A 56,404-nucleotide genomic window follows, 5' to 3' on the forward strand; every position below is an offset into this window, starting at 1 on the left:
ATCTGCCGCCGCGACGGTTGCGCCTCACCGCCGCCGGCCGGTTGCCGGAGGTCGTGCACTCGCGCATCACCGGTTCCATCCGCAACACCCAGCACCGCGACCTGCCGGTCGGCGGCGCGCGCTTCGTGCAGCGCAAAGTGCCGGGCCGGGACGGCGTCGTGCTGCAGGTCCGCGCCGATCCGGGCACCGACGAGCAGCAGCTGGCACCGCTCGCGGCCGAGGTCGCGGAGCGGTTGCGCGGCGGTGGACGCAGCTAGCAGTACGGCCGTACTGTGAATGTCGTGTGGGATCCCGCCAAGTACCTGTCGTTCCGAGCGCACCGTGACCGCCCGGCGCACGACCTGCTCGCCCGCGTTCCGGAACGCAGCGCGCGCCGAGTGGTCGACCTCGGCTGCGGTGCCGGGAACTTGACCTCGCTGCTCACCGCTCGCTGGCCGGACGCTGCCGTGGAGGCGACCGACTCGTCCCCGGAGATGGTCGAGGCTGCCCGTGCGCGCGGCGTCGACGCGCAGGTGGAGGACGTGCGGGACTGGAAGCCGAGCCCGGACACCGACGTCGTGCTGTGCAACGCGGTGTTGCAGTGGGTGCCGGAGCATCCCGAGCTGCTGCGGAGCTGGCTGCCCGAGCTGCCGCAGGGCGCGAGCTTCGCGTTCCAGGTCCCCGGCAACTTCGACTCCCCGTCCTACGCGGCGATCCGCGAGCTGGTCGCGCAGCCGCAGTGGGCCGCCGAAGGACTGCTGCGCGCCGACTCGGTGCTGGGTCCGCAGGGCTACGCCGAGCTGATCGCCGATCTCGGACTGGGCGTGGACGCCTGGGAGACGACCTACGCGCAGCGCCTCGAGGGCCCGGACCCGGTGCTGGAGTGGCTCAGCGGCACGGCCCTGCGTCCCGTGCGGGCGAGCCTCGACGAGCAGGGATGGGCGGAGTTCCGCGCCGAACTCGGCGCACGCCTGCGAGCCGCCTACCCGCGGCGCTCGGATGGCACGACGTGGTTCCCGTTCCGCCGCGTGTTCGCCGTCGCGCATCGCCTGTGACCTGAGCGGATGCCGGTGGGGAGGGGGGTGTGAGACCTCCCCGCCGGATGCGCTAAAGTAGACGACGTCAGCGCAACGGGGCTGGCGCCCAAATAGATATTCCTCCGTAGCTCAATGGCAGAGCATTCGGCTGTTAACCGAAAGGTTACTGGTTCGAGTCCAGTCGGAGGAGCACAGCGCAAAGGGGCACCGTTCCGGTGCCCCTTTTTGCAGATCCGCAAACCTCGTTCCACCTCTTCGGGCGAACAGGTGTCGAGGCGATCAGAGTCGGGTAACGATCCTGGTCGGCCGCGCGATCTGATTCGTGCAGCGACGCGACGTCCCGCGCTGTACGAAGGCTTCCGTGCAGGTCACGGCCGGTTTCCGTGATCATGATCGGGCGGCCGACCGGCCTCGGCCGGTGAGCCGGATCGATTCACGGTGCGTTAGAACCAACGAGACTCCCATTGCCCTACGTCCTCGGGGCAGTGGTGCACGCAAACGGGGACGAAAACCAGGACGGGGGAAGTCAGGATGTCTGCTCCAGGGATCGGCAAGGACCACTTCGCGCTGCCCGACATGGCCACGCTGAACCAGCTGCCGAAGCCGGTCAAAGCACTGGTCTATCTGGTCATGCTCTCGGTGCTGACCGTGGCCGCGGTCAGCGCGCTGCTCGCAGCGATCGTGATCATCGGACAGCTGACCGGCGCTTTCGACGTCACCGCCTTCATGTGACAACGCCGCGAACCGGGCCGGCACCCCGCGGGGTGCCGGCCCTTACTGCGTCCGGCCCCCGACCGTTTCGCCCGGTCGTGCAAGCAACCCGCTGCGCCACCCACCGCCACCCCTCGCTACGATCACGCTGGGGAGCGTTTCATCACGCCATCGGGGGCAGTAGCTCAGCAGGTTAGAGCAGCGGACTCATAATCCGTCAGCCGTGGGTTCAAGTCCCACCTGCCCCACCGCCTGACCAGCATCAACGCTGAAACCAAGATCTAATCGCTGCGTTTGGGTGCGAGACTGGGTGCGAGTAGCTTCCAGAGGCATGGGCAGTGCGAGCAGCGACGGACGCCAGCGCGGCCGGATCGAGGAGCACGGCAGGACACTGCGCGTGATCGTCTACGCCGGTCGCGATCCGGTTACCGGCAAACGGATGTACCTGCGCGAATCGGTGCGCGGAACCGACAAGAACGCCCGGAAGCGTGCCGAGCGTGCTCTGAACAAGTTGCTCTCCCAGATCGATGGGCAACGCTCCGCACCGTCGTCCGCGACGCTCTCCTACGCGCTCGGCGAGTGGCTGCGGACGAACGAGATCGAGCAGAGCACGCGCGAGACTTACGAGGGCTACATCTCCCGCGTCATCCGCCCAGCGCTGGGGGAGACGGCCGTCAACAAGATCACCGCGCGGACCCTGGAGAAGTTCTACTCGGATCTTCGGCGCTGCCGCGCTCGGTGCGACGGCAAGCCGTTCATCGAGCGCCACGCGAAAGACGGCGATCACGACTGCGTGGCTGCGAAGTGCAAGCCCCACGTCTGCAAGCCGATGGCGGCCTCTACCGTCCGGCAGATCCACTTCATCCTGAGCGGCACGCTCGACGCCGCGGAGCGCTGGGACTGGATCAGTACTAACCCCGCCCGCGTGGTGCGCAAGCCGAAGCAGAAGCCGCCGGAGCCGGACCCGCCGACTCCTGACGAAGCCGCGCGCCTATCGGAGACGGCGTTCCGGCTGGACGAAGACTGGGGCACGCTCGTGTGGCTAGCGATGACCACCGGAATGCGCCGCGGCGAGCTGGTCGCACTGCGCTTCTCACGGCTGGATCTGGAGAACGGCGTGATCGACCTGCGCCGGAACTGGGTCGGCGGCCAGGAGAAGGACACGAAGACCCACCAGAACCGCCGCATCGCCCTCGACACCGAGACGATCGTTCTCCTCACCGAGCACAAGCGCCGCGTCCAGGAGCGCACCGAAGCACTCGGGATCGAGTTCACCGACGACCTGTTCGTCTTCACCGGCGCCAAGAGCCCAGACCACAGCCACCCGTACCCGCCGGACGCCCTCAGCTCCCGCTACACGAACATGGCGAAGCGCCTCGGCATCCGAACCCACCTCCACGCCCTACGGCACTACTCCGCGACCGAACTCCTCACCGCCGGAGTAGATCTCCCGACTGTCTCCGGCCGCCTCGGCCACGGCGGCGGAGGTGCGACCACGCTTCGCGTGTACGCGGCGTGGGTCGCGGCATCCGACCGCAAAGCCGCCGAAATCCTTGGGTCCCGGATGCCTAAACGGCGTGACAAGTGACTAGCTGATTTCAGCGCTCAAGTGCGATGAAATCACCCGCTTTGTGACTCTTCCGTTTTTTCGGTACTACGAGGCCGTCGAATAAGGCACGATTCCTCCCGCAGACACCAAGCCTCCCACTGTGAGGAAGGCAGAGGATCAGAGTGCGCAGCGACGACATATTCGGCGAGCCCTCCGGGCAGGCGGCGCCGCCCGTACTTGGCGCGGCCGACGCCGAAGATGAGACAAATTTGGACGAGTTGTCGGATTCGTCCGTTTTTGTGCCCGCTCACCCCGGGATGGACAACGGGGAAGACACCATCCGCTTCGAAATGCGCCACATGGGTGACGGACGGGCCGCTGTGCTGGCATTTTCGAGCGCTGAACGTCTTGTCGGCGAACTCGGTAATGCTCAGCCCTGGATTTCGATGAGGCTGGATCGACTGCGAACTCTTTCCAGCATGATGGGCGTCGAAACGGTTTGCGTGAACCCGGTGGTCGCCCCGGACAGCGGCAGGTGGACCGAAGAAGATTTGCGATCATTCTCGGAGTGATGGACTGTGGCCGATCAATACCAAGCCGTTCTGGCTGATCTGCAAGACATGGCGAGCACGTTCGCACGTGAAGCCGACGAATACCAGAAGATCAGGCCCAAGCTCACGCCACCCGTTGCTGACACGGGCGATGGCCGATTGAACGAGACCACGGCCGCCGTCATGAAAACGTTGGAAGTCCTGCACGCCAAGATGATCGCACTGATCGAAGATCACGGAACAAGCGTGCGTGCGGCGCACGACAGCTACCAGAAGCAGGACATCGACAACCGCGAGCTTTTCGAAGATCTCGTGCCGAAGACATGGGGTTGGTGACAATGCCAGAGGAAACCTGGGTCGGTGGTGACATCGGCGGTATGCACTCGATGGCGCAGTCACTCACGGCCGCACCGGACGAGATGCACGGCATCGTGACCGCTCTTAGTTCGAAGGTTCAGGCGCTCATCGACGATGCCGGCTGGCAAGGTGACGCCGCCACGAAGTTCGCAAAGAAGTGGTCGGCGGACTCCGTGACCGGCGGAGCGCTGGCCGAGGCGACCAAAGCGCTCGGCGACGCGATCGAAGAGCTCGCGTCAACGCTTGAAGCAATTGACAAAGCGCTGTACAACAGGGCGCACGAAGCGCGGGCGAAAGGGGTTCCGATCGGCGCGGACGGTCGTCCTCCGACAGTCGCCACTTCGCCCAATCCTTCCCCGGACGACCGCCAGATGCTCACCGCGCTCGATGGTTACTCCGAGGACTACCGCCTGGCTGTGGAGGAAGCGAAGGCCGCGCGCCTCGTAGCTGAGGAAAAGATCCGTGATGTGTACGACTCGATCGGACCCGACGGCGACGGTGGCAGCCTCACTTCCAGTCAAGGGCTGACAGTCGGCGGCTACATCAGATCGCTGTACGCGATCCCCGCCAGTCGGACTCGCGAAATCCTCAAGAACGCCGACAGCGAGCTGACGACAGCGCAGGCGGCGATGAAGGACACCAGGGCCGATTACAAGGCAGCGAAAAAGACGTACGAGGCCAAGGGCATGAACCTGCCCAAAGGGGATCCGGCCAGGGTCGCACACAGCAGCGCCGCGAAAGAGCTTGATGCGATCAGGGGAAAGATCAAGGCTGCCGAAAGAGGCGCCCTCACCAACCCGGTGAGCAAGGCATTCGATACCCAAGTCGGAGACCTGGGCAAAGCCGCGGGAACAGCCGGGCGCCTGCCCAAGTTCCTGGGGTTCGCGAAGAGCCTCCCCGTTCTCGGCATCCTGACGACCGGCGCCGGAGCGGCACTCGACACCAAGGCCGACGTGGACAAGGGCGATTCCCCAGAACGCGCGGCAGGGGTCAACTACACGGCTGGCTACGGCGGTCTTGCAGCGGGTGCTGGCGCGGCGGCCGCCATAGCACTGGCCCCCGTGGAGGCTCCGGCGGTGGCGGTGGTCTCCGCCAGTACTGCCGTGGCAGTCGGCGCTGGGAGCCTGATCAAGGAAGGTTTCAACGAGCACTGGTCTGAGGACATCGACAAGCACGGCGTCGTAGGCGGAATCGCAACCGGTGTGGGCAACATGGGCACCAATACGGCCAAAGACATGAGCAGCTTGGCTGCGGGCATCTGGCATACAGTGGCAGGATAATGAGTAAAACGGACAACAAGGTGCACGTGCCGATCGAAAAGATCCCGTTCCTAGGTGCCACGTGGTACACGCGCGGCCCCGACTACTGGTTCCGGCGTGTGCTGGCCTCCATTCTGATGTTCATCGGGCTCATGGTCACTACTGCGATCACAGGCGGCCTTATCGGTGCCATCGTGACTTCCAGCGTCGCCCTTCCGGTCAAGGTAGTTGCGCTGCTTGTCATTGCTAGCGCTATCGGCTACAGCTTGGTTCGTGCGTTCGCCGCGTTCATACGGGTTGAAAAGGACCGAAGTGCCGGTAAGCTACTCCGTCCTGGTCTCGATTCGAGCAAGGCGATCGCCAGGAATCGACGATATGGCGGAGCTGGCATCGTGGTGGCGGCGCTCGCACGGGTTGGATCTTTTCTTGCGGGGGCCTTGCTCGTGGTGAGCGTCGTGTTCTGCTTCGGCTGGTTCGTTGTGCTCTTCATCTGGACCTTTCAGAAGGAACTAGGGGTTGAGCACGATGCTCGGGTTCGGCACGAGCAGAAGATGAAAGGACGAGCCTGACCGAGTCGACGGACAAGAACCCTGATTTGCCGAACTTCATGAACCCCACACTCGGCTGGGTTGGTTCTGCTAGGTTCGCTCTATGCGACATAAGGGAATACTTCAACCCGCGCCATCGCACGACAAAAGAGGGCGTCCCCGGCACGTAGCTCGCGACTTCGTCTCTGCCCTACTGTTCACCTGCCTCGCAGTATTCTTTCTAGACGTATCCGTAGCAAGAATCGGACGCGACCTCCATTTGATAGACCCTGCTTGGCAATGGGGCCTGCAAATGGTTGGCGTAGTCGCCCTAATGCTGACGGCAATCTGCCTGGCGAGCCACGGATTCTTTCACGCCGCCACCGTCAACTCCCCCTCCAGTGGGAACCATGCAAGAAAGAGCTCTAAGTGATTCTCAACTTACTCTACGCCACAGCGTCCGTAATATCGTTTTGGTACTCACTCCGCTTGTGGAGAAGGTGGCACACCACCAGAAAGAGCCCTATACTAGGACAAACCGCAAGAGCAACTTTGAGGCTTGTCTCGCCGACACTGGCTTACGATCGACCGTGTGCACCACGAAGTGGCAGGTGGCCGGAGTTCAGGGACATCCGGTCGACAGACGAGGCGGATGCCTACCAACGCATCGCATTGTCCCGAAGCAAATCTTACACAGTATTTGGCGATATATTTGCCGCCTTCGGTGGCGCGCTGGCCGGGTCTGTTGCTTTTGACGTCGTCACCCAAGGCCCATCGACACCAACCTTGAAAGCAATCGTATTTTACGCAGCCCTTACGATCATCGTCGTTGGAGTCTTCCTATCTCGGGTGTGGAGCGAAATATGGAAAAATACTGCGCTCCGCTACGGAACATGCGCGAAGAAATCCAGTATCGCACAGCGAAAGCACACACCCATTAAAGCAAAGAATCGCTACTTCGCCGGGAGAAAGTACCTGTCACGACGCGACGTACCTGACATTAGGGGATGAGTTGGTACTTCCGTACCCTGAATGGCGTGGCTGACGAGCGTGGAGCATGGCAGGTGCACGGGGAGCGGACGATCTATGACAACCGGTATGTCCGGTTGGGGCTGGTTGATGTCGAGCCGCCGGACGGGCGGCGGTTCGAGCACCACGTGGTGCACCTAGATCGGGTCGCGGTGGCGCTGATCGTCAATGAGCGCGACGAGGTGTTGATGCTGTGGCGGTACCGGTTCGCCACGGATGAGTGGGGCTATGAGCTGTTGGGCGGCATCGTGGATGGGGACGAGGAGTCCACGGCGACGGCGTTGCGTGAGACGAGCGAGGAGAGCGGTTGGGAGCCGCTCGGCGAGCCGGAGCACCTGGTGAGCTTCGAGCCGATTCCGGGCATGGTCACGGCTCAGTTCGATGTCTACCTGTGGCGCGGCGCGAAGCGCGTCGGCGACCCGACCGACGAAGAGGAAGCCGGAATCGTCGAGTGGGTTCCGCTGGATCGGGTCATCGAGTTGACGCAGCAGCGCAAGCTGCTCGGATCGGGGACGTTGGTCGCGTTGCTGTACTACCTGGCTTCACGTGGAGCCGCCGGGCAGGATCAGGCCGCTGAGTCGTCGTAGCTGGCGGTCGGACTTGATCTGTGAGGCCAGGCGCCGTGCTTGCCGGGAGTGTTCGAGCGCGGCGTCTCGGTCTCCGGCTGCGGCGTGGGCGTACGCGAGGTCGACCAGGATTCCAGTGCGGGCGCGGGTGAACGCCTCGGGTAGCCGCGGGAGTGCGTCGGTGAGTTGGTCGATCGCTTCCGGTTCGCCGAGCTTGCTCAAGGCGTTGCCGCGCCACCGGTCGAGGTGTGCGCCAGCGAGGAATAGGAACGGCAGCGCGGGGTCTGTCGCTTCGGCGGGCAAGAGCTGGTCGGCTTCGTCGAACGCGCGCAGCGCCTCGTCTCGGTGTCCGAGTGCGGAGAGTCCTTCGCCGTGCGCGGCGGCGAGCCAAGCACGCAGCAAGGGCGGCGCAGCTTCCGCGGCCAACTCGCGGGCGGCAGCGAGCTGTTCGGCGGCCGCGCCAGTCTCGCCAATGTCGATGAGCACGAACGCCTGTTCCGCGGTCGCGTGTGCGACCAGTGGAGCGGAAAGCGCTTCGCGGGCGGCGGTTTTGGCGCGCTCGTAGTGCTCCCACGCCTGCCCGTGCGCGCTGCGGTCGAGTGCTTCCCACCCGGCCAATGTGGACGCTTCGGTGAGCACGCCCGCGAGCGTTTCGCGGTGCCCGGTTAGGGTGCTGTACCCGAGCAGGCTCCCGACGTGATCGATGTTGCTTCGGAGCTGGTCGAGCATCGTGACGCCGCCGAAGCGCCGATCGATCTGCCGGGCGTGGTCGACCTGTTGGCGGAAGACCTCGACCATCTCCGGGTCGACCCGGCGCGCGACGGCGATCCGGTTGCGCAGCTCGGCTAGATCTTCGTCGTCCGGTTCGGACGGGAACCCCATCTCTTCGTCGGTGCGCCCGTAGACCTCGCGGAACAACCGCCGGTAGGGCTCGCTGACCGACTCGTGCCCGTTCTCCCACCGGGAGAGCTTCGTTTTCAGGCTCGCCGGTTGCATGACCGATACGCCGAGCCGTTCCGCACGCCGAAGCAGCATCTCGATCACGCCGTCCGCGGAGTAGCCGAGCTGTCTGCGCACGGCTTGCAAGCGGGTTTTCGAGCTCATCGCACCATCCCCCGATATGCGACCTGACCTGCGAAGTTAATTGTGGTTAATGGGCTCGTGGTTAACCGGCGCCATCTGTGAAAACGCGCTCGACTGCCGTTTCTTGGAGGCATGGACAGCGCACACGGAACGGCCCACCGGGGCAGGCCGGTTGATCGCCGAAGCGGTCGGCTACCCGCCTTGCCCGCTGCCACGGCCGGTCTCCGCGGGGAGTCGCGAGTTCAGTTCGTCGAGTTTCTCGGTGATCTGGCGAAGGTGGTGCTCGATGGCGGTCAGCCGGCTGGGTACGTCGTCTTCGCTGGACAGCGGTTCGCCGGCCTCGGGTGGAGTGCGCCCGTCCAGCACTGCGGAGAGGTGCTCCGCGTGCCATCCGAGGGCCAGCGACAACGCTTCGAGCGTGCGCGCGCTCCGCCGTCGCTCGACGGTGTTGTGCTGCAACTCGCGCACGATCGCTTGCGACACGTGCGAGCGCTCGGCCAGCTCGCGTTGCCGCATACCGAGTTCGCTTACGCGCTGGTTGATCGCGTGAGCGACCGCAGTCCAGTCCTCCGTCACGTATTCCTCCGCGTTCCGCCTCAGCGCCGAGATTAGCGCGGAGTTCATTCGACACAGCAACCCCACGCGAAAGACGAGGCACTTCGCGCTCATCGAAAGCTGATATCAGCTTTTCATTCCGCCGAAATCCTTGCATTTCGCGATTCTCTGGAGATCCCGCAATGGAACAAAACTCCGAGAACGCCGGGCGACCGACGTTCTACACAGTTCGGGAAGCGGCGCGGATCATGCGCTGCAACCCCTCGACGCTGTACCGGGCGATCCGGGAGAACGCCTTCCCCGCCGTCCGGGTCCGCACCCGCTACGTCGTGCCCAGTGCCGCCGTGGACCAGCTCGCCGCCGAGGCGAGCGAGTCCGGGGCTCGCGTGGACGTGGCGCAGATGGCCGCCGAACGCCGGACCGCTCGCGATGTGGCGCGGCTGAACGGGGGTGCGCCGTGGTGAACCCCGAGGAGAACGAACGGCTCGCGCGGCTGGACCTGCTGCGGTCCCTGCCGCTGGATGCACTCACCGACGTGGTCACGCAGAACGGCCGCTGCCTGTGGGAGTTCACCGAGGGCGACCCGCCCGACGTGTCCGGCAGCGCCGAGCCGGACCGGGAATTGGCCGCGCGGCTGTGCGCGGGCTGCCCGGTTCGTGACGAGTGCTTGGAACTGGAATTTCGCTCCGCAGGGGCCGAAACGGTCGGCGTGTGGGGCGCACTGTCCGAAGAGGACCGCCGTGCGCTCTACCCGATGTGGCGGGCTCGCCGCGAAGCCGAAAGGGGTGACTGGGAATGACGCTGCAACTGACTCCGGTCCAAGTGCTCGCGGTGGTCGGTGCGCTGCTCGTCCTGGTCGGCGTGTGGCGCGCGAGCGCACGCGCCTCGCGGAAGGCTGCGGAAACCGCACGAACCGGGGCGCGGCTGGTCTCGCTCACCGGGCGGGTTGTGGCGACGGCAGGCGCGATCGTGCTCGTGCAGTGGTTAGTGATCACGCACTCCGGCGGAGGAACGGCACTGTTCACAGTGCTGGGCATTCCGGCCGTGCTGGCGTCCTACACGCTCACCAAGGCACTCACGGTCACCACGCCGGAGCCTCCGCACCACCGGAGCCGGAAGCGATGAGCGGCCAAACATCGCGGGGCGGGCGGCACGCGCCGCCCGCCCCCTCCGGGGCCGAACCGGTCGAGCACGTGCGGCGACAGGTGGACCGGTTGTGCTGGACGGGAATCCTGCTCGGGCTCGCGTTCACGATGACCAACGTCCAGAGCTTCGCGGCCGGAGACGCCGCGGTGTGGTCGCTGCGGTGGTCGGCAGCTTGGCTGCTCGATCCGATGGTGTCGCTGGTCCTGCTGGCGATCCTTCGAGCCGAGCAGATCACCGCTCGCTACGGCGTGCACACCGGCGGATGGGTCCGCGGCGCGAAGTGGTTCACGCTCGCGGCCACCTACGTCATGAACACGTGGGAAGCGTTCGCGGACGCCTCCGCCGCGATGGTCGTGCTGCATTCCGTGCCGCCCCTGGTGGTGTTCGTCGCCGCCGAGGCGGTCACCGACCTACGCGACAAGCTCGGCGAAGTCGCCGCACTGGCCGCGATGAAAGCACCGGAAGCGCCCAAGGAACCGGAACCCGTGCAACGCGCCCAACAGGCCGCACGGCGCACTTCAGCCGACGAGTACCTGAACCGCGCGCGGCAGGCGTGGCAGCCCGACGTGACCGTGACTCCCGCCTGGGTTCGCGAGGTCACCGGCTGCTCGCGCGGCCTGTCCTCCCGGCTGGCCGCCGCGCTCGCGGAGGAAGTGAACACCGAACGGGGCAACTCATGAACCCATCGGACGAGACGCACCGCGATCCCGTGAACGAGGTGGAACGGAAGGTGTTCGACGCCGAGATAGTGGACGAACCGCGCCGTGAACGGGCACGGCGGTTCGCGAAGTGGTGGCTGAACTCTCCGCGCGTGCCCTCCTGGTTGAAGTCCTGGCCGCTGCTGCGGCAAGCGCTCCTCGACGCCGCGGCGTGGGTGCTGCGTTCACCGTGGACGTTCCTGCGGGCCGTGGTGCGCGGTGCGGTGTTGGTCGTGCGCCAGTGGCGGCGGTGGCTGCGGGTGCACGACTACCGCGAGGCCGCCGAGGAGTCCGAGAAGCTGGCGGACAAGTTCCTGGAAATCCGCTCGCTGACGCTGTTCCGCTGGAAGGTCACCGGGAGTGTCGCACTCGCCGCGATCGGGGCAGGCGTCGTTCTGAGTGTCCTTTTCGGACTATCGGCACTGTGGGCAGTGTCGGCTGCTGTCGCTGTGGTGCTCGCGGTGACCGGCCGTCGCAAGGAAGGCGCTCCGGGCCGGAAGCCGGTTCTCGCGGGTCCGCGGTCGCTGACGTGGACGATGGACCCGCAAGTCTTGGTCGACGCCTTCCGGGACGCGAAGCTGACCGGCAAGGACGAATCGCTGCGCCTCGTCGAACGAGCCGCGCGTTCCGGCGAAGGTTGGGCGATCACGGTCGACCTGCCAGCCACCCGCAAGGCCGCGGACGTGGTCAAGAACCGCGAAGCCCTCGCCTCCGCTCTCGCCGTGGACGAAGTGCAGCTCATCGCCGAACGAGTCCGCGGCAAGGGCGGGCACGCAGGACGGGTGTTCCTGTGGGTGGCCGACGACGACCCCTACTCCGGGCCACCGCCGAAGTGCCCGCTGCTCGATGTGGACTCGTGGGATGCGTGGCGACCGATCCCGTTCGGACGCGACGCACGGAACCGGCGGATCGACCTGCCGTTGGTGTGGACATCCCTGGTCGTCGGCGCGATCCCTCGGCAGGGGAAAACGTTCGCTACCCGGCTCGCGGTCGCCGGGCTGGTCCTGGATCCGTACGTGCGGCTGTACGTGTTCGACGGCAAGGGTGGGAAGGACTGGGAAGCCGCCGAGGAAGTCGCACACCGCTTCGTCTGTGGTGACGAGGACAGGCACGTAGCGGCGGTTCGAGACTTCCTCATCGAGCTGGTCGGCGAAGTGCAGCAGCGCTACACGCGCATGTCCAAGTTGGACGATGAGCTGTGCCCGGAGTCGAAGATCACCCGAACCATCTCGCGGGATGGCGACCTCGGGATGCCCGTCACCACAGTGGTACTGGACGAGGTGCAAGTCTTCCTCGACGACCCGTCACCCGAGGAAGTCGGCGGCAAGAAAACGACCCGCGGCGCCTACATCGCCGACCTGCTGGCCTACCTCGCCCGGAAGGGACCAGCCGCCGGGATCGTCGTCATCCTGGCCACCCAGCGGCCGGACTCCAACACGATCCCGTCCCGTCTCCGGTCGGTGCTCGGGTCGCGCTTCGCCCTGCGGGTGATGGACTGGCGGGACTCGAACATCGTACTCGGCGAGCAGATGAACACCCGCGGCTACGACGCCTCCACACTGCTCCCGAGCCACAAAGGGGTAGGCATCCTGCGCCCGGATGGCGAGGCGGACGGCAGCGGCGACGTGCTCGCGATGACCGTGCGGACGTACTACCTGCCCAACCCCGAATGGCGAACGATCTGCAACCAAGGCCGGAAGCTACGCGAGGCAGCGGGCACCCTCACCGGTCACGCAGCGGGCGACACCACAAGCGGTTCGATCGACTCATCCGCGGTCGCACACGCGCTCGGCGCGGTCCCCTCCGAACCGACCGAGCTGCCCGACCCGCTCGGCGCGATCCTCAAGTACCTCGGCGACGACTTGGAGACCCGAGAGTTCGTGCCGACCGCCGAACTCACCGACGCACTCGGCATGGAACCGACCGCATTTGGCCGTCGGATGGGCGATCTCGGGTGCCAGCCACGCCGAGGCCGACTCGTCGGTGAAGACGGCACCGCCCGGCAGGTGCGCGGCTACTACAGCGCCGATCTCCGAGCAGCCATCGAGGAACACCGGACCGGGACCGACGAGGGCCGGACATAGCCGTCACGTACCTGTCCCCGGCGGGACAACCCGTCACGGGATGCGGGACAGGCAGAGACCGGCGCTGACGTGGCCAAACAATGAAAAAGACGGGTGGGACGGGTCCAAGCGACCTGTCCCACCCGTCCATTTTCACCGGCCAGCGTCCCGCTCCGAGGCAGCGCGCTGAGCCTGTCTCGGCGTCTACAACTTCCGCAGCCTGTCCAGTACCCACCTGAGCAAAGCGGGCGAAGGACCGGCGTCTACAGCCTTCGGCGGTTCAGGTTCCGGGCAGGGGCGGACGAAGGTGATCGTCGGAAGGTCCGCGTTCAGATCACCGCACCACGCAGTGACGTACCCACCCCGCTCGCGCGAGTGCTGGCCGCCGGACATGCTCAACCACTCGGCTGCTCTATCACGGTGCACCGGTCCGCTCGCGACCGCAGAACCGTCGCAAGGCGCTCCAGCGCTTCGGCAAGCTCGTGGTGCGCTTCGCCGTCGAGCCGATCTTCCGGTATCCGGTGGGCGGCATCATCGAGCGCCCACTGCGCTTGCCGGAGCAACACAGCCACCGCGGCAGCGTCATCAGCGCCCATACGGCTCCACCTCCTGAAGACAAGCGGTCGGTCTCGTGGGTGCCCAGCTATGGATCACGGTCGGAGCCGACGTTCGGGGGACCGCCGACCCCGACCGTGACCGGGCGCCTGGCGACGGCTGAGAGGCGGAACGCAGTCGCCAGGCGGTTCGGATGACCGCCCGCAAGCGGTCCATGTCAGACTGAAACCAGCTTGACGAACCGCCGACATCAGCGGAACGACACAAGCACGACATGAACACGACTTCCGCACGGGGGACGGGAGGACACAGTGCGCCCCTACCGCACAGTGCTCGAACAGAAGATCAGAGAACGCCGGATGACCCTGGAGGAGTTCGCCGCCTACGCCGAGAACTTCGCCCGCGAACACGGCGAACCAGGAACCCTCAGCCTCCGCCACCTGCAACGCCTGGTCGCAGGCAAAGGCCCGAAAGGCCAATCCCTCGGCCCGATCCGCCCAGCCACTGCGCGCCTGCTGGAACGCATCTTCGAGACGGACAGCAGCAAACTGCTGTCATCACCTGCGCAGAACGTTGCTACACCCGAGGGCGAAGCCGCCGAGCTCCGCGAGCGCATCCAAAAGGCACGCCGCGTCGATGTAGTTATGCTGCAAGGTCTTCGCGACCAGTTGAATAGTATTCGTCGTATAGACCGTCAGTACGGGGCGGTCGTCACCCACAGCGAACTCTTGACGAAGATCGACCAGGTCCACGACCTGCTCACGTACAGCCTCAGTGGCAGCATCCGGAAAGATCTAGCGATCATACTTTCAGAAATGCACACGTTGGCCGGGTGGCAGTCTCTCGACATGGGCCGATGCACAGCGTCATGGCAACACTACGAACAAGCCAAGCAGGCGGCCCTCGAGACAGAAAACGTCGCATACTACGCTCACGCAACCGCCGAGCAAGCCTTCACATTGCTCGATCTTGGTGAATCTGCCACAGCGGTCGAACTACTCGGATCGACTCGACGGTCAGCACAACACCGCTGCCCGCAACTACTACGCGTCTGGCTTACCGCCGCATATGGCGAGGCTTTGGCAGCCGCTGGCCGCTCTGCCGAGTCTCTACAGCATTTCGACGAGGCAGAACGCTGCCTACCGCACGAGGAAGTCAACTCTGAGGGGCCATATATCGTCCTCGACGCAAATCATCTCGCACGCTGGCGCGGACATTCCGCAGTCCGATCAGGTCGTGACGACTCTATCGCCATCCTAACAAGTGCATTGAATGCACTAGATTCGACCTTTTCCCGTGCCGAATCCGCACTTAGGGCAGACCTAGCTACTGCCCTGTTTACGCTCGGGGAAAACAGGAGTGCCAGTGAAGAACTTAGCCAATCTAGGCGCATAGCTCGGAGAATTGGTTCGGCGAGGCAAATGAAGCGACTTCAAATAGTAACGGAATTAGACTCCTCTCGCTGCTAAGATCGACCCCCTCCTGCGGTCAGAATGTTTTAGGCAACCTTTCGCGCAGAGCTGCGGTGAAGGCGATAAGCTGCTCAAGAGTCCCGATTTCAGAAATCCTACGAACTGCATACCCAATGGCATCTGATCGGTAATTCTCTCTGGCGACCCAACTCAACATTGCGTCGACCTCAACGCTTCCGAGGTGGTGTTGGTCACCGGTTTTCTGCTCGTGAATGGTATCGAGGTTAAACAAGTTGGGTTCCATAGCTTGTATATGCTGAGAGCCAACGTCGATGTCAGTCTGGAGTAGATTATGCACGGCGTTATCGTAACGGCGGCTTTCCCATGAAGGACGGACTGGCCACGCCCCCTCAGGTAATCTACCCGGGAAGGCGCGTCGTTTGAGTAAGAACGAAGCACCGAAATCGCACTTCATCCACTGCCACGCTGTCTCGCTCGAATAAAGTGCTTGATTTTGCCGTACAGGAGTCAGGTAGCCCAAGCCAGCTAGCGCCAAATCGTCCCCGATTGCACCTACAGCGTCCAATTGCTTACGTGGAGGCTGCCAGTGCAGCAGATCGGGGTAGGAAAAACGCTCGACCTCTTCGTGTCGAGAGATACTTGCCAATCGATGTGCTTGTTCCGACAAATAACTTCTGTCGAGAATCGGGTCTGGATCGGCAGGGGCGCCGTTAGCTGCTCCAACAAGTGCAGCCGCCATTGTGGCGATAGTATCGGTGTCAGTCCCGACAGCACGGGCAGCAAGTACGGCGCAATCCTGCGGATTCTTGGGGAATCCAGCTGCGAGTGCCAGTGAGGCCAGTACCGTCGTGGTCCCACTTCCACGGAAGTCGGGATCAGACAAACCTAGTGATTCAATCAATCTGTTGTAGGCGGCCTGTCGTAGGTCAGCGTTCGCTGCAGGACTGTTGCTCAGTTCATCGGCGATGGTAGACACGGTGGGCAGCAAGGCGCGGCATTCATCGACAGTTTCTCGCCAAGTAGATGAAAACGATGATTCTGTTTCCTTTTCCCAGGTAGCCCGCCATATTGTGGCTAGCTGAGGGTGATCATCGAAAAGCTTTATTGCTTGTTCCGCAAGGTCGAGTATTCGTGGCCATGACTCAGGGCTAGGTACCTCGCCCGCTTCTAGGATCGAGCCGAGTGCCAGAGCATGTACGACCGCCCCTACAAGTGCGCGCGGGTGTCCATGAGTCGTAACGGCGTTGGTTAGTACGTCAGTTAGGTGGGGTCCAAGCGATGCAGGTTCCGACGCTGCCCAAACGTGAGGCTGGATACGCATAGCTGCACCATTTCCTCCTGCAGCGGTCCAGCCATCGAAGAAATTGCCGAACCAAGCCATCCCGGGCTTGGCGAGGTTGCGCGCCGCTGCCTTGCTTGCGCGTCCTCCGCCGAGAGCATAGGCGGGCCAGACCGCCAACTCGACGTTAGCGAATGATTCGACGTCGAAGCCGCGATGGGAGATCGCTCGGGCAGTGGCTAGCCGGAGTTGTGTGTCGTCCGAATAACACCCTGCGGGCAATGCGACCTTAACTCCGGCTCGGCCACCGATGCGACGCTGCCAAGCTACAGGCTTGTTGAGTGGCATGTGACCGAGCCGTCTGCGCAATCCAGCATCGTCAGTAAGTTCACTAATAAAACCCAGTGCGTCCGCCCATGCGGACCACAGCATCGAGCTGATTACACGACTGGATCGATCTTCTCGGCTTGGATCCGGGCTCATTGGAACACCTCCGGTTTGTGTTCCACCGGAACCCGGGAAACCTGAAGCAGCGGAAATAAGCTGTTAACCCAATCAATGTGCTCAGGCTCGCGTACGTAAATACGCCTTAGATAATCAAGCGGAACTTGCTTGGGATAGAGCACCTCCGCTTGTGGGTCCGTCGGGAACGAGGTGGGCATCGTCGGCTTGCGCTCGATTTTAGTCTTATAGTACCCCCATTCGATCACCCGGTCGTACAGAGCAGCAAGCCCTGAGGCGCCCGTGTCGCGCTTAACACACGGGTAGATGTTATTTGTAGTCGCAAAGTATACATTGCGGTGCGCGAGTAATTCTGCATCGAAGGCGAGAACTACCCAGTAGACATCATCAATCGTGTGCCAGCGTTCGGATTTCTTGAAAAGCTGCGTATTGACTCGTCCGATAGACAGGTTTACGTAGCCGGTCCAATCGGCGTCTTTGAGTCTCTCGGCGCAGTTCGGGGTATAGATGTGTTCGATATAGTCATCGGTGTAAAGTAAGTCACGGGCGGAAACGCCGCCCGTTGCAAAGATCCCGAGCAAGCCGCGATTAGTCGTAAAGTGTAAGACCTCGTGGATGCCGCGTAGAGCGGCCATGGTGGCGATTGCCGGGTCGGATTCGGTCATACCGTAACCAATTCGTAGGTGTCGGGATCGAGCAAGTTCACCACAGTCGAAGGATCTTCACGGCTGAAGCCGAGGCAGATCGACTCACGGGCTCGCCCGACACCCATGGCGATCAAACGACGCAGAGTGTCGAGGTGCACGTCGCCGTCTTCGTGGCCGTGAGGGGTCACCTCGCGGTTGAGTCCCGGTAATATGACGTGATCGAACTCTAGCCCCTTCGCTGAGTGCAAAGTGCATAGCGCTACACCGCCGAGCTTTTTGGGCCACTTGCTCTCGCGAGTAAGCTCTACAAACGGGATGTTGCGGTGTTTAAGCTCCGCCCGGAGAAACGAAAACCACTGCCCGCCGCGTGGTTGCAAAAATGCAACCGACTCTGTCGTTAAATCGACCGTCCTCAAAGTTCTGTTGATTATGTATTCGATCTGTGCACGGTACGACCCTGCGACCATGATTGGTAGAGTGCCCTCCTTAGTGCACGCTGTGAAATCCGGCATGGCTCCATCGCCGTCGAGTGGCAGACCCTCGACTAGTGGCCTGGCAAACGCAGCGATTTGCTTGGTGTTGCGATAGTTCTGCTTGAGGGAATACGTTTTGGAAAAGGCTGTAACTCCTGCTTCCTTCCATGTAAAGAATCGCGGGTATATACGCTGGGCAGCGTCCATAACGAACGTTACGCTGAAAGTCTCTGCTAGGTGTCTCAGCACTGCGCGGACCTGGTTAGCGGAGAAATCCTGTGTCTCATCGATGATGACCACATCCCAAGGAAGTACTTCGTTTACGTTGCTGGCTGCAACGGCGACGTCATTCCAGTCGTACACACCGCGACTTCCCTTTAATGCCATGTACGGCGCGATTACCTCGTCGAGGAGGCGGCGCTTCAGCCGCTGGTCCATGCGCGGGTTTGTGCCCCGACCATCCCGACGTTTGGTCAGGTAGAGCTCGAGGTCATCCGGTCGGAAGCGGCTGAGCACGTAACCCGCCTCTTCGATCACGAAGTCGCTATCGAGAGGAAGCCGATTAGCTAAGGGACGCAGAAAGCTCGCAGCTTGATTATGGTTCAGGACCTCGGTCTCTCCGATCGCCTCCAATGCCCACTTGCTGAAGGTGCTTACCTGTAGGTTTAAAGCGTCGCTTTTGCTTACCTGCTGACGGGCAAGCTCGCCGATGTAACCTTCAAGTGTTCGATTGTATGTAAGTACGAGGACCCGCACTTGGTCGGCCAGCCCTAGGCGGTCCCTCCGCGAAAGCCAATTTAAACAGAGCTGATGCAATCGGAGTAGGGCAGTGGTTGTCTTTCCGCTCCCTGCGGCCCCTTTGATGAGGAAATATCCAGGCTTGTTCTCGGCAAGGATCTTCAGCTGCTCGGGCGTGGGCGCCACAGGGGAGAGACTCCACATATCCACCTCGACAGGTATGGGCAAGGTACAGCCTTACGAGATCAAAATACTCTCAGTGTCCACTTCAGTGCTACGGGCCACGTGAGGAAGCGTGTGGTGTGGAGGTCAGGGCGAGTCTGGTGTACTCGACTGGTGCCTAAGGAGACTGCTTGCGAGACAAGCGGGCGCCGTGGGTGCGAGTTTGGGTGCGAACTGGTGCGGATGACGCACCCAGAGCGATGCCAGCAGCAACGGCACACGGTGTTTGCCCAGGTGAGCCGCCAGAGCCACACGTGACGTTGGTCTCATAATCCGTCAGCCGTGGGTTCAAGTCCCACCTGCCCCACCGCATGACCTGCGTCGACACTGAAGCCGAGATCGAATCGCGGCGCTCCGGTGCGAGACCGGGTGCGAGTAGTTCCCCGAACCTGCCTGCACGCCCTCAGCGGCGGCCGCGTGGTTCGAGGTGCGCGCCTGCGGATGCAGGGTCTGTCCGATCAACGGTGTTTCCGGCGGTTCGGTCAGTAGGTTTCAGCGGCCGGCCAGCGGTCGCTGAAGGTGATGGCGAATGCGTTGATCACGGGCTTCCAGCGTTGCGTCCATCGTGCCCGGCCGGTGCCGGTGGGGTCCAGGCTACGGGTGACGAGGTACAGGCACTTCATCGCGGCCTGCTCGGTGGGGAAATGGCCTCGTGCTCGTACGGCTCGCCGATAGCGGGCATTGAGTGATTCGATCGCGTTCGTCGAACAGATCATCCGTCGTATCTCGACGTCGTAGTCGAGGAACGGGATGAACTCCTGCCAAGCGTTGCGCCACAAACGAATCACCGCGGCATGGCGCGCGCCCCATTTATCGTCGAGTTCGTCGAGTGCGACCGCTGCGGCCTCCGGCGACGACGCGGTGTAGATCGGGATAAGGTCGCGTTTGAGCTCTTCCCAGTATTTCCGCGATACCAGCCGGAACGAGTTGCGGATCAGGTGAATGATGCAGGTTTGCACGATCGTCTGGGGCCAGACGTTCGCGACGACCTCGGGTAGCCCTTTCAGACCGTCGCAGACGAGGAAGAAAACGTCTTTGACGCCGCGGTTTTTCAGGCCGATCAGGAAACTCATCCAGAACTTCGCGCCCTCGCCGCCCCCGGTGCCCATGGACAGGGCCAGGACGTCCTTGCGGCCGTCGAGCGTGACGCCGATGGCGGCGTAGACGGGCCGGTTGGCCACCTGCCCGTCTCGGACCTTCACGTAGATGGCGTCGATGAACACCGCCGCGTAGATCGAGTCCAGGGGTCGGTCGGACCAGTCGTCCATCTCCGCGACGACCTTGTCGGTGATGGTTGAGATCGTGTCCTTGGACACCGAGGTGCCGTAGATGTCGGCGAAATGCGATGCGATTTCGCCGGTGGTGAGGCCTTTCGCATACAACGACAGCACGATCTCGTCAACACTGCCCAGACGGCGCTGCCGCTTTTTCACGATCTGCGGAGTAAACGTGCCTGAGCGATCCCGCGGGACCGCGATCTCCACATCGCCGGCCGCATCCGAGATCACCGTCTTGGCCCGTGTCCCATTCCGGACATTATCCGATTCCCGCTCGGCGTCGGCCTGATGTTTCTCATGGCCGAGATGCTCGGTCATTTCTTCGTTCAAGGCTGTTTCCAGAACGTTTTTGGTGAACATCTTCAACAGTCCACCCGGACCGGTCAGATCCAGCCCTTGCTCACGGGCCTGGGAGATCATCTCCGCCGCTGCGGCCTGCTCCGGCGACAGCTGTCGCCCTGAATTCTTCTCACTTTTCGATGTGCTCACAGCATCGGATGCCATCAGTCACGGCGCCCTTCCCACCGGACCTTCGTCCGGCGCGTCAGACCGGAAACACCGTTCGACCGACACTCCCCGGATGCACGAACGCCCCGCGGTCCCGCCGGCCGTTGGGCCAGTCGGGAAAGCGGGGCGCGAGACGAGTGTGTGCAGCCCGGGTTCAGATGACGCCGAGGTCCAGCATCGTGTCGGCGACCTTGGTGAAGCCGGCGATGTTGGCGCCGAGGACGTAGTTGCCGGGGGCGTCGAAGGTTTCCGCGGTTTCCTGGCAGGCGTGGTGGATGTCGGCCATGATCTCGGACAGCCGCGTGTCGGTGTACTCGAAATGCCAGGAGTCGCGGGAAGCGTTCTGCTGCATTTCCAGGCCCGAGGTGGCGACACCGCCGGCGTTGGCGGCCTTGCCGGGTCCGAACGCGATACCGGCGTCCTGGAAGACCTTGATGCCCTCCGGCGTGGTCGGCATGTTCGCGCCTTCGCCGACCCCGACGACGCCGTTTCGCACCAGCGTCGTGGCCGCGTCGCCGCCGAGTTCGTTCTGCGTAGCGCACGGCAGCGCAATTGCGCACGGCACGTCCCAGATCGAGCCGCCGTCCACGTACTCGGCGCGGGACTGCCGGTCGGCGTACTCCTTGATCCGGTCCGAGCGGATCTCCTTGATGTCCCGGATCAGTTCCAGGTCGATGCCGGACTCGTCGACGACGTAACCGGCGGAGTCGGACATCGCGACCACGGTGCCGCCGAGTTCGTGCACCTTCTTCGCCGCGTAGATGGCGACGTTGCCGGAGCCGGACACCACGACCCGGTTGCCGTCGAACCCGCTGCCGCGGGCGCGCAGCATCTCCTGCACGAAGTACACCGTGCCGTAGCCGGTGGCCTCGGTGCGCACCTGCGAGCCGCCCCAGTTGAGGCCCTTGCCGGTGAGCGCCCCGGACTCGTAACGGTTCGTGATGCGCTTGTACTGGCCGAACAGGTAGCCGATCTCGCGGCGGCCGACGCCGATGTCCCCGGCGGGCACGTCGGTGTACTCACCGAGGTGCCGGTGCAGCTCGGTCATGAACGACTGGCAGAACCGCATGACCTCGGCGTCCGACTTGCCCTTCGGGTCGAAGTCCGAACCGCCCTTGCCGCCGCCGAGCGGCAGGCCGGTGAGCGCATTCTTGAAGATCTGCTCGAAACCGAGGAACTTGACGACGCCGAGATCCACCGACGGGTGGAACCGCAGCCCGCCCTTGTACGGGCCGAGCGCCGAGTTGAACTCCACCCGGAAACCGCGGTTGACGCGCACCTCGCCCGAGTCGTCCTGCCACGGCACCCGGAAGATCAGCTGCCGTTCCGGTTCACACAACCGTTCGAGAACCCGGGCGTCCAAGTAGTCCTGGTGCCGCTTCAGCGCTGGTTCCAGCGATTCCAGCACCTCGTGCACCGCCTGGCTGAACTCCGGCTGGTGGCCGTCGCGGTCCTGAATGGAGCCGAAGATCTCGGCGGTCAGGCGCAGGCCGTTCACGTCAGGGCTGGTCACTGTTCGCACCTCCGTCGGTGAGTGCGCGCACGCGTCGTTGCAGAACGCTCGTACTGTTGAGCGTTCGCCATCCTTTCACTCCTGGTGAGGCGCTGGCCAGTCGCCCGGGTCGGAGCTGCTCGCGACACCGCGACATGATCATTATCATGAATATAATCAAAATCCTTGACCTGCCGTGTGGTCGCGGTCACGCTTGCTCCCGTCAACGGCGACGAAGGAGTCCGAATGAAGACCGAAGGAGCCCTGCTCTGGGAACCGGGCACCCGATCCGGCTGGAGCGTCGAGGAGATCGAGCTCGACCCGCCGAAGGAACGGGAAGTGCTGGTCAAGCTGGCCGCCTCCGGAATCTGCCACAGTGACGACCACCTCGACACCGGCGACCTGCCGCTGGACTGGAAGCCGATCCTCGGCGGGCACGAAGGCGCGGGCGTGGTGCAGGAGGTCGGGCCCGGCGTCACCGAACTCGAAGTCGGCGACCACGTCGTGCTGTCCTTCCTGCCGTCCTGCGGGCACTGCGACATGTGCGTCAAAGGCAAGGCGAACATGTGCGCGCTCGGCGCCGGAGTGCTCGCCGGTTACGCGCCGGACGGCACCAAACGCGTCCACGCGCGCGGGCAAGGCGTCGGGGCGATGTCGTACCTGGGCACCTTCAGCCCCTACGTCGTGGCTCCGCTGGACGCCGCGGTGCGCATCGACGAGGACATCCCGCTGGACAAGGCGGCGCTGATCGGTTGCGGCGTGCCGACCGGCTGGGGTTCCTCGGTGTACGCCGCGGAGATCGAACTCGGCGACACGGTCGTCGTCTTCGGCGTCGGCGGAGTCGGCATGAACGCGGTGCAGGGCGCGGTGCACCGCGGCGCGAAGAACATCGTCGCCGTCGACCCGGTCTCCTACAAGCGCGACCAGGCCGCACTGTTCGGAGCCACGCACACCGCCGCCGACGCGGCCGAAGCCACCTCGATCGTCGAAGGCCTGACCAACGGGCAGATGGCCGACCGGGTGATCGTCACCGTGGGGGTTTGCTACTCGGACGTGCTCGCGCCCGCGGAAGTGCTGACCAAACGCGGTGGCGTGCTGGTGCTGACCTCCGCCGCCCCGGTCGCCCAGACCAGTACCGAGATCAACCTGTTCACCCTCGCGATGTCCGGCAAGCGGTTGCAGGGCTCGCTCTACGGCACGACCAACGCGCGCACGGACATCCCGCTGATCGCCGACATGTACCGCAACGGGCGGTTCAAGCTCGACGAGCTGATCACCCGCACCTACGACCTGCACGACATCAACCGCGCGTTCGCGGACATGCGGGAAGGCAAGAACATCCGCGGCGTGATCATGTTCGATTGATCCGCCGGCGCCGAGGGAAGGAGTCCGGATGGGGATCGAAGACGGTGCGCAGGTCGTGCGCCGCTACCTCGACGCGGTCGGGGAGCTGGACCACGAAGCCCTCACCGCCACGTTCCATCCGCAAGTCGTCATGCTCCTGCCGTTCGCCCCGGAGGGCATTCCGCAGGAGATCTCCGGCAAGGACGCGGTGTCCGAGGCCATGAGCGGGATGTTCTCGCTCGTGACGCCGCTGAACTTCCGGGACTACCGGATCACCAGGCTGGAGGGGGAGCCGACCTACCTCGCGACCTACACCAGCGACTCCACGATCAGGTCGACCGGGCTGCCGTACCGGAACAACTACATCTCGTGGTTCACCGTGCAGGACGGCCTGATCTCGCGCTTCGCCGAGTACTTCGACCCGATGGTCTTCGCCAAGGCCATGGGCGCCACGGTGCAGATGCCCGGTTGAGCGCGCGGCGCATTTTCCGGGAAGCCGCCGGAATCGATGTTGTGAGCCGGTTCATCGCCGAGATCGTTGTACCGGCGAACCCGCCTTGGCACCGTGATGTCCGAGGAGGCGGGAATGAGTCGATACGCGCGCGTGGCGTTCACCGACGCGGTCCGGGACATGCAGGTGGAGCAGGGCAGCCGCCCACCGCACCGCAGGGACCTGGGCTCGGCGGTGGGCGCCGACCCGGATCCGCTGGGTGAGCGGGAGACCGCGTTCATCAGCGAGCGGGACGGCTGCTACCTCGCGACCGTCGGTGCGACCGGCTGGCCGTACGTGCAGTTCCGCGGCGGTCCGCCCGGGTTCCTGCACGTGCTTGACCCCCGCACGCTCGGGTACGCGGACGTGCGGGGGAATCGGCAGTACATCACCGACGGGAACGTGCGCGGCGACGACCGGGTCGCCATGTTCTTCATGGACTACGCGCACCGCACCAGGCTCAAGCTGTTCGGGCGCGCGCAGGTGCGCGGCCTCGACGACGACCCGGCGTTGACCGCCGAGCTGAGCGAGCCGCGCACCGACGGCCGGGTGGAACGGTTGGTGCTGATCAACGTCGAGGGCTACGACTGGAACTGCCCGAAGCACATCCCGCACCGCTACTCCGCGGCAGACCTGGCCAAGCTGAACCACCGCGTGGACCAGCTCGAAGCGGAGAACGCAGCGCTGCGGGCCCGGCTCGGGGAGTGATCAGGCGGTGCCTTCGTAGGCTTTGCGCAGGGCCTTCACGTCGAGCTTGTGCATGGTGTACATCGCCTGCTTGAGGCGGTCGGTGCGCGCCTGGTCCGGGTCGCGCAGCATCTCGAACAGCTCCTGCGGCGCGACCTGCCAGGAGAGCCCGAAGCGGTCCTTGAGCCAGCCGCACGGTCCCTGCTCACCGCCGCCCGTGAGCAGCTGCTCGGTGCGCCGGTCCACCTCTTCCTGCGACTCGCAGTCCACCATCAGCGAGATGGCTTCGGTGAAGTGGAACAGCGGGCCGCCGTTGAGCCCGACGAATCGCCGCCCGAACAGCTCGAACTCGACGGTCAGCACGCTGCCCGCCGGTCCTGGCCCGGATTCGCCGTTGCGCATGACTTCGACGATCCGGGCGTCCTCGAATATCGAGGTGTAGAACTCCGCGGCTTCCTCGGCCTGACCGTCGAACCACAGGCACGCGGTGATCTTGTTCATGGGCTTGCCTCCCGTAGCTGCGTTGTCCCGATGAGGACTCCGCGGGCCGGGGAAACTCATCGCGAACGACAGCGGTACCGGTCGGGGCGGTACCGCGAGAGCAGGGCAACGTTACGAGCAGCGGCCGGCCGAGGAAGATGCCGTTGCGAATGATCAGCACCACCCGAGCTGAGCCGTGACCGGGCGAAGCGGGAACAGCGCCGCACGGAGGAACGGGGTCCCTTCAGCAGCAGCGCGAACCGGGATTCGTGTCGCCGCGATCGACGTGCCGCCGCCAGAACTCCCGCTCGCCGAGCGGAGTGCCGGCAGGGTGGTGCGCGCGGTGGTGCTCCAAGTACCGCTCGTAGGCCGTTTCGCCGACGATGCCGCGCAGGATCTGCCAGCCCGAGCGCACTGCGCTGCGGAACCGGGCCCAAGCCGCCCGGGACGCGGAACCCCGCGCCCCGGGTGCGCCTGCTGGCGAACTCATGTGCCCGCCCCGATTTCCGCGCGCTCGCGCTGCTGCTGCCGTTCCTCGGCGGTGGGGATCAGCCCGGACGGCGCCCACAGCTGCGACTCGGTGTGCGGCACCTCGGTGTCCGGAAGCGGCTCGGTCGTGCGCAGCGCCTTGATCCACACCCGGATCGCGTCCACCAGCACGATGATGATCAGCACCGCGAACAGCACGCTGAGCACACCGTCCACAGTGGAGTTGGTGACCACCTTGTGCATCTCGTCGACGGTGCTCGCCGATCCCTTGCTGGTCTGGCCCGCATCGATCGCCGCCTGGTACGAGGCGCGCTGGGCGAAGAAGCCGAGCTTCGGGTCGGGGGAGAAGACCTTCTGCCAGCTCGCGGTCAGCGTCACCACCGCGTCCCAGGCCAGCGGCACGATCGTCACCCAGGCGTACTTAGCCCGCCCGCGCTTGATCAGGATCGTGGTGGCCACCGCCAGCGCCACCGCCGCGAGCAACTGGTTGGCGATGCCGAACAGGGGGAACAGCTGGTTGATCCCGCCCAGCGGGTCGTTGACCCCGGCCCACAGGAAGTAGCCCCAGCCGCCGACGATCGCCGCGCTGGACAGCCAGATGCCCGGCTTCCAGGTCACGTCCCCGAAGCGCTTCCACACGTTGCCGACCGTGTCCTGCAGCATGAACCGGCCGACCCGGGTGCCCGCGTCCACCGTGGTCAGGATGAACAGTGCCTCGAACATGACCGCGAAGTGGTACCAGAACGCCCGCATCGCGTCGCCGCCCATGACCTGCGAGAACACATCGGACAGGCCGAGCGCGAGAGTCGGTGCGCCGCCGCTGCGCCCGACCAGGGTCTGCTCCTCGACCGCGGCGGCCGCTGCCGCGAGCTGCTCCGGGCTGATCTGGAACCCGACCCCGGCCACGGCTTGCGAGGCGGATTGCACGGAGTCGCCGAGCGCCGAGCTGGGCATGTTCATCGCGTAGTACATGCCGGGGTCGATGATGCAGGCCGCGGCCAGCGCCATGATCGCCACGAAGGACTCGGTGAGCATCCCGCCGTAGCCGATGACCCGGACCTGCGACTCCTTCTCGATCAGCTTCGGCGTGGTGCCGGAGGACACCAGCGCGTGGAAGCCGGACAGCGCGCCGCAGGCGATCTGGATGAACACGAACGGGAACAGCGCGCCCGCGAACACCGGCCCCTGGCCGTTCCAGGCGAACTCGGTGACCGCCTCGGTCTTCATGGCGGGCATCGCGATCACGATCGAGATCGCCAGCATCACGATGACGCCGACCTTCATGAACGTGCTCAGGTAGTCCCGCGGTGCCAGCAGCATCCACACCGGCAGCACCGAGGCGACGAACCCGTAGACGATCAGCGCGAACACGACCTCGTTGCCGGTGAGCGTGAACGTCTCGGCCAGCGCGGAGTCGGCGACCCAGCTGCCGCCGACGATGCTCAGCAGCAGCAGGACGATGCCGATGATCGAGGTCTCGATGATCCGGCCGGGCCGCACGTAGCGCAGGTAGAAACCCATGAACAGCGCGATCGGGATCGTCATGCCGATCGAGAAGCTGCCCCACGGCGAGCCCTTCAGCGCGCCGACCACGACCAGCGCCAGCACCGCCAGCAGGATGATCATGATGGCGAGCACCGCGACCAGCGCCGCCGCACCGCCGACCGGGCCGATCTCCTCGCGGGCCATCTGCCCGAGGCTGCGCCCGTTGCGCCGGGTGGAGAAGAACAGCACCACCATGTCCTGCACCGCACCGGCGAACACGACTCCGACGATGATCCAGATCGTGCCGGGCAGGTAACCCATCTGCGCGGCCAGCACCGGGCCGACCAGCGGCCCGGCACCGGCGATCGCGGCGAAGTGGTGGCCGAACAGCACCCGGCGGTCGGTCGGCTGGAAGTCGGTCGCGTTGTTCAGCCGTTCCGCGGGGGTCGCGCGGGTGTCGTCCACCCGCAGCACCCGTTTCGCGATGAACCGGGCGTAGAAGCGGTAGGCGATCGCGTACGAGGCCAGCGCGGCGAACACCAGCCAGGCGGCGGAGATCTCCTCGCCGCGGCTGATCGCGATGACCCCCCAAGCGACGGCGCCGACCGCCGCCACCAGCACCCACGTGATGATCTGCGCAGGGCTCCACTTGCGTCGCTGCGGTGACCCGCCGCTTGGGGTCGCCGTTGTCGTCGTGCTCGCCACCGTCCCCGGACTCCGTTCTGCGATCGCGATCTTCGCGGGCGCATCGTGCTGATCTGATCGCACTGATGTGCAAAGCAGTCGCAAGGATCTGCCTGCGATGTCCTCGATGTCCAGTGGAAGACCGGGAAGTAATCGGGATGTAAGAGACTTCGCCGGTCGCCCGCACATTTGCGGCCGGGGATGTTGCGCCGGGGCCACCGCCGCACCGGTGGCCCCGCCCCGGCTCAGCCGTTGTGCTTGGCCACCACGGACGCGAACTGGTCCAGCCGCGCCAGCGACTCGTCGCGCGGCTCCGTCGGCAGGTAGAACAGCAACCGGTCCACCCCGGCCTGCTCGTACTCCTCCACGACCGCCTCGCGCGGCGCGGCGTACAGCGAAACCGGAACCCGCCAGCCCGCCTGGTCGCGGACCTTGCTGATCAGGTCGCCGAGGTTCTCGACACCTGCGCGGGGGAGCCAGCCGCCGCCGTACTCGGCCACCCGCCGGAACGCGCGGTCGCTCTCGCCGCCGATGTAGATCGGCGGGTGCGGGCGCTGCACCGGCTTCGGCCACGCGTAGATCGGGTCGAAGTCGACGTGCTCGCCGTGGAACTCGGCCTCGTCCTTCGTCCAGATCTCCCGCATGGCCCGGATCCGCTCGTCCATCAGCGCGCCGCGGGTGCGCGGGTCGGTGCCGTGGTTGCGCATCTCCTCGCGGTTCCAGCCCGCGCCGATGCCGAACAGCGCCCGCCCGCCGGAGACCAGGTCGAGGCTGGCGACCTCCTTGGCGGTGGTGATCGGGTCCCGCTCGATCATCAGCGCGATCCCGGTCCCGAGCAGCAGGTTGTCGGTGACCGCCGCGGCCGCGGTGAGGCTCACGAACGGGTCCAGCGTGCGGTAGTACATCCGCGGCAGGTCGCCGCCGCCCGGGTACGGGGTCTCCCGGCTGACCGGGATGTGCGTGTGCTCGGCGAGGAACATCGCGTCGAACCCGCGCTGCTCCAGCGCGCGACCGAGTTCCGCCGGGCCGATGCCCTCGTCGGTGTTGAACGTCGAGATGCCGAATTTCATGGCCGTTGAGGCGGCCGGGAGGCCGCCTATCCTCCCATCCGATCGCGCCGGTTGCTTCGCCGACGGTAGTCGACCGCCACCGCCGCGGCATCGGGTGCGTCGGTGGTGCCGCGGTGGTCCCGGAGATCGTCGATCTCCAGCGCGCGCAACCGGAGTCACGTATGTCCAATTCGGACAGATCGATGCGGGTGGGACAGTGCGCAACCGCCGGGCGGTGCCGTTCGGCCTGCCGCGACCGGCCGAACAGGATCCGTCCATCCGGCACCCGCGGTGTCCCAGGCGATCCACTCCGTAATCGCGCGTTCGGCGGGCGATAAGCTGACCTCCTCCACCGGTCGGCGTCTCGGCTGCGAAACCGGTATGCGTCGGCTGCCAACCGCCAAGGAGGTCTGGGCGTCATGGACAGATGTGACGGTTTCGATCGCATTGCCCGTGACCGCCCGGCCGGGCGACGGGCTGGCGGCCATGGATGAACTGACGACCAAGCTGACCGAGCTCTACCAGGACAACTACCGGCAACTGCTGCGGATCGCGGTGCTGCTCGTGGACGATCGGGCTGCCGCGGAGGACATCGTGCAGGACGCCTTCGTGCGGGTCTACGACTCCCGCGCGCGGCTGCGCGACCCGGACAAGGCGCTGGCGTTCCTGCGCCAAGCGGTGCTCAACCGCGCTCGGTCGGTGCTGCGGCGCCGGAAGGTCGCCAAGCGCTACCAGCCCCGGATCGCCACCGAGGACTCCCGCCCGGACGACACCGGCCGCGGCTTGGACCGGGCGGTGCTGGCCGACGCGCTCACGCAGTTACCCCGCAGGCAGCGGGAAGCGGTCGTGCTGCGCTACTACGCGGACTTCAGCGAAGCGCGCACCGCGGAGTTGATGGGCGTCAGCCAGGGCGCGGTGAAGTCGTACTGCTCGCGCGGGGTGGCGCGGCTGTCGGATCTGCTGCGGGAGCGGGTGTGAACGAACGAGAAGGCGCGCCGGAGGCCGCCGAACTGCGCAGCGGCCTGCACGCGCTGGTGGACGACGTCGAACCGCGCGGCGATGCGCTGGCGAAGCTGCTCGCCGCGCGGCGGCGCCATACCCGGAAGGCCCCGCGGCGCCCGCTGTTCGCGGTCGGCGGTGCCGCGGTCGCGGCCACGGCCGTGTTCCTGGTCGCGCTGGTGGCGTTGCCCGGCGCGCCGCACCGTCCGGAGCCGGTCAGCGTCGCGCCGAACAGCTACGTGGCCGCTTCCGCGGACGGGGAGCTGGCTTCGTACGACGTGCTCTCCGGCCGGCAAGTGCGCCCGCTGGCGCAGCTCGGTGCGCCCGTGCGGGGTGCGCCGGCCGCGGACGGCGTGCGGATTTTCGCGCGGATTCCGGCAGGCGGAGGCGAGGACGTCGTCGGCGTCGCCGCGGACGGAACGCGGTGGCGGGTCGCGCACGCAACCCGCCCGGGCTCGGTGCTCGCGGCCGGTGGCGGCCGGGTCGCGCACGTCGACGCCGATCAGGTCGTGCTGTCCGGAAGCGGTGCGGGGCAACGGATCCCGGTGCCCGCGGGCCAGCGGGTGACCGACCTCGCGCTCGGCGGTGACGGCCGGTTGGCGGTGTTGACCTCGTCCGGTGCGGACAGTCAGCTGGGAGTCGTGCCGCCGGGCGCCACCACCATGCGGCCGCTCGCGCTGCCTGCGGGGACCTGCGGCCCGTTGGCGGTGACCTGGTCCGGCGGCAAGATCGCCGCGTTGAGCCCGGCCGCGTGCGACGGCTCATCTGGGCGGGTGCGGATCACCACCGTCGACGAGAACGGGGAGATGATCGGCGCGGGTGCGCCGGTCGACCTCGGTGCGTTGCCCGGTCCGGAGCGGTTGCAGCTGTCCACCGACCCGCTCGGGCGGTTCCTGATCTCGGTCACCGGAGGAGGACAGTGGCTCGTCGACGGGTCCGCGGTGCGGCCGGTGCCGCGCGCGTGCGCGCCGTCCGGGGAGTGCGCGGCCGAACCCGGGACGTTCTGGGGCTGACTCCCCGGCCTGCGGCCGTCACTCGGCCCGCCGCCCGCCGAACGTGCCGGTGCTGCTCTGAACGGGCGAACCCCGTCCGCCGCAGGACTCGGAGCCACCTGTTCGGACCCGGCGACGCAGGCGCGTGTCGGCCAAGATCCCTCTCAGCCGGACTCATCTTCTGGTCGGACCCCATCCGTTGGTCGGAACCGACGGCCGAATTTCGCCAGAGGTGAGGAGATCGTCGCCCGTTCCTGCCCGCTCGTTCTCAGCGATTCGTTGGTACGTGCACGCCGTCGAGCTGCTGGACCAGGCTGTTCTGCGCGCTACCGCCGCCTGCGAACACGAGCAGCACGACGGCCACGAGCACCACCGCGGCCGCCGCGCCGACCGCGAGCCAGCGGTTGCGGGTGGGCGATGCCGAAAGCCGGGCGAGGTGGCCGCGCGGTTTCCCGGGCGCGGGCTCCTGCGCGATCTTCGGGATCAGCATCGTGTTCGCCGAAGCCATGTCTGGCGCCACCGCGTCCGGGAACCCCTCGGTGGTCAACTCGGACACCGAGCGCCCGCCCGCTCGCGCATCGACGGCCTCGAGCAACCGCCGCGCGGGCTCGACGCCGCAGGCCCGCTGGTAGGTCGTCAACTCGCGAACCGCCGCCAGCATCGTCGTCGTCGACGGATGCACCACCCGCACTCCGCGGTGCAGATCGCTGGTCGGCTGGGTGATCCGCTCGACGTAGGGGCCCACGGCGACGATCGCGCTGACCGGCAGCGGCTCGGCTCCGCGCGACTGCAAGCCCCGGGCCAGCGCGGAGGCCGATTCCAGCGCCTCCACCGCCGGGTTGATCGCGCCGTGCGACCGCAGCAGCGGCCAGCCGTCGACCGTCCACGGCGTCCGCACCGGCGCTTCCAGGCGAAGCGCGGCCGCAGGCAGGTCGGCGCCGACGACGACCACGATCCCGTGCGGCAGCACCAGCACGGCATCGAGTTCGCGCGGCCCGCCCGGCGGCCGGACGCCGAACAGCGCGATCCCGCCGAGCACGCCGTCGCCCGCGCCCCAAGCCGAAATGGCCGCGCGGACGTCCGCGCCGATCTCGCTGGGCTCCTTGCCGAGCCGCACCACGCGCATCGCTGTCTCCGTTCGGCGAATCCGGTCCCCTACCGGCGCCCGGCCCAGCAGCGCGGCCGGGGCAGCACCGCATTCTCGCGCACCCTAGCCCGAAAGAGTGGTAATGCCCCCGGCCGGAGTACCGCCGCGATTGCTCCTTCCGAGCGCGCAAGATCCGCCGCGCAGCGTCTCGATCTGCGATGATCCCGCGCCGCCGAGACCAGGCGGGGTGGTGCCCCGGCCGGTGCGGGCGGTTCCCCGGTCGGGGCCTTCATCAACTTCGTCTGGCGCCCGCGCTCATCGCACGTGCAGAATGACGCCGCACGCTGTGGGTCACCCGCTTGCGCAGCGGTGACCGGGCAACGCCGGTGGCGAGGTCGTAGGGGAAGACGTCCCTCGTCGAACAGCGGAGGTCAGCAGTGAGCACCCGTGGCAGCACAAGTGGCGTGGTCTACGTCCACTCGTCGCCGTCTGCGGTCTGTCCGCACGTCGAGTGGGCTGTGTCCAGCGCACTCGGGATCCGGGCGGAACTCCGCTGGACGGCACAACCGGCCGCGGCCGGGCAGTTGCGTGCCGAACTCACCTGGAGCGGCGCACCCGGCACCGGTTCGCGCTTGGTCACCGCGCTGCGCGCCTGGCCGATGCTGCGTTTCGAGATCACCGAGGATCCCAGTCCAGGGGTGGACGGGCAGCGGTTCTGCCACGTGCCCGGGCTGGGGCTGTGGTGGGCTTGCACCAGCGCCAACGGCGACATCGTGGTCAGCGAGGACCAGCTGCGCACGCTCGCGGCCAACAGCCGCGGGCCGGACTCGTTCACCCACCGCGTCGACCAGTTGCTCGGCTCGGCCTGGGACGAAGAGCTGGAAGCGTTCCGCGGTGCGGGCGATGGCGCACCGGTCAGCTGGCTGCACCGGGTGGGCTGAACGGCGGTTCGCATCCGGGTGTGCCCCGGGCTGCCGGTGCGTTGTGGGAGCCTGATCGGCGTGCAGTCGAGATCTCCCGCCCGGTTGTCCTGGTTGAAGTGGGGCGCGCCCCTCGCGATCGTCGTGCTGCTCGGCGCGGTGGTCGGCGGGCTGCTGCTGGACCGCGCGACGGCGCGTCCGAGCGCCGCTTCGGCCGGGCAGGTGCCCAAGCCGCAGCCGCAGAACTCCGGGCTCACCGAGATCGAGTTCTCCCCGGACGCGCAGGCCCACCCGGACAGCAGCAAGATCCACTGGACGCTGCAGCTGCACTTCAACGCGATCAACATGCGCCAGTACGACACCTGGAAGAACACCGTCGTGCAGGCCAAGCAGCGGCAGATGCCGGAAGCGAAGTGGAAGCGCGAGTACGAGAGCACCCGGGATTCGGCGATCAAGGTGCACCGGATCGAACCAGGGCCGAACGACTCGCTGCGGCTGCTGCTGAGCTTCGTCAGCACCCAGAAACCCAGCGACGCTCCTTCCGGGATGAACGAGCCCTGCCTGAACTGGTCGGTGGTGTATCCGGTGGTGCTGGACTCCGGGGCGTTCCGGGTGGACGTCACGCCACCCGGGGCGGCGGTCGCCCGACCGTGCTGAGAGGCCCGATCAGAACCGCGCGGCGATCCGGCGGGTTGCTTCGTGGGCTTCGGGTAGTTCCTGCAGGATCCAGCCGTGGAACATTCCCGGGTATTCTTCGTAATCGAGCTCGACGCCGCGTTGCGCGGCAAGCGCCCGCAGCCGCCGGGAATCCGCTAGCAGCACATCACGGGTGCCGATGAACACGCTCAGCGGCGCCAATCCGGTGAGCTCGCCGTAAATGGGGCTCACCCGCGGATCGTGCGGATTCAGCCCGTCCGAATACAGGCGGCCGGCTTCGCGAAGGCCCTCGATGCCGAGGAACGGGTCGTGCCGGTCCAGCGCCGGCATCGTGGGGTGGGTGACCGTGATGTCCAGCCACGGCGAGATCAGCACGATGCGCCGCGGCTGCGGACGGCCCTGCGATTTCCGCCGCTGCGCGAGGAAAAGGCTCAGCCCGCCGCCCGCGGAATCGCCCATGATCACCTGGTCGTCGGGGGCCACGTCGCGCAGCGCTGATTCGTGCGCTTCCCACACCATCGCGAGCGTTTCGTCGTACTGGTGCCTGGGAGCCAGCGGGTACAGCGGAATCGTCACCGTCGCCGAAGTCTCGTCCACCAGGCGGCTGAAGAATCGCCAGTGCGCCGCTTCCACCTGGTGCACGTAAGCGCCGCCGTGCAGGTAGAAGATGTGCCGCGAGCTCTGCGGCCGGTGCGGGCGGATCGTGAAGCAGCGGTGGCCGCGCACGTCGCTTCCGGTCACCACGTGCCGTTCGCGCAGCCAATCCGGCAATTGCGCCGCTTCGGACTGGTTGTCCTCGGCGCTTCGGCGCAAGTTTCCGGCGGTGCGGAAAATGCGTTTCTGCCCGGTGAGCCAGTACTTCGCGATGACGGCCTTGCTGTGCAGGCTCACCATTTCCGCGCCACCTCCTCGGGTCGCATCAACGGCATCGCGCGCAGCTGGAATACCCGAATTCGGCAGCGCACAAACTGCGCCGTGGAAATGACGAAGGCCCACCCGCAAGAACCGGGTGGGCCGTTGTCGTGCTCGCGATCAGAGCGGGATGTTGCCGTGCCTGCCGCGCCCAGCGGGTGCACCGGCGAGCTCTTCGGCGACGCGGCGGCGGGTGTCCTTGGGCTCGATGACGTCGTCGACGACACCGATGGACACGGCCCGGTCGACACCGCCCGCGACGCGCTCGTGCTCTTCTGCGAGCTTGTCCTGCAGCGCTTCGCGTTCTTCCGCGGGTGCGGCCGCCAGCGCCTTGCGGTGCAGGATGCCGACGGCGGCCTTGGCGCCCATGACCGCGACCTCCGCCTCGGGCCAGGCGAACACGGTGGTCGCGCCGAGCGAGCGGGCGTTCATCGCGATGTACGCACCGCCGTAGGACTTGCGCAGCACCAGCGTCACCCGCGGCACGACTGCCTCGCCGAAGGCGTGCAGCAGCTTCGCGCCACGTCGAACCACGCCACCCCACTCCTGCCCGAGGCCGGGCAGGTAGCCCGGGGTGTCGACCATGACCAGCAGCGGGATGCCGAACGAGTCGCACAGCCGCACGAACCTGGCCGCCTTCTCGGCCGACAGCGAGTCCAGGCAACCGCCCTTGCGCAACGGGTTGTTCGCCATGACGCCGACCGCGCGGCCGCCGAGGCGGCCCAGGCCGACGACCATGTTCGGCGCCCACTTGGCCTGCAGCTCCTCGAATTCCGCGGAGCCGTCCTCGCGTTCGTCCAGGATGCCGCGGATGACCGGCTTGACGTCGTAGGCACGCTGCGGCCGGTCCGGCAGCAGCGCCCGCAGGTCCTCGCCATCCTGCACCGAAGCGGGGTCGAACACGCCGGGTGCGGCGAACAGGCCGGTGAACCGGCGGGCGCGGTCGTAGGCGTCGTTCTCGCTGTTCGCGACGACGTGCACGACGCCGGACTTGGTGCCGTGCGCCTCGCCGCCGCCGAGCCCCTCCTGGTCGATCTGCTCACCGGTGACGCTGCGCACCACGTCGGGTCCGGTGACGAACACCCGCCCGTCCGGCGCCATGATCACCAGGTCGGTCAGCGCAGGCCCGTAGGCGGCACCGCCCGCGGCGGGACCGACCACCACGGAGATCTGCGGCACCTGCCCGGAAGCGCGGATGATCGCGGCGAACACCTGGCCCATGCCGTCCAGCGCCTCCACGCCTTCGGGCAGCCGGGCGCCACCGGAGTGCCACACCCCGAGCACCGGGCACCGGTCCCGCACCGCGGCATCGATGGCGTCCACGATGCGCAGGCACCCGTCGATGCCCATCGCACCGCCCATCTTGGTGCCGTCGGTGCAGTAGACGATCACCTTGACGCCGGAGATGCGCCCGCGCACCGCCAGCACGCCGCTGCTGTCGGGCTCGTGCAGCGGCTCGATCGAACCCGCGTCCAGCAGCTGCGCGAGCCGCAGCTGCGGGTCGCGGGAGTCGGCCGGAGCGGGCTCGGGCGCCTCGGCGGTACTCGGTCGGTCGTCCAATGCGGTCATCGGTTCCCCCTGGTCGGTGTGGCGGATCGGGTGCTCAGGCCTTGGTGAACGCGAGCGCGACGTTGTGCCCGCCGAAACCGAAGGAGTTGTTGACCGCGGTGGACAGCGCGACCTGCCGGGGCTTGTCGGTGACCACGTCCAGCTCGACCTTCGGGTCCTGCTCCTCGAGGTTCAGCGTGTGCGGGATCTGTCCGGTGTGGATGGACAGCAGCGTCGCGATGCTCTCCACCGCGCCCGCACCGCCGACCAGGTGCCCCAGCGCGCTCTTCGGCGCGGTCAGGGTGACGCCGTCGCCGACGGCCTTGCGGATCGCCGCGGCCTCGCCCACGTCACCGACCACCGTGGAGGTGGCGTGCGCGTTGACGTGCTCGACCTCCGAAGGCGACAACCCTGCCGTGTGCGCGGCCTGGACCATGGCGTTGATCTGGCCGATGCCGTCCGGGTGGTTGCCGGTGATGTGGTGCGCGTCGGAGGTGATGCCCACCCCGGCGAGCTGCCCGTAGATCCGCGCACCGCGGGCCTTGGCGTGCTCGGCGCTTTCCAGCACCACCACGCCGGCGCCTTCGCCGAGCACGAACCCGTCGCGGCCGGTGTCGAACGGGCGGGAAGCGTGTTCCGGATCGTCGTTGCGGGTGCTCAAGGTCCGGGCCTGGCAGAACCCGGCGACGGTGATCTGATGGATGCAGGCTTCCGCACCGCCTGCCACCACCACGTCGGCCTGCCCGTTGCGGATCATCTCCCAGCCCCGCGCCAGACCTTCCGCGCCGGACGCGCAGGCCGAGGCGGGCGAGTGCACGCCCGCGCGCGCCCGCAGTTCGATGCTGACGTGCGCGGCCGGGCCGTTCGGCATCAGCATCGGCACGGTCAGCGGGGAGATCTTGCGCAGCCCCTGGTTCTCCAGCAGATCGTCCTGCTCCAGCAGCGTCATCGGGCCGCCGATGCCGGTGCCCAGCGCGACGCCGAGGCGCTCCGGCTGGACCGGCTCGTGCTCGTCGGTCGGCATCTCGTAGCCCGCGTCGCTCCACGCCTGCCGCGCCGCGATCATCGCGACCGCCTCGCAGCGGTCCAGCCGGCGCAGCTGCACCCGCGGCAGCACCTCGGATGGATCGACCGCCAGCGGAGCCCCGATCTTGGCGGGCAGGTCGTAGGTCTCGACCCACTCCGCTTCGAGCCTGCGCGTCCCGCTGCGCCCGTTGAGCAGTCCGTCCCAGGTGGACGCGACGTCGCCGCCCAGCGGCGTCGTCGCGCCCAGCCCGGTGACGACGACCTCGGTCGCCGTCATGCGTTCTTGGTGATGTAGTCCACCGCATCACCCACGGTCTTCAGGTTCGCCAGCTCGTCGTCGGGGATCTTGACGCCGAACTTGTCCTCGGCCTGGACGGCGATCTCCACCATCGACAGCGAGTCGATGTCCAGGTCGTCGACGAACGACTTCTCGACGGCCACGTCCTCGGCGTCTACCCCGGCGACCTCTTCGACGATCCCGGCGAGTCCCTTGGTGATTTCCTCGTTCGCCACGGTGGTTCCTTCCTTGTTGGTGCACCGCGGAGCTGCGCCCGCGGCGGTACTGGTGAGCGCGATCGCGCTATGGGCAGATGACGACCTGGCCGCCGTAGGACAGTCCGGCCCCGAAGCCGACCAGGAGCAGCACGTCCCCGCTGGAGATCTCGCCTGCCGACCGCATGTGGTCGATGGCGAGCGGGATCGAAGCGGCGGAGGTGTTGCCGGAATGCACGATGTCACGGGCGATCACCAGGTCGTCGCGGGCACCCTGGCTCTGCAGCTTCTTGGCGATCGCTTCCACGATGCGCAGGTTCGCCTGGTGCGCGACCAGTGCGTCCACATCGGACAGTTCGAGTCCGGCGAGTTCGACGGCGTGCTTGGCGACCGGCGCGATCTGCGTGGTCGCCCACCGGAAGACCGACTGGCCTTCCTGGTAGATGTACTTGCCATCGCGCAGGTAGATGGTGTCCACCAGATCGCCCGCGCTGCCCAGCGAGGCCGGCCCGATGCCGGGTTCGTCGGCCGGTCCGACCACGGCCGCGCCCGCGCCGTCGGCGAAGATGATGCAGTTCGCGCGGTCCTCCCAGTCCAGCCATTCCTGGAACCGCTCGGCGCCGATCACCAGCACCCGGCCCGCCGAACCGGCCCGCACCAGGTCCGATGCGGTGTTCAGCGCGTAGCAGAACCCGGCGCAGGCGGCGTTGAGGTCGAACGCGGCCGATGCGGTGATCCCGATCTGATCGGCGACCTGCGCCGCGGCGTTCGGGATGCCGCCGGGCATCGTGCAGGTGGCGATGATCACCTGGTCCACATCGGCCGGGGTCAGGCCCGCGTTCGCGATCGCCTTGGAACCGGCCTCGATGGACATCGTGACGACGTTCTGGTCGTCATCGCCGAGGCGGCGGCTGACGATGCCGACGCGCTGCTGGATCCACTCGTCGTTGGTGTCGACGACCTCGGCCAGGTCGTGGTTGGTCACCACCCGGTTGCCCTGGGTGCTGCCGAAGCCGAGCAGCTTGGTCGCCGCCGGGCCGGCGGACTGGCGCAGGGTGGGTGTGCTCACGCATCGCTCCCGGAGGTGTCGGCGCCGGTGCGGTCCGCGTCCAGCAGTTCGGCGACTTTGTCGAGGTCTTCGGGCTTTTTCAGCGCGACCGTCTTGGTGCCCTTGAGCTCGCGGCGCACCAGCCCGGTCAGGGTGCCCGCCGGGGGGAGTTCGACGACGGCTCCGACGCCGCGCTCGGCGAGGGTGCTCATGCAGGAGTCCCAGCGCACCGGGCGGGTGATCTGCTCGACCAGGCGGCGCACGATCTCGTCGGCGTCTTCCACGACCGCGCCGTCGGCGTTGGACAGCAGCGGCAGCTTGGGCGGCGCGGCCGCCGCGTCGTCGGCCTGCTTGCCGAAGGCGTCCCTGGCGGGGGCCATGAACCGGGTGTGGAAAGCCCCGGCCACCGGCAGCGGGCGGATCTTGGTGCCCGCCGGCGGTTCTTCGCCGAGCGCTTCCAGCGCGGGTTTGCGGCCTGCGGCGACGATCTGACCGGCACCGTTGCGGTTGGCCGGGTCCAGCCCGAGGCTCGTCAGGTGCTCCACCACGGCTTCCGGGTCGCCGCCCATCACCGCGGACATCGCGGTGGGCTCCAGCGCGCACGCGGCCGCCATCTCCCGGCCGCGCACCGCGGCCAGCGCGACCGCGTCGTCCGGGGAGAGCACCCCGGCGATGGCGGCGGCGGCCAGCTCACCCACCGAGTGCCCGGTGACCGGAGTGTTGGCGGGGATGTCGTGGCGGCTGGTGAGATCCTGGGCTGCCAGCAGGGACAGCGCCACCACCAGCGGCTGGGTGACGGCGGTGTCCTTGATCTCGTCGGCGTCCGCGGTGGTGCCCAGCCGCTCCAGGTCCAGCCCGGCGCGCTCGGACCAGGCCTGCACGCGAGCGCGGGCGCCGTCGAGTTCGAGCCACGGCGCGAGCATTCCGGGCGACTGCGCGCCCTGTCCGGGGGCGAGAAGTGCGATCACACCTGCCACTACACATGTCGCGGCGAGATCGGCGTGATGTCGCCACGGACGAAGTCCGGAGCGCAATCTTGTGGAGTGTCTACAACGACAGCCCCGATTCGGGCATCCTGGAACGCGAATCGTTGTTGAGGATGTCGGTCCGGTGACAGCTGGTTCAACAGCGGGAGAATCACCAGAGCCCGCGGGCGCGGGCGAGCCTGCCCACCGACAACGCCACTCGCAGCACCAATCCGTCGCGGGCGTTCGACGGGGTGCGCCCGGTCAGCTCCGCCACTCGCCGCAGCCGGTAGCGCACGGTGTTCGGATGCACGTACAGCTGGCGCGCGCAGCTCTCCAGCACGCCGCCGAGTTCCAGGTAGGTGTCCACGGTCTCCATCAGCGCGCCGCCCGCGTCGACCAGCGGCAGCACGATGCCCTCCACCAGCTGCCGCTCCGCCTCCGGATCACCGGCCAGCGCGCGTTCCGGCAGCAGGTCCTCCGCCAGCACCGGGCGCGGCGCGGTCGGCCAGGCCACCACCGCGCGCAGGCCGGACATCGCGTCGGCCGCGGAGCGGTGCGCCTCGGACAGGGTGGACACGGTCGGGCCGACCACGACCGGGCCCTCGTCGAACGCCTCGGTGAGCTTGGCCGCGGCTTCCTGCGTGGCCCGCTCACCGGAGGAACCGCCGAACACCACCACCAGGCGGGTGCCCTGCACGCCCAGCAGCACCGGGCGTCCGGCTCGGGCCGCGCGGCTGCGCACCTGGTAGACGATCGTCGGCGGGTCGTCGGAGGGAGCGGTGCCGACGACCACGGTGGCTTCCGAGCCCTGCTCCCAGCCGAGGGCGGCGGCGCGCGAGAGCAGCGACTCCTCCGGGTCGCCGCGCACGATGCCGTCCACGACCAGCGCTTCCAGCCGCGCGTCCCAGGCGCCGCGGGCTTCCGCGGCCGCCGCGTAGGAGGTCGCGGCCGCGAACGCGATCTCCCGCGTGTAGCGCAGGATCGACTCGGTGAGCGCGGTGCGCTCGGCGTCGTGCGCGGCCAGTTCCGGCAGGCGCTGCTCGAACACGTCGATCGCGGCCCGCACCAGGTCCAGCGTCTGGCGCAGGCTCACCCAGCGGGACAGGTCCTTCGGCGCGGCGCGGAAGGCTTCGGCGGTCAGCCGGATCGCCTCGGTCGGGTCCTGCAGCCAGGCGACGAAGTTGGACACTCCGGTCTGGGTCACCAGCAGCACGCTCGCGCGTTGATCGGCGGGCAACCGCCGGAACCACGGCAGCCGCTGCTCCATCGCGCCGATGCTCGCGGTGGCCAGGTCCCCGGAGGCCCGCTCCAGGGCGCGCAGCGTGCTCGCGGAGACCCGCTCGCCTGGATCACCTGCGCTTTCGGATTCCATGCGGCACAGAATCGCACGTCGGCCGAGCCCGTCGGCGAGGGTGCGGCGGGATGCGCTCGCGCTCGCCGGGCCGACGGCTACCGCGGCGTCGTGCAGGCTCCGTTCGCTGGTATTTCATCCGGTCGGGCGTGGTCAACGCGGCCGAAGGCGGGACAGGATGGCACGCACAGCACGCGCACGCGCGGGGGAGTGATCGACATGGCGTTGCCGCTGGTGTGGCTCGCGGATGTGTTGCGGGCGGCCGGACTGACCGTCCAGGAGACGCCCGGCTGGCAGCAGCGCGCCGCCGACTCCGGTGATCCGCCGGAACCGGTGGGCGTGCTGGAGCACCACACGGCCACCGAAGCCTCCTACGAGAACCCGGCGCCCAGCCTGGACCTGGTCGTGGAGGGACGCGAGGACCTGGCCGGTCCGCTGTGCCACGGGCTGATCGGGTTCGACGGGGTGGTGCACCTGATCGCCGCGGGCCGCGCCAACCACGCCGGACGGGCCAAGGAATCCGGGCCGGTGCCCGCGGGTGACGGCAACGTGCTCTACGTCGGCTTCGAGTGGGACTACCAGGGCGTCGAGCAGGGGCCCAGCCCGGAGCAGTGCTCGGCAGCGCTGACCGCGACCCGGGCCGTGCTGGAGCACCTCGGCGCACCGCCCGATGCGGCGCGCGGCCACAAGGAGACCAGCATCACCGGCAAGATCGACCCCGGGCACGTGGATCTGGAACGCTTCCGCGCCGAACTGGCCAACACCCGACAGGAGGACGCCGAGATGACCCCTGAACAGGACGCGATCCTGCGCCGCATCGAGAACGAGCTGCTCGGGCCGCGCGGACCGGAGGGTCAGATCACCGGGTGGAACACCATGCTCGGGCCGCGCACGCCGGTGGCGATGCTGGTGGACCTGGTCAACGTGCTGGTCGCGCGGGAAACGCCCGCTCCGCAGCAGAGCCCTCCCCAGCAGCAGGACGGGCAGGCCGCTCCCGCCGGTGCGGTGCCGCAGCAAGCGCCCGCGCAGGACCCGGAGGCGATCAAGGCCGCGTTCACCGCGCTGCCGCCGGAGCAGGCGGCACCGCTGCTGGCCGAACTCGTGCGCATCCAGGAATCCCGCCAGCTCTCCCCGGAGCAGCAGGCCCGCGCCACCAACCCCTGATCGCGGTGCCGCACGAGCCGACCGCGCACGCACGAGAAACGACGGACCCATGACCGAACCGACCACCGGACGTCCCTCGGCCCTGTTCGACGAACAGCGCTCTGCCGAGATCGTCGCGGGCAGCTTCGCGAACACCCCCGATCCCCGGCTGCGCGCGGTGCTGACGAAGCTGGTCGAGCACCTGCACGGCTTCGTCAAGGACGTCGAGCCGACCCCGCAGGAGTGGCAGGCGGCGATCGGTTTCCTCACCGAGACCGGCCAGACCTGCACCGACACCCGGCAGGAGTTCGTCCTGCTCTCCGATGTGCTCGGGGTGTCGATGCTGGTCGACACGCTGAACCAGCGCAGCGGCGCGGAGCTCACCGAATCCACTGTGGAGGGACCGTTCCACGTGGTGGATTCACCGCCGCGCGAACTCGGGGACGACATCGACCAGCAGGGCAAGGGAGAGCCCTGCCTGGTCACCGGCCGCGTGCTCGACCCGGCGGGCGAACCCGTCGGGGGCGCGAGCGTCGACGTGTGGCAGGCGAACGACGAAGGCTTCTACGACGTCCAGCGGCCCGGCGAGCTGCCCGAGCACAACCTGCGCGGGCTGTTCACCACCGACGAGGACGGCCGGTTCTGGTTCCGCAGCATCGTGCCGAGGCACTACCCGATCCCGGACGACGGCCCGGTCGGCGGGATGCTGCAGGCCACCGCGCGGCACCCGAACCGCCCGGCGCACATCCACTTCGAGGTCTCTGCGCCGGGGATGCGGACGTTGACCACCCACATGTTCGTGGCGGGGACGCCGTACCTGGATTCGGACGCGGTGTTCGGCGTCAAGCCCAGCCTGATCCACGAGTTCGCCACGGTCGACGACCCGCAGCGGGCCGCCGAAGCCGGCCTGCCGGTCCCGTTCCGGTGGGTCGACTTCCCCGTCACGATCGACCGGCTCGAACCCGGCGCGCAAGAATGAGCGCGGAGGCCGGCGCCGTCGACGTGCCTGCCGCCGGCAGCAGTGCCCGGGCCGGGGAAGACGCTGAACGAGGAGACGATGGCAGACCGCGCCACTGACGAGGCGGCCGCAGTAGCCGTGCACGAAACCCTCGCGACCCGGGTGCTGCTCGGCCGAGGATCCAGCGAGCGCATCGCCGACGAAGCCGCGCGGCTCGGCGCGCGCCGGGCGCTGCTGGTGGCGGCACCGTCCGCCGCGGATTCCGCGGACCGGGCGGCCGAAGCGCTCGGGCAGCGGCTCGCGGCGCGTTTCGATCGCCCGGCCCCGCACACGCCGGTGGCGGTGACCGCGGAAGTCATGCAGCTCATCGGAGCCGGCGGTGCGGACTGCGTGGTCGGGATCGGCGGCGGCTCGGCGATCGGCCTGGCCAAGGCCGTCTCGGCGCGGACCGGGGCGTCCCAGATCGCGGTGCCGACCACCTACTCGGGCTCGGAGGCCACGCCGGTGCTGGGCGAGACCGAGCAGGGCGTGAAGACGACTCGCCGCGATCCCGCGCTCGCCCCGGGCACGATCGTCTACGACCCCGATCTCACGCTCGCGATGCCGGTCGGCCTGACCCGCACCAGCGCCGTCAACGCGCTCGCGCACGCCGTCGAGGCGTTGTGGGCACCGGAAACCACCCCGGTCACCCGCGCGCTGGCCACCGAGGCCGCGAACGGAATCCTCGAAGCGCTGCCGGACGTGCTCGTCGCCCCGGAGGACCCTCAGGCCCGGGAACGCCTGCAATCGGCGGCTTGGCTGGCGGGCAGCTGCCTGGCGCAGGCCCGGATGGGGCTGCACCACCAGCTCGCGCACGCACTCGGCGGAACCTTCGACCTGCCGCACGCCGAGCTGCACACGATGTTGCTCCCGCACGTCATGGCGTTCAACCGGCGGTCCGCTCCGGCCGCGTTCGACCGGTTGGCCCGGTCTGCCGGTCCGGATCCGGTCGTGGCGGTCGCCGACCTGGCCCGCGGGTACGACGGGCCGAGGTCGCTGGCCGAGCTGGGCGTCGCGCGGGAGCAGCTGCGCGGGATCGCGGAACGGGTGGTGGCCGGTCCCTACCCGAACCCGCGGCCGCTGACCGTGGACGCGGTCGCCGAACTGCTCGACGAGCTGTGGCAGGGCAAGTTCCCCACCGGTGTCCGGTAAGGCGCGCCGGTCGTCTCGTGGCGCGCCGTCGCGCGACCGCGCGATGTCGAGCCGCGATCAGGCTCGGCCGAGCACCTGCGCCACGACGTCGGCCAGCACCGATCCCGCATCCGCGGGCAGCCCGGTCGTGCGGTAGCAGACGAAGTTGTCCGGTCGCACCAGAAGCGCGCCGGGCTCACCGAGCCCGTCGTCCTCCAGGATCCGTGCCCAGTCGCCGTACGGGTCCTCGTACCTGCATCCCGGTCCGATCACGGCTACTTCGATCCGCACGCCGAGCCGTTCCGCGACGGTTTCGGCCGCGTCCTGCCAAAGTTCCCCGCCGAGCCCGGTGAGCAGGGCGAACCGGCCGCTGCCGCCGATGTCCAGAGTGGACATTTCGCGGCCGGCCGCGGTGAGCCAGGCGTGCGGCAAGTGCGCCCCGGGCGCGGTGCAGGGCAGGTGGTGCAACTCGGTGTCCGAGGCGGAATCCAGCGGGTCGGCCCCGCCCTGCTCGTCGGGGACCACCGCGTTCGAGCGGTACCGCTGGTTGAGCTCCACGCCGTGCGCGTTGAACTCGTAGGTCTTGAAGGCGATCGCCTCGCGCAGCTCGCGGCGCCGCTTCTCGGCTTCCGGCGTGGTCTCCCGCAGGCTTTCGATCGCGGAGCGCACCTGGTCCGCGTCGGTCGCCGCGCCGGCCTGCAGCGCCTCGAAGATCCACGAGGTGTCCGCGATCGACTGGTTCGCGCGATCCACCACCTGCCTGCCGATCGGCGCGCGTTCGGCCGTGTAGCTCTCCAGCAGCGCCGGGCTCGCCGTGCCGCGCAGCACGTGCGCGAACTTCCAGGCCAGGTTGTAGGAGTCCTGGACCGAGGTGTTCGACCCGAGCCCGTTCGACGGCGGATGCCGGTGCACCGCGTCGCCGCCGCAGAACACCCGGCCCGCCGAGTACACGTCGGCGGACTCGTGGTTCACCGTCCACGCCGAGCTCTGCACGATCTCGACGTCCAGCTCCGGGTCGCCGACGAGGTCGCGCACGATCTCGCGGGTGTAGGACTCGGACAGCTCCGGCGCGCCCTGCTCGATGTCGTAGCCCCACATCGCCATCCACAAGTTCCACGGCCGCACCATGCGGATGGTGCCCATGCCGAGGCCGCCGACGGTGGAACCGGGCTGCAACATCCAGTACAGGACGCTCGGGCGGTGCGCGACGTACTGCGACAGGTCGGCGCGGAAGACGATGTTCATGCTCCCGGCGACGCCGGAGCGGCCGGTCATCGGCAGCTGCGAGTTCTTCGCGACCAGGCTGCGCCCGCCGTCCGCGCCGTAGAGGTAGCGGGCGCGGATGGTGTACTCGTCGCCGCGCAGCCGGTCCCGCACGCGGACCTCGACGCCGTCGGAATCCTGGGTGTGGCCGAGGTATTCGGTTTCCATCCGGACTTTGCTGCCGCCCGCGACGGCCGCGTCGACCAGCACCGGCTCCAGCAGGTACTGCGGCATGTCGCAGATCCGCGACGGGCTGGCCAGTTCGTGCGCGGCCTGCACGAGCGGTTCGTTGCCCCAGGAGCGCACCCGGCCGAGTTCCGCACCGGCCAGCGAGGTGCAGTAGGTCGTGGTGCCGATCAGGTGCTGCGGGGTGGCCTGGGCGCGGACCTGCTGCTCCACGCCGAGGTCGCGGAAGATCTCCATCGTGCGCTGGTTGGTGATGTGCGCGCGTGGTTCGGCCGCCAGGTTGCCGTAGCGGGTGATGACGATGTTGTCGATGCCGTACCGGCTCAACGCCAGCGCCATGGACGCGCCCGCCGGGCCGCTGCCGACCACCAGGACGTCCGTTTCGACCGTGGCCACGCCGACTCCTTCCGCCGCGGTGCCGGGATGGTCCCGGCGACGTGGCGGACATCTTGTCCCAAGATCAACTTCCGCGCTAGAGGTTCGCGGTGAGACTTCCGCGACGAATTTCCGGATTGCCGGAAGTGCCTGGGATGTGGTCGGCGTACGGCGGCGACGCCTCGCGCACCGCCCGAACCGGCATCCGGGCCTAGCTCGCGCGCGGCGGAGTGGAAGTGCGGCCCTGCGCGCGCTCGGCTCGCCTGCGTAACAGGCGGTTGACCAGCACCGGGTACTGGGCGAGCGCCTCCGGCTCGTCCAATAAGCGATTCAGCCGCTGGTAATAGCGAGCGGGCGACATCCCGAACTTCTCCTGGATGAGCCGCTCCTTGCTGCCGCGGTGCCGCCAGAACTCGCCCTCGAAGATCAGGATGGCGCGATCGGTGTCGTTCATCCCGGGCGCCCCCTCCGGTCGAGTCTGCGGCTTGTCGAGTCTGCGGCTTGTTCGATCGCCGGCCGAGGTCAAGTCTAACCGCAAGCGCACGAGTGTTCGATCAGCCGATCGGAGTCTGTGATCCGAACCACCCGAATCCGCCGGAACAGCCGTGCGGGCGGACGATGTTGAGCACGGCAGGAAACGCGCGCTCCGGGGCGCGGTGCGAATCCGAACCGGCGGATCGGCGAAACCGATCGTCCGAATAGGACGGACCCGGTGGAACTCCGGGACCGGCGGTGCGAGTGCGGCCGGGAGGCGGCGCACGGGCGCGGCGGCGGGTGCGTCCCGCAGCGCCCGCCGCGTTCCGCGCCGTGTGGAGGGAGCAGGTCGTGCGGGTCGTCGCGGAATGGTTGCTGGACAACGGGATCACCGTGCTGGGCCAGCAGATCTCCTGGGCCGAGCTGGTCGGTCAGCTGTGCGCGCTCGCGGTCGTGTTCCTCGCGCAACGGCGCACGTTGGCGACGTGGCCGGTGCAGGTGGCCGCGACCGTGCTGCTGTTCGCCGTCTACGCGAGCGCGCACCTCGGTGGGCTGGCGATCCGGCAGGTCGTCATCCTGCTGATCTCCGTCTACGGCTGGTGGGCCTGGACGCGGCGCAGCGACCCGGTCTACGGCGTGGTGGTCCGCAAGGGCACCGCACGCGAGCGCTGGCTCCTGCTCGGCGCGCTGGCGCTGGCCACGACCGGTTTCGCGCTGCTGCTGAGCGCGCTGGACGCGTCGTGGGCGCCGTGGCCGGATGCCTGGATCTTCGTCGGCACCGCGGTCGCGTTCTGGGCGCAGGGCCGCGGGCTGGTCGAGTTCTGGCTGGTGTGGCTGGCGGTGGACGCCGTCGGCGTGCCGCTGCAGATGGCTTCCGGGCTGTGGTTCAGCGCGGCCATCTACGTGGTGTTCGCCGCGCTGGTGATCCACGGCTGGTGGAGCTGGAACCGCACCGCGAGGGTGCAGCGCGCGGCGCCTGCCCGTGCATGACCCAGCGAGGTTGATCGGAGTGAACGGCCTGCTCATCCAAACTGGTCGGACGAACAGGCCGGTCACTCACGGCCGCGCAATGGCCCGCGCCGACACGCCACGGACGAATCGAGCCGAGTGAACGGCGCCCATGCCGGGCGAAGGTCCGTTCACTCCGAAACGCCCGTGAGTGCTCGAGCGGGCTCGCGCCGAGCACCCGTGCGAACGGCCGTCAGGCGTCCCCGGACTCCGAAGTCTGCGGACCGGCAGCCTGCGCGTCGTGCAGCCGGTACTTCCGCACCGCCTCCGCGACCGTGGACTGCTCGACCTCGCCCCGCCGGGCCAGCGCGGACAGCGTGGCGACCACGGTGGACTCGGCGTCGACCAGGAACACCCGCCGCGCCGCTGGCCGGGTGTCGGAGAACCCGAACCCGTCCGCGCCCAGGCTCACCAGCTCGCCCGGCACCCACGAGCGGATCAGATCCGGCACCGCCCGCATCCAGTCGCTGACCGCCACGATCGGGCCTTCGGCGTCCTGCAGCGCCCGCGTCACGTACGGCACCCGCTGCTCGCCCTCCGGGTTGAGCATGTTGTGCCGGTCGACGTCCTCGGCTTCCCGCCGCAGCTCCGACCACGAGGTCGCCGACCACACGTCGGCCCGCACGTCCCACTCGTCGGCCAGCAGCTGCTGCGCCCGCACCGCCTCGGGCAGCGCCACACCGGAGGCGAGGATCTGGGCGGGCTTCGACCCGCTCTCGCCCTGGCGGTACCGGTACAGGCCCTGCAGCAGGCCGTCCACGTCGACGCCCTCCGGCTCGGCGGGCTGCTGGTACGGGTCGTTGTAAACGGTGAGGTAGTAGAAGACGTTCTCCGCCTCCTCGCCGTACATCCGCCGCAGCCCGTCCTTGACGATGTGCGCGACCTCGAACGCGTACGCCGGGTCGTAGGCCACCACCGCCGGGTTCGTCGCGGCCAGCAGCATCGAATGCCCGTCGGCGTGCTGCAGCCCCTCACCGGTCAGCGTGGTGCGTCCCGCCGTGGCGCCGAGGATGAACCCGCGGGCCATCTGGTCCCCGGCGGCCCACAGGTTGTCGCCGGTGCGCTGGAACCCGAACATCGAGTAGAAGATGTAGATCGGGATCATCGGCTCGCCGTGCGTGGCGTAGGACGTGCCCGCGGCGATGAACGAAGCGCTGGAGCCGGCCTCGTTGATGCCTTCGTGCAGGATCTGCCCCTGCTCGCTTTCCCGGTAGGCCAGCATCAGCCGGTAGTCCACCGGCGTGTAGGACTGCCCGAGCGGGTTGTAGATCTTCTGCGACGGGAACATCGAGTCCATGCCGAACGTCCGCGCCTCGTCCGGGATGATCGGCACGATCCGCGGACCCACCTCGGAGTCCTTGGCGAGGTCCTTGAGCAGCCGGACGAAGGCCATCGTGGTGGCGACCTCCTGCTTGCCGGAGCCGCGGCGGACCCCGTCGTAGACCTGGTCGCCCGGCAGCACCAGCGCCTTCGACTTCACCCGCCGCTCCGGCAGGTAACCGCCGAGCTTGCTGCGGCGTTCCCGCAGGTACTGGATCTCGGGGGCGTCCTCGCCCGGGTGGTAGTACGGCGGCAGGTAAGGATCGGCGTCGAGCTGCTCGTCGGAGATCGGGATGCGCAGGCTGTCCCGGAACAGCTTCAGGTCGTCCAGCGTCATCTTCTTCATCTGGTGCGTGGCGTTGCGGCCCTCGAAGTGCGCACCCAGGCCGTAGCCCTTGATGGTCTTGGCGAGGATGACCGTCGGCTGCCCGTGGTGCTCGGTCGCGGCCTTGTACGCCGCGTAGACCTTGCGGTAGTCGTGCCCACCGCGGCGCAGCGCCCACACCTCGTCGTCGGTGAGGTCCTTGACCATGTCCTTGGTCCGCGGGTCGCGGCCGAAGAAGTGCTCGCGCACGAAAGCGCCGTCGTTGGCCTTGTAGGTCTGGTAATCGCCGTCCGGGGTGGTGTTCATCAGGTTCACCAGCGCGCCGTCCCGGTCGGCGTGCAGCAGCGGGTCCCACTCGCGGCCCCAGATCACCTTGATGACGTTCCAGCCCGCGCCGCGGAAGAACGACTCCAGCTCCTGGACGATCTTGCCGTTGCCGCGCACCGGCCCGTCCAGCTGCTGCAGGTTGCAGTTGACCACGAAGGTCAGGTTGTCCAGGCCTTCGTTGGCCGCCACGTGCAGCAGCCCGCGGGACTCCGGCTCGTTCATCTCGCCGTCGCCGAGGAACGCCCACACCCGCTGCCTGCTGGTGTCCTTGATGCCGCGGTCGTGCAGGTAGCGGTTGAACCGGGCCTGGAAGATCGCGTTCATCGGGCCGAGGCCCATGGAAACGGTGGGGAACTCCCAGAAGTCCGGCATCAGCCGCGGATGCGGGTAGGACGGCAGCCCGCCGCCGGGACCGGCGTGCGAGTACTCCTGGCGGAACCCGTCCAGCCGGTCCTCGGTCAACCGGCCTTCCAGGTAGGCGCGCGCGTAGATGCCGGGGGAGGCGTGGCCCTGGATGTAGAGGTGGTCGCCGCCGCCCGGGTCGTTCTTGCCGCGGAAGAACCAGTTGAAGCCGACCTCGTAGAGGCTGGCCGAGGAGGCGAACGACGAGATGTGCCCGCCGACCCCGATCCCGGGCCGCTGCGCGCGGTGCACCATGACCGCCGCGTTCCAGCGCATCCACGCCCGGTAGCGGCGTTCGGTCTCCTCGTCGCCGGGGAACCACGGTTCCTGCTCGGTGGCGATCGAGTTGATGTAGTCGGTGCTGGTCAGCGACGGCACACCGACACCGCCCTCACGGGCGCGCTGCAACAGCCGGAGCATCAGGTAGCGGGCGCGCTGCCGGCCGGAATCGCCGAGCATCGCGTCGAAGGACTCCAGCCACTCCTGCGTCTCCTCCGGATCGATGTCCGGCAGGTGCGAGGCGAGGCCGTCGCGGATGACCCGGACCCGTTGCGGGGTGCCGTCGTTGCGTTGCGCGGACAAAGGAAGCTCCTCGACTTGCGTGCGTTCGCGGGCCGTGTGGTGCCCGCCACCGCCATCGTCCCCCATATTCGTGGCCGGTGCGCACACCGTCACCGGGCGGACCCGGCACCGTGCTGGCCTGACCTGGACGGGTGCGCCTACAGTCGAGTTTTCACGCCACGCTCCGGCGTGTCGTGCGCCCAGCAGTTGCGCCGGAAGCGGTCGGCAGTGTTCGCTATCGGCCAGATCTGCCAAACCGGGTGCGGTGCTCGCATCGCACCGCCTGCATTGGAGGAGTGAGAACGCCGTGGTGGCCGCGGGAGACGCCGGCAAGAGCGAAGTCGACGTCGCCGAAAGGCTCGACATCGAGCCGGAGATGGTCGTTCAGGAGATCGGTTGGGACGAGGACGTCGATGACGCCATTCGTGCCTCCATCGAGGAACGTTGCGGGAGCGAACTGCTCGATGAGGACGCCGACGAGGTCGTCGACGTCGTGCTGCTGTGGTGGCGCGACGGTGACGGCGACCTGACGGACACGCTCCTCGACGTCATGACGCCCCTGGCCGACGAGGGGGTGATCTGGGTGCTCACGCCGAAGACCGGCCGGGAAGGCTACGTCGAGCCCAGCGACATCGCCGAGGCCGCGTCCACGTCGAACCTGGCCCAGACCTCCAACGCGAATCTGGGAGACGCCTGGATGGGCACCAGGCTCGGCTATCGAAAAGCCAAGTCCAAGCGCTGAGGACGGGCGCAACATCCGAACCGGGGCACCGGTGGCCGCTGTGCCACCGGTGCCCCGGTGCGTCCGGCCGGTGTAGGTTCGGCGGCGTACGTGCTCACGGCCGAACAGAAGGGTGCGCGCATGACGGTCGAGGTCGGCGCCGAGGCTCCGGACTTCACGCTGCCGGACTACAACAAGGAGCAGGTCTCGCTGTCCGGTTTCCGGGGCGGCAAGAACGTGCTGCTGGTGTTCTACCCGTTCGCCTTCAGCGGGGTGTGCCAGGGCGAACTGTGCCAGGTCCGGGACGATCTGGCCGAGTTCCAGAACGACCAGGTGCAGGTGATCGGCGTGTCCGTGGACACCCCGTTCGCGCTCAAGGCGTGGTCGGAGCAGCAGGGCTACACCTTCCCGCTGCTGTCGGACTTCTGGCCGCACGGCGAGGTGGCGAAGTCCTACGGCGTGTTCAACGAGCAGGCGGGCATGGCGCTGCGCGGCACGTTCCTGATCGACACGGCGGGCAAGGTCCGCTTCGCCGAGGTCAACCAGCCCGGCGAGGCCCGCGACCAGAACGTCTGGAAGAAGGCCCTGGCCGAACTGGCCGACTGACTCGGCGCGGTGGCCGACCGGTACGGTGATCCGGCCGAACGGCCGGACGCGGGCCGGCCACCGTTCGGGGCGCATAGCTCAGCGGAAGAGCACTTGCCTTACAAGCAAGGGGTCGCTGGTTCGAGCCCAGCTGCGCCCACTGCCCTCGAATGCTTCGCGTGGCCGGCTGACCCGGCAGCGTGGGAGATCGGCTCGGGTGCCGATCCGGGTTTCTGGCCTGGTTGGTCAAGAACCCGTATCATCGCGGCGTGCCACGCCCCCGGGAATTCGACGAGGACTGCGTCGTCGCTGCGATCCGCCAGGTGTTCTGGGACAAGGGCTACGCGGCGACGTCGGTGGACGATCTGATGCGCGCCAGCGGACTCGGCAAGGGCAGCCTGTACGGAGCTTTCGGCGACAAGCACAACTTGTTCCTGCGGGTGCTGCGCGAATACAACGACGCGAACGACCGAATGCTGCACGAGCGGCTGGCGTCCGTGCCGCGGGGCATCGACCTCGTGCGCGAGTTCGTGCGAGGTCCGAGCTGTGACTCGGAATCCGCCCGGCGCGGGTGCCTGTTGGCCAACACCACAGCCGAGCTGGCGGCGAGCATGCCGGATGTTGCGGCCGAGGCCCGGCGCAGCTACGACGCGACCGCCAAGGTCCTGACGGAGGCGGTCGAGCGAGCCCAGCGCGAAGGCGACGTGGATCCCGATGCGGATCCCGGCCAGATCGCCCATGCGGTTCTTGCCGCCCAGCTCGGAGTGGTCGCGCTCGGGCGGACGGGCATGGGAGTCGACGCGCTCTCCGCTGTGGCCGAGTCCGCCCTGGGGCGACTGCTGTAGTGCACCGAGGAGCCACCTCACGGCGCCAAGTCGCCCGCAGGGCGGGTGACGGGCATCAGATCTGCGCGACGCCGCCATCGACGGCGAGCTCGGAGCCGTTGACGTAGCTCGAGGCGTCCGAGGCCAGGAAGGTGGCGGCCGCGGCGATCTCCTCGGGTGCGCCGAGCCGCCCCAGCGGGGTCATTTCCTTGGTCTGTTCCCGAGCTTCCGCGGGGAGGAGATCGAGCAGGCCCGGAGTGGGGACCGTGCCCGGCGAGAGCACGTTGACGCGGAAGCCGTACCGGCGCGAGCTGTGGGCCCAGCCGCGGGCCAGGTTGCGCACCGCAGCCTTCGTCGCGGCGTAGATCTCCAGACCGTATGGAGGGCGCGTCGCGGCGCTCGACCCGGTCAAGATGATGGATGCCCCCGAGCGGAGCAGCGGCAATGCCTTTTGGACGGTGAAGATCGTTCCCTTCACGTTGGTGGCGAACTGGGCGTCGACCTGCTCCTCGGTGACTCCGCCGAATTCGGTCTCGATGCCGATACCGGCGTTGGCGACCACGACGTCGAGGTGCCCGGCCTGCTCGCGGACGGTTTCGTAGAGCGCGTCGAGATCGGCGGGCACGGCGGAGTCGCAGACGACGGCGGTCACGTTCGCGCCGAGCTCGGCGATCGCCTTGTCGAGCGTTTCCTTGCGGCGGCCGGTGATGAACACCTTCGCGCCCTCGTCGCGGAACGCCCGCGCGATCTCGAGCCCGATGCCGCTGCTGCCGCCGGTGATCACCGCGGTCTTGCCGGTCAGGACGGCCACGCCGCCCACCTCCCTCATTTATGGACCATTGCGTCCATAACTCTGCCCGATCTGGACTGAGCGGTCAATAAAGGTGGCGCGCGCCACCATGCACCGGGCGGCGGGCTCTGGGCGGATCGATATTGACCGGAGCGGTTCCGGGAGTAGCATCCGGCCATCGGCTTTGCCGTGGTGTGCCGGGAAGTCTGGTCGGCGTGTTGAGACGTGATCGCCGTACGAGACGGGAGCCGCGCGATGGCGACCGGCAATGATTCCCAAGTGATCGAACTCGCGCAGATCGACGCGAGCATGCTCGGGCTGGTCGGTGGGAAAGCCGCCGGCCTGGGTGAGTTGATCAAGGCCGGCTTCCGGGTGCCGCAAGGGTTCTGCTTGACCACGCGAGCGCACGTGACCGGTGAGATCCCGGAAGGGGAAGTCCTCGACGCCTACGCCCGAATCGGCGGCGGACGGGTGGCGGTGCGTTCCAGCGCCACCGCCGAGGACCTGCCCGATGCCAGTTTCGCGGGGCAGCAGGAGAGCTTTCTCGACGTCAGCGGTGCCAGTGAGCTGCTCAACGCGATCCGCCGCTGCTGGGATTCGTTGCACTCGGATCGGGCGGTCGCCTACCGCGAGGCCAACGGTGTCGGCCCCGACGTGCACATGGCCGTGGTCGTGCAGCGAATGGTCGATGCGAAGGCCGGCGGGGTGTTGTTCACCGCGAACCCGCTCACCGGGACGCGGACGGACATGGTCGTGGACGCGGTTTCCGGATCGGGCGAGGCGGTCGTCGACGGGTCCGCCATCGCCGATCACTACGTCCTCGACGGCACCCCGCCGCGGGCGGACGGTTGCCTGGACCGCGACCAGCTGGAGCTGCTGCGCGAAGCCGGGGCCGCGGTGCAGGAGAGCTTCGGCTGCCCGCAGGACATCGAGTGGGCCATCGCCCGGGACGGCGGGCTGTGGCTGCTGCAATCCCGTGCCATCACAACACTTTTCCCGCTGCCGCCGGAAACCGATGACTTGCGGGTCTACTTCGAGATGGGCCACATGCAGGGAATGCTGCGGCCCTTCACCCCGGCGGGGATGTCGGCGCTGACCCGTGGCGCGAAGCTGTGGATGGACTCCGCCGGGCTCTCGGGCGGTGCGTTCGGCGATGCCATGGGGATCGTCCCGGTCGGCGATCGGTTGTTCATGGACTTCTCGGACCTGTTGCGCAACAAGCGAATCCGGTCGCGACTGCCGCGGATGATGGAGGTCTACGGGCCGCGCAACGTCGAGATCGTGCGGCGGCTGCTGAAAGATCCGCGTTTCGCGCCGACCACCGGTGGTCTGCCCTTCCCCGTTGCGCCGCTGCTCAAGAAGGGGCTGCGGGTGCTGCCGAAGGCGAAGTTCGAGTTCATCCGGATCATCGCCTTCCCCGCAGCCGCGCGCGAACGCGCTTTCCGGACCACCGAGAAGCTCAAGCGCCGGGCCGTGGCACCGGAATCCGCGAGCACCGCCGAGCGGCTGCGTTTCGCCGAGCAGGTGCAGCGGGACTTCATGACGGCGTCCGAGGTGATCTGGCCGCTGTTCATCGGAATCGTCGTCAGCCAGTTCCCGAACGCGCTGCTCAAGGGCATCGCCACGGACGCCGAGCTGGACACCGTCCTGGGCGGGTTGCCGCACAACGTCACCACCGAAATGGACCTCGCGCTGTGGCGGCTGGCCGCCGACCTCGACGAGCCGGAGCGGGAACTGCTGCGGTTCACACCGCCCGCGGAGCTCGCCACCCGCTATCAGGCAGGCGAACTCCCCGACATCGGGCTGGACGACTTCCTGTCCCGCTACGGCCACCGCGCTGCGTCGGAAGTCGACATCGGGGTGCCTCGCTGGTCGGAGGATCCGACGCAGATCTTGTCGACCATCGCCGGCTACCTGCGGATCACCGATCCCGAGCAGGCTCCGGACCGCCGGTTCGCCCAAGCCGCGGAACGCGCGGAGGCCATGATCGACGAGCTCCACGAGCGCGCCCGTCGCAAGCGCCCGATCCGCGCCCGCCTCGCCCGGTTCTGCATGCGCCGGGCCCGCCGGCTCACCGGCCTGCGCGAACTGGGCAAGTTCGCCTGGCTGTACTCGCTGAGCTCGATGCGCGCGCAGCTGTTGCGCGTCGGCGAGGATCTCAGCGGGCAGGGACGCTTGGAGCAAGCCGGCGACGTGATGTTCCTGGACCTCGACGAGATCCGAGCGGCGGTGCGCGGAACCGACCAGCGGGCCCTCGCCGTTGAAAGAAAGTCCCGCCACACCAGGGAAATGCGCCGACGCGCGGTCCCGATCGCGGTGCTTTCCGACGGCACGGACCTGGAGGCGACGGGCGCGCCCGAGGCCGTCGCCGATGGCGCGATGACCGGTCTGGGCGCCTCCCCGGGCAAGGTGACCGGGCGTGCGCGCGTCGTCCGCGATCCGGCCGACGCGCGGCTCGAACCCGGCGAGATCCTGGTGGCCAGCACGACCGATCCCGGCTGGACTCCGCTGTTCATGACCGCGGCCGGGCTCGTCACCGAAACCGGCTCGCCCATGGCGCACGGTCCTACGGTCGCCCGCGAGTACGGGATTCCGGCGGTGATCTGCGTCCGGAACGCCACTGCGGAAATCGAGACGGGTCAGGTCATCACCGTGGATGCGACCTCGGGCACGGTCACTCCGGAATGAGGCCGTGCGCCCGGGATTACCCTGCTGGGCCGCGGCGTGTTCTTGCCCCGTCGGGAGCGGCGGCGTTCGTGCGAGCCCGACCGGGAATCGGCGCGTGCTGCGGAACGGTCGCCGGGCCTCAGACGTGGTCCGTCGGCCGGATCAGCACTTCGTTGACGGATACGTGCGGTGGTGCGAGCACGGCGTGACGGACCGAGTCAGCGACATCTTCGGGGGAGAGCTGGCGCATCGACGCCGCCCACTCGTTCGCGGAGCGGCGCGTGGCCGCGTGGGTGATGTGATCGCGCAGCTCAGTGTCGACCATTCCCGGCTCGATCACGATGACCCGCACGCCCCGGGCCGTGACCTCTTGACGCAGCGATTCGCTGAAGGCGTTGACCG

General features: G+C 67.7%; 55 protein-coding genes and 3 tRNA genes (2 of these 58 running past the window's edge). 33 read left to right on the forward strand and 25 right to left on the reverse strand.

Features of this window, described 5'->3' with window-relative positions:
• The 11 genes from INP57_RS15875 to INP57_RS15925 form a co-directional block, all read left to right on the forward strand.
• Window positions 1-257, forward strand: partial view of a hypothetical protein gene (locus INP57_RS15875; protein ID WP_200070993.1) — the end only. 274 nt of this gene lie to the left of the window's left edge; 257 of the gene's 531 nt are visible here — the last part of the coding sequence; its start codon lies off the left edge, out of view; it ends in the stop codon at window positions 255-257.
• Window positions 258-281: 24 nt separating this feature from the next.
• Window positions 282-1,034: a trans-aconitate 2-methyltransferase gene (locus INP57_RS15880; RefSeq protein WP_200070994.1), complete on the forward strand. Its 753-nt coding sequence runs from the start codon at window positions 282-284 to the stop codon at window positions 1,032-1,034.
• A gap of 100 nt (window positions 1,035-1,134) precedes the next feature.
• Window positions 1,135-1,206: transfer RNA gene (locus INP57_RS15885), tRNA-Asn, on the forward strand.
• A 341-nt stretch (window positions 1,207-1,547) separates the two neighbouring features.
• Entirely contained in the window at window positions 1,548-1,748 is a 201-nt protein-coding gene (locus INP57_RS15890; RefSeq protein ID WP_200070995.1) for a hypothetical protein, read from the forward strand.
• 153 nt (window positions 1,749-1,901) lie between these two features.
• Window positions 1,902-1,975, forward strand: a tRNA-Ile gene (locus INP57_RS15895).
• 149 nt (window positions 1,976-2,124) lie between these two features.
• Entirely contained in the window at window positions 2,125-3,315 is a 1,191-nt protein-coding gene (locus INP57_RS15900) for a tyrosine-type recombinase/integrase (RefSeq protein ID WP_307850106.1), read from the forward strand.
• A gap of 143 nt (window positions 3,316-3,458) precedes the next feature.
• On the forward strand, window positions 3,459-3,848 hold the full coding sequence (locus tag INP57_RS15905) for an SAV_915 family protein (RefSeq protein ID WP_200070997.1): 390 nt from the start codon (window positions 3,459-3,461) through the stop codon (window positions 3,846-3,848).
• A gap of 6 nt (window positions 3,849-3,854) precedes the next feature.
• Window positions 3,855-4,163, forward strand: a complete 309-nt coding sequence (locus INP57_RS15910; protein WP_200070998.1) for a DUF6317 family protein — start codon at window positions 3,855-3,857, stop codon at window positions 4,161-4,163.
• A 2-nt stretch (window positions 4,164-4,165) separates the two neighbouring features.
• Complete coding sequence (locus INP57_RS15915) at window positions 4,166-5,464, forward strand: WXG100 family type VII secretion target (RefSeq protein WP_200070999.1); 1,299 nt, start codon at window positions 4,166-4,168, stop codon at window positions 5,462-5,464.
• Complete coding sequence (locus INP57_RS15920) at window positions 5,464-6,012, forward strand: hypothetical protein (RefSeq protein ID WP_200071000.1); 549 nt, start codon at window positions 5,464-5,466, stop codon at window positions 6,010-6,012. Before INP57_RS15915 ends, INP57_RS15920 begins: the two co-directional genes overlap by 1 nt.
• 995 nt (window positions 6,013-7,007) lie before the next feature.
• Entirely contained in the window at window positions 7,008-7,586 is a 579-nt protein-coding gene (locus INP57_RS15925; protein WP_200071001.1) for an NUDIX hydrolase, read from the forward strand.
• Here the strand turns inward: INP57_RS15925 and INP57_RS15930 are convergent.
• Both INP57_RS15930 and INP57_RS15935 read right to left on the reverse strand, forming a co-directional pair.
• Entirely contained in the window at window positions 7,542-8,669 is a 1,128-nt protein-coding gene (locus tag INP57_RS15930) for an NsdA family TPR-like regulatory protein (protein WP_200071002.1), read from the reverse strand. The two genes, INP57_RS15925 and INP57_RS15930, sit on opposite strands and share 45 nt — an antisense overlap.
• A 171-nt stretch (window positions 8,670-8,840) precedes the next feature.
• The gene (locus tag INP57_RS15935; protein WP_200071156.1) at window positions 8,841-9,224 is read right to left on the reverse strand and encodes a helix-turn-helix domain-containing protein; all 384 of its coding nucleotides are present in this window, start codon (window positions 9,222-9,224) and stop codon (window positions 8,841-8,843) included.
• A gap of 161 nt (window positions 9,225-9,385) precedes the next feature.
• On the opposite strand from INP57_RS15935, the gene INP57_RS15940 reads away from it, so the two are divergent.
• The 5 genes from INP57_RS15940 to INP57_RS15960 are packed head-to-tail and all read left to right on the forward strand — an operon-like array spanning window position 9,386 to window position 13,131.
• Window positions 9,386-9,667: a helix-turn-helix domain-containing protein gene (locus tag INP57_RS15940; protein ID WP_200071003.1), complete on the forward strand. Its 282-nt coding sequence runs from the start codon at window positions 9,386-9,388 to the stop codon at window positions 9,665-9,667.
• Window positions 9,664-10,002, forward strand: coding sequence for a WhiB family transcriptional regulator (locus INP57_RS15945; RefSeq protein ID WP_200071004.1), 339 nt, complete (start codon window positions 9,664-9,666; stop codon window positions 10,000-10,002). The genes INP57_RS15940 and INP57_RS15945 overlap by 4 nt, the downstream gene beginning before the upstream one ends.
• Complete coding sequence (locus INP57_RS15950) at window positions 9,999-10,328, forward strand: hypothetical protein (protein WP_200071005.1); 330 nt, start codon at window positions 9,999-10,001, stop codon at window positions 10,326-10,328. The genes INP57_RS15945 and INP57_RS15950 overlap by 4 nt, the downstream gene beginning before the upstream one ends.
• Window positions 10,325-11,029: a hypothetical protein gene (locus INP57_RS15955; RefSeq protein WP_200071006.1), complete on the forward strand. Its 705-nt coding sequence runs from the start codon at window positions 10,325-10,327 to the stop codon at window positions 11,027-11,029. The genes INP57_RS15950 and INP57_RS15955 overlap by 4 nt, the downstream gene beginning before the upstream one ends.
• On the forward strand, window positions 11,026-13,131 hold the full coding sequence (locus INP57_RS15960) for an FtsK/SpoIIIE domain-containing protein (protein WP_200071007.1): 2,106 nt from the start codon (window positions 11,026-11,028) through the stop codon (window positions 13,129-13,131). Before INP57_RS15955 ends, INP57_RS15960 begins: the two co-directional genes overlap by 4 nt.
• A gap of 374 nt (window positions 13,132-13,505) precedes the next feature.
• Here the strand turns inward: INP57_RS15960 and INP57_RS15965 are convergent, their stop codons facing one another.
• Window positions 13,506-13,706: a hypothetical protein gene (locus tag INP57_RS15965; RefSeq protein ID WP_200071008.1), complete on the reverse strand. Its 201-nt coding sequence runs from the start codon at window positions 13,704-13,706 to the stop codon at window positions 13,506-13,508.
• 318 nt (window positions 13,707-14,024) lie between these two features.
• On the opposite strand from INP57_RS15965, the gene INP57_RS15970 reads away from it, so the two are divergent.
• Window positions 14,025-15,134, forward strand: a complete 1,110-nt coding sequence (locus INP57_RS15970) for an NsdA family TPR-like regulatory protein (RefSeq protein ID WP_233627639.1) — start codon at window positions 14,025-14,027, stop codon at window positions 15,132-15,134.
• Between the two features lie 19 nt (window positions 15,135-15,153).
• Here INP57_RS15970 and INP57_RS15975 read toward each other — a convergent pair whose 3' ends face one another.
• From INP57_RS15975 to gdhA, 5 genes are all read right to left on the reverse strand, one after another.
• Entirely contained in the window at window positions 15,154-16,860 is a 1,707-nt protein-coding gene (locus tag INP57_RS15975) for an ADP-ribosylglycohydrolase family protein (RefSeq protein WP_307850108.1), read from the reverse strand.
• A complete protein-coding gene (locus tag INP57_RS15980; protein ID WP_200071011.1) occupies window positions 16,857-17,504 on the reverse strand; it encodes a DarT ssDNA thymidine ADP-ribosyltransferase family protein in 648 nt (215 codons plus the stop codon). Before INP57_RS15980 ends, INP57_RS15975 begins: the two co-directional genes overlap by 4 nt.
• Entirely contained in the window at window positions 17,501-18,883 is a 1,383-nt protein-coding gene (locus tag INP57_RS15985) for a 3'-5' exonuclease (protein WP_307850109.1), read from the reverse strand. The genes INP57_RS15980 and INP57_RS15985 overlap by 4 nt, the downstream gene beginning before the upstream one ends.
• A 518-nt stretch (window positions 18,884-19,401) precedes the next feature.
• Window positions 19,402-20,616 (reverse strand): IS256 family transposase, encoded by a 1,215-nt coding sequence (locus INP57_RS15990; protein WP_445326513.1) that lies wholly within the window; start codon window positions 20,614-20,616, stop codon window positions 19,402-19,404.
• Between the two features lie 241 nt (window positions 20,617-20,857).
• Entirely contained in the window at window positions 20,858-22,192 is a 1,335-nt protein-coding gene (gdhA, locus tag INP57_RS15995; protein WP_233627716.1) for an NADP-specific glutamate dehydrogenase, read from the reverse strand.
• Window positions 22,193-22,441: 249 nt separating this feature from the next.
• Here gdhA and INP57_RS16000 point away from each other — a divergent pair, with 249 nt between their 5' ends.
• From INP57_RS16000 to INP57_RS16010, 3 genes are all read left to right on the forward strand, one after another.
• A complete protein-coding gene (locus INP57_RS16000; RefSeq protein WP_200071013.1) occupies window positions 22,442-23,560 on the forward strand; it encodes an NDMA-dependent alcohol dehydrogenase in 1,119 nt (372 codons plus the stop codon).
• A gap of 28 nt (window positions 23,561-23,588) precedes the next feature.
• Window positions 23,589-24,011, forward strand: coding sequence for a nuclear transport factor 2 family protein (locus INP57_RS16005; RefSeq protein ID WP_200071014.1), 423 nt, complete (start codon window positions 23,589-23,591; stop codon window positions 24,009-24,011).
• 114 nt (window positions 24,012-24,125) lie between these two features.
• Complete coding sequence (locus tag INP57_RS16010; RefSeq protein ID WP_200071015.1) at window positions 24,126-24,737, forward strand: pyridoxamine 5'-phosphate oxidase family protein; 612 nt, start codon at window positions 24,126-24,128, stop codon at window positions 24,735-24,737.
• Here the strand turns inward: INP57_RS16010 and INP57_RS16015 are convergent, their stop codons facing one another.
• The 4 genes from INP57_RS16015 to INP57_RS16030 form a co-directional block, all read right to left on the reverse strand.
• Window positions 24,738-25,217: a VOC family protein gene (locus tag INP57_RS16015; RefSeq protein ID WP_200071016.1), complete on the reverse strand. Its 480-nt coding sequence runs from the start codon at window positions 25,215-25,217 to the stop codon at window positions 24,738-24,740.
• Between the two features lie 223 nt (window positions 25,218-25,440).
• Complete coding sequence (locus tag INP57_RS16020; RefSeq protein ID WP_200071017.1) at window positions 25,441-25,686, reverse strand: YbdD/YjiX family protein; 246 nt, start codon at window positions 25,684-25,686, stop codon at window positions 25,441-25,443.
• Entirely contained in the window at window positions 25,683-27,803 is a 2,121-nt protein-coding gene (locus INP57_RS16025) for a carbon starvation CstA family protein (RefSeq protein ID WP_200071159.1), read from the reverse strand. The genes INP57_RS16020 and INP57_RS16025 overlap by 4 nt, the downstream gene beginning before the upstream one ends.
• 296 nt (window positions 27,804-28,099) lie before the next feature.
• Entirely contained in the window at window positions 28,100-28,924 is an 825-nt protein-coding gene (locus INP57_RS16030; RefSeq protein WP_200071018.1) for an LLM class F420-dependent oxidoreductase, read from the reverse strand.
• 465 nt (window positions 28,925-29,389) lie between these two features.
• On the opposite strand from INP57_RS16030, the gene INP57_RS16035 reads away from it, so the two are divergent.
• Together INP57_RS16035 and INP57_RS16040 are read left to right on the forward strand one after the other, a co-directional pair.
• Window positions 29,390-29,881 (forward strand): SigE family RNA polymerase sigma factor, encoded by a 492-nt coding sequence (locus INP57_RS16035; protein WP_233627640.1) that lies wholly within the window; start codon window positions 29,390-29,392, stop codon window positions 29,879-29,881.
• Window positions 29,878-30,915, forward strand: coding sequence for a PQQ-binding-like beta-propeller repeat protein (locus INP57_RS16040; protein ID WP_200071020.1), 1,038 nt, complete (start codon window positions 29,878-29,880; stop codon window positions 30,913-30,915). Before INP57_RS16035 ends, INP57_RS16040 begins: the two co-directional genes overlap by 4 nt.
• 247 nt (window positions 30,916-31,162) lie before the next feature.
• On the opposite strand, the gene INP57_RS16045 is transcribed toward INP57_RS16040, so the two are convergent.
• Window positions 31,163-32,020 carry a hypothetical protein gene (locus INP57_RS16045; protein ID WP_200071021.1) on the reverse strand — a complete coding sequence of 286 codons (858 nt, stop codon included), beginning with the start codon at window positions 32,018-32,020 and terminating at the stop codon, window positions 31,163-31,165.
• Window positions 32,021-32,418: 398 nt separating this feature from the next.
• Between INP57_RS16045 and INP57_RS16050 the strand changes: the two genes are divergently transcribed.
• Both INP57_RS16050 and INP57_RS16055 read left to right on the forward strand, forming a co-directional pair.
• Window positions 32,419-32,922, forward strand: a complete 504-nt coding sequence (locus INP57_RS16050) for a DUF3145 domain-containing protein (RefSeq protein WP_200071022.1) — start codon at window positions 32,419-32,421, stop codon at window positions 32,920-32,922.
• Between the two features lie 60 nt (window positions 32,923-32,982).
• Window positions 32,983-33,558 (forward strand): hypothetical protein, encoded by a 576-nt coding sequence (locus INP57_RS16055; protein ID WP_200071023.1) that lies wholly within the window; start codon window positions 32,983-32,985, stop codon window positions 33,556-33,558.
• Window positions 33,559-33,567: 9 nt separating this feature from the next.
• On the opposite strand, the gene INP57_RS16060 is transcribed toward INP57_RS16055, so the two are convergent.
• From INP57_RS16060 to INP57_RS16090, 7 genes are all read right to left on the reverse strand, one after another.
• Entirely contained in the window at window positions 33,568-34,452 is an 885-nt protein-coding gene (locus tag INP57_RS16060) for an alpha/beta hydrolase (RefSeq protein ID WP_200071024.1), read from the reverse strand.
• A 138-nt stretch (window positions 34,453-34,590) separates the two neighbouring features.
• Window positions 34,591-36,039 (reverse strand): acyl-CoA carboxylase subunit beta, encoded by a 1,449-nt coding sequence (locus INP57_RS16065; protein WP_200071025.1) that lies wholly within the window; start codon window positions 36,037-36,039, stop codon window positions 34,591-34,593.
• Between the two features lie 34 nt (window positions 36,040-36,073).
• Window positions 36,074-37,321 carry a beta-ketoacyl-[acyl-carrier-protein] synthase family protein gene (locus INP57_RS16070; protein ID WP_200071026.1) on the reverse strand — a complete coding sequence of 416 codons (1,248 nt, stop codon included), beginning with the start codon at window positions 37,319-37,321 and terminating at the stop codon, window positions 36,074-36,076.
• The gene (locus INP57_RS16075) at window positions 37,318-37,557 is read right to left on the reverse strand and encodes an acyl carrier protein (protein WP_200071027.1); all 240 of its coding nucleotides are present in this window, start codon (window positions 37,555-37,557) and stop codon (window positions 37,318-37,320) included. The genes INP57_RS16070 and INP57_RS16075 overlap by 4 nt, the downstream gene beginning before the upstream one ends.
• 67 nt (window positions 37,558-37,624) lie before the next feature.
• Window positions 37,625-38,605, reverse strand: coding sequence for a beta-ketoacyl-ACP synthase III (locus tag INP57_RS16080; RefSeq protein WP_200071028.1), 981 nt, complete (start codon window positions 38,603-38,605; stop codon window positions 37,625-37,627).
• Window positions 38,602-39,552 carry an ACP S-malonyltransferase gene (locus INP57_RS16085; RefSeq protein ID WP_200071029.1) on the reverse strand — a complete coding sequence of 317 codons (951 nt, stop codon included), beginning with the start codon at window positions 39,550-39,552 and terminating at the stop codon, window positions 38,602-38,604. The genes INP57_RS16080 and INP57_RS16085 overlap by 4 nt, the downstream gene beginning before the upstream one ends.
• A 169-nt stretch (window positions 39,553-39,721) precedes the next feature.
• The gene (locus INP57_RS16090; protein ID WP_200071030.1) at window positions 39,722-40,924 is read right to left on the reverse strand and encodes a PucR family transcriptional regulator; all 1,203 of its coding nucleotides are present in this window, start codon (window positions 40,922-40,924) and stop codon (window positions 39,722-39,724) included.
• A 198-nt stretch (window positions 40,925-41,122) separates the two neighbouring features.
• Here INP57_RS16090 and INP57_RS16095 point away from each other — a divergent pair, with 198 nt between their 5' ends.
• From INP57_RS16095 to INP57_RS16105, 3 genes are all read left to right on the forward strand, one after another.
• A complete protein-coding gene (locus INP57_RS16095) occupies window positions 41,123-42,067 on the forward strand; it encodes a peptidoglycan recognition protein family protein (protein ID WP_200071031.1) in 945 nt (314 codons plus the stop codon).
• 49 nt (window positions 42,068-42,116) lie between these two features.
• Complete coding sequence (locus INP57_RS16100; RefSeq protein ID WP_200071032.1) at window positions 42,117-43,025, forward strand: dioxygenase family protein; 909 nt, start codon at window positions 42,117-42,119, stop codon at window positions 43,023-43,025.
• A 78-nt stretch (window positions 43,026-43,103) separates the two neighbouring features.
• Window positions 43,104-44,195 (forward strand): maleylacetate reductase, encoded by a 1,092-nt coding sequence (locus INP57_RS16105; protein ID WP_200071033.1) that lies wholly within the window; start codon window positions 43,104-43,106, stop codon window positions 44,193-44,195.
• Between the two features lie 57 nt (window positions 44,196-44,252).
• Here INP57_RS16105 and INP57_RS16110 read toward each other — a convergent pair whose 3' ends face one another.
• Together INP57_RS16110 and INP57_RS16115 are read right to left on the reverse strand one after the other, a co-directional pair.
• Window positions 44,253-46,019 carry an FAD-dependent oxidoreductase gene (locus tag INP57_RS16110; protein WP_200071034.1) on the reverse strand — a complete coding sequence of 589 codons (1,767 nt, stop codon included), beginning with the start codon at window positions 46,017-46,019 and terminating at the stop codon, window positions 44,253-44,255.
• A gap of 190 nt (window positions 46,020-46,209) precedes the next feature.
• Window positions 46,210-46,452: a DUF3263 domain-containing protein gene (locus INP57_RS16115; RefSeq protein ID WP_200071035.1), complete on the reverse strand. Its 243-nt coding sequence runs from the start codon at window positions 46,450-46,452 to the stop codon at window positions 46,210-46,212.
• A gap of 371 nt (window positions 46,453-46,823) precedes the next feature.
• Between INP57_RS16115 and INP57_RS16120 the strand changes: the two genes are divergently transcribed.
• The gene (locus INP57_RS16120) at window positions 46,824-47,462 is read left to right on the forward strand and encodes a nicotinamide mononucleotide transporter family protein (protein WP_200071036.1); all 639 of its coding nucleotides are present in this window, start codon (window positions 46,824-46,826) and stop codon (window positions 47,460-47,462) included.
• Window positions 47,463-47,673: 211 nt separating this feature from the next.
• Here INP57_RS16120 and aceE read toward each other — a convergent pair whose 3' ends face one another.
• On the reverse strand, window positions 47,674-50,436 hold the full coding sequence (aceE, locus tag INP57_RS16125) for a pyruvate dehydrogenase (acetyl-transferring), homodimeric type (RefSeq protein ID WP_233627641.1): 2,763 nt from the start codon (window positions 50,434-50,436) through the stop codon (window positions 47,674-47,676).
• Window positions 50,437-50,722: 286 nt separating this feature from the next.
• Here aceE and INP57_RS16130 point away from each other — a divergent pair, with 286 nt between their 5' ends.
• The 4 genes from INP57_RS16130 (at window position 50,723) to INP57_RS16145 (ending at window position 52,566) form a co-directional block, all read left to right on the forward strand.
• Entirely contained in the window at window positions 50,723-51,157 is a 435-nt protein-coding gene (locus tag INP57_RS16130; RefSeq protein WP_200071038.1) for a DUF3052 domain-containing protein, read from the forward strand.
• 120 nt (window positions 51,158-51,277) lie between these two features.
• Complete coding sequence (locus tag INP57_RS16135) at window positions 51,278-51,742, forward strand: peroxiredoxin (protein ID WP_200071039.1); 465 nt, start codon at window positions 51,278-51,280, stop codon at window positions 51,740-51,742.
• 67 nt (window positions 51,743-51,809) lie between these two features.
• Window positions 51,810-51,881, forward strand: a tRNA-Val gene (locus tag INP57_RS16140).
• Between the two features lie 109 nt (window positions 51,882-51,990).
• Window positions 51,991-52,566, forward strand: a complete 576-nt coding sequence (locus INP57_RS16145; RefSeq protein ID WP_200071040.1) for a TetR/AcrR family transcriptional regulator — start codon at window positions 51,991-51,993, stop codon at window positions 52,564-52,566.
• A gap of 55 nt (window positions 52,567-52,621) precedes the next feature.
• Here INP57_RS16145 and INP57_RS16150 read toward each other — a convergent pair whose 3' ends face one another.
• Window positions 52,622-53,356, reverse strand: a complete 735-nt coding sequence (locus INP57_RS16150; RefSeq protein ID WP_307850110.1) for an SDR family NAD(P)-dependent oxidoreductase — start codon at window positions 53,354-53,356, stop codon at window positions 52,622-52,624.
• Between the two features lie 234 nt (window positions 53,357-53,590).
• Between INP57_RS16150 and INP57_RS16155 the strand changes: the two genes are divergently transcribed.
• Window positions 53,591-56,023: a PEP/pyruvate-binding domain-containing protein gene (locus INP57_RS16155; protein WP_200071042.1), complete on the forward strand. Its 2,433-nt coding sequence runs from the start codon at window positions 53,591-53,593 to the stop codon at window positions 56,021-56,023.
• 118 nt (window positions 56,024-56,141) lie between these two features.
• On the opposite strand, the gene INP57_RS16160 is transcribed toward INP57_RS16155, so the two are convergent.
• A protein-coding gene (locus INP57_RS16160) for an SDR family NAD(P)-dependent oxidoreductase (protein WP_200071043.1) crosses the window boundary here: on the reverse strand, window positions 56,142-56,404 show its 3' end. The gene runs 481 nt beyond the window's last position; the window shows 263 of its 744 coding nt (coding positions 482-744); its start codon lies off the right edge, out of view — the gene reads right to left on this strand; it ends in the stop codon at window positions 56,142-56,144.

This window comes from Saccharopolyspora galaxeae, assembly GCF_016526145.1.
Taxonomy (GTDB): domain Bacteria; phylum Actinomycetota; class Actinomycetes; order Mycobacteriales; family Pseudonocardiaceae; genus Saccharopolyspora_C; species Saccharopolyspora_C galaxeae.

What these genes read in the sequence shown, in the direction of transcription:
- INP57_RS15890 (WP_200070995.1), top strand. Translation starts at nt 1,548, where the DNA reads ATGTCTGCTCCAGGGATCGGCAAGGACCACTTCGCGCTGCCCGACATG.
- INP57_RS15915 (WP_200070999.1), top strand. Translation starts at nt 4,166, where the DNA reads ATGCCAGAGGAAACCTGGGTCGGTGGTGACATCGGCGGTATGCACTCG.
- INP57_RS15920 (WP_200071000.1), top strand. Translation starts at nt 5,464, where the DNA reads ATGAGTAAAACGGACAACAAGGTGCACGTGCCGATCGAAAAGATCCCG.
- INP57_RS15930 (WP_200071002.1), bottom strand. Translation starts at nt 8,669, where the DNA reads ATGAGCTCGAAAACCCGCTTGCAAGCCGTGCGCAGACAGCTCGGCTAC.
- INP57_RS15940 (WP_200071003.1), top strand. Translation starts at nt 9,386, where the DNA reads ATGGAACAAAACTCCGAGAACGCCGGGCGACCGACGTTCTACACAGTT.
- INP57_RS15950 (WP_200071005.1), top strand. Translation starts at nt 9,999, where the DNA reads ATGACGCTGCAACTGACTCCGGTCCAAGTGCTCGCGGTGGTCGGTGCG.
- INP57_RS15955 (WP_200071006.1), top strand. Translation starts at nt 10,325, where the DNA reads ATGAGCGGCCAAACATCGCGGGGCGGGCGGCACGCGCCGCCCGCCCCC.
- INP57_RS15960 (WP_200071007.1), top strand. Translation starts at nt 11,026, where the DNA reads ATGAACCCATCGGACGAGACGCACCGCGATCCCGTGAACGAGGTGGAA.
- INP57_RS15965 (WP_200071008.1), bottom strand. Translation starts at nt 13,706, where the DNA reads ATGGGCGCTGATGACGCTGCCGCGGTGGCTGTGTTGCTCCGGCAAGCG.
- INP57_RS15970 (WP_233627639.1), top strand. Translation starts at nt 14,025, where the DNA reads ATGACCCTGGAGGAGTTCGCCGCCTACGCCGAGAACTTCGCCCGCGAA.
- INP57_RS15975 (WP_307850108.1), bottom strand. Translation starts at nt 16,860, where the DNA reads ATGAGCCCGGATCCAAGCCGAGAAGATCGATCCAGTCGTGTAATCAGC.
- INP57_RS15980 (WP_200071011.1), bottom strand. Translation starts at nt 17,504, where the DNA reads ATGACCGAATCCGACCCGGCAATCGCCACCATGGCCGCTCTACGCGGC.
- INP57_RS15990 (WP_445326513.1), bottom strand. Translation starts at nt 20,616, where the DNA reads ATGATCTCCCAGGCCCGTGAGCAAGGGCTGGATCTGACCGGTCCGGGT.
- INP57_RS16000 (WP_200071013.1), top strand. Translation starts at nt 22,442, where the DNA reads ATGAAGACCGAAGGAGCCCTGCTCTGGGAACCGGGCACCCGATCCGGC.
- INP57_RS16005 (WP_200071014.1), top strand. Translation starts at nt 23,589, where the DNA reads ATGGGGATCGAAGACGGTGCGCAGGTCGTGCGCCGCTACCTCGACGCG.
- INP57_RS16010 (WP_200071015.1), top strand. Translation starts at nt 24,126, where the DNA reads ATGAGTCGATACGCGCGCGTGGCGTTCACCGACGCGGTCCGGGACATG.
- INP57_RS16015 (WP_200071016.1), bottom strand. Translation starts at nt 25,217, where the DNA reads ATGAACAAGATCACCGCGTGCCTGTGGTTCGACGGTCAGGCCGAGGAA.
- INP57_RS16020 (WP_200071017.1), bottom strand. Translation starts at nt 25,686, where the DNA reads ATGAGTTCGCCAGCAGGCGCACCCGGGGCGCGGGGTTCCGCGTCCCGG.
- INP57_RS16030 (WP_200071018.1), bottom strand. Translation starts at nt 28,924, where the DNA reads ATGAAATTCGGCATCTCGACGTTCAACACCGACGAGGGCATCGGCCCG.
- INP57_RS16035 (WP_233627640.1), top strand. Translation starts at nt 29,390, where the DNA reads ATGGATGAACTGACGACCAAGCTGACCGAGCTCTACCAGGACAACTAC.
- INP57_RS16045 (WP_200071021.1), bottom strand. Translation starts at nt 32,020, where the DNA reads ATGCGCGTGGTGCGGCTCGGCAAGGAGCCCAGCGAGATCGGCGCGGAC.
- INP57_RS16060 (WP_200071024.1), bottom strand. Translation starts at nt 34,452, where the DNA reads ATGGTGAGCCTGCACAGCAAGGCCGTCATCGCGAAGTACTGGCTCACC.
- INP57_RS16065 (WP_200071025.1), bottom strand. Translation starts at nt 36,039, where the DNA reads ATGACCGCATTGGACGACCGACCGAGTACCGCCGAGGCGCCCGAGCCC.
- INP57_RS16070 (WP_200071026.1), bottom strand. Translation starts at nt 37,321, where the DNA reads ATGACGGCGACCGAGGTCGTCGTCACCGGGCTGGGCGCGACGACGCCG.
- INP57_RS16090 (WP_200071030.1), bottom strand. Translation starts at nt 40,924, where the DNA reads ATGGAATCCGAAAGCGCAGGTGATCCAGGCGAGCGGGTCTCCGCGAGC.
- INP57_RS16095 (WP_200071031.1), top strand. Translation starts at nt 41,123, where the DNA reads ATGGCGTTGCCGCTGGTGTGGCTCGCGGATGTGTTGCGGGCGGCCGGA.
- INP57_RS16100 (WP_200071032.1), top strand. Translation starts at nt 42,117, where the DNA reads ATGACCGAACCGACCACCGGACGTCCCTCGGCCCTGTTCGACGAACAG.
- INP57_RS16105 (WP_200071033.1), top strand. Translation starts at nt 43,104, where the DNA reads ATGGCAGACCGCGCCACTGACGAGGCGGCCGCAGTAGCCGTGCACGAA.
- INP57_RS16115 (WP_200071035.1), bottom strand. Translation starts at nt 46,452, where the DNA reads ATGAACGACACCGATCGCGCCATCCTGATCTTCGAGGGCGAGTTCTGG.
- INP57_RS16135 (WP_200071039.1), top strand. Translation starts at nt 51,278, where the DNA reads ATGACGGTCGAGGTCGGCGCCGAGGCTCCGGACTTCACGCTGCCGGAC.
- INP57_RS16155 (WP_200071042.1), top strand. Translation starts at nt 53,591, where the DNA reads ATGGCGACCGGCAATGATTCCCAAGTGATCGAACTCGCGCAGATCGAC.